Annotated in this window: 41 protein-coding genes and 2 pseudogenes; 10 read left to right on the forward strand and 33 right to left on the reverse strand. The window is 25.7% G+C overall.

The window, feature by feature from the left end:
• Positions 1-16: 16 nt before the first annotated feature.
• The 4 genes and pseudogenes from Q0W06_RS12310 to Q0W06_RS12325 form a co-directional block, all read right to left on the reverse strand.
• Positions 17-766 carry a class I SAM-dependent methyltransferase gene (locus tag Q0W06_RS12310; protein WP_297635910.1) on the reverse strand — a complete coding sequence of 250 codons (750 nt, stop codon included), beginning with the start codon at positions 764-766 and terminating at the stop codon, positions 17-19.
• A gap of 154 nt (positions 767-920) precedes the next feature.
• Positions 921-1,367 carry a GNAT family N-acetyltransferase gene (locus Q0W06_RS12315; RefSeq protein WP_297635913.1) on the reverse strand — a complete coding sequence of 149 codons (447 nt, stop codon included), beginning with the start codon at positions 1,365-1,367 and terminating at the stop codon, positions 921-923.
• 127 nt (positions 1,368-1,494) lie between these two features.
• Positions 1,495-1,863: pseudogene (locus tag Q0W06_RS12320) on the reverse strand (Uma2 family endonuclease); the annotation flags it as partial.
• A gap of 15 nt (positions 1,864-1,878) precedes the next feature.
• Entirely contained in the window at positions 1,879-2,058 is a 180-nt protein-coding gene (locus tag Q0W06_RS12325) for a hypothetical protein (RefSeq protein WP_297635916.1), read from the reverse strand.
• 176 nt (positions 2,059-2,234) lie between these two features.
• On the opposite strand from Q0W06_RS12325, the gene Q0W06_RS12330 reads away from it, so the two are divergent.
• Positions 2,235-2,726: a GNAT family N-acetyltransferase gene (locus tag Q0W06_RS12330; RefSeq protein ID WP_297635919.1), complete on the forward strand. Its 492-nt coding sequence runs from the start codon at positions 2,235-2,237 to the stop codon at positions 2,724-2,726.
• On the opposite strand, the pseudogene Q0W06_RS19675 reads toward Q0W06_RS12330, so the two are convergent.
• The 7 genes and pseudogenes from Q0W06_RS19675 to Q0W06_RS12360 all read right to left on the reverse strand — a co-directional run.
• Positions 2,706-3,020: pseudogene (locus Q0W06_RS19675) on the reverse strand (NUDIX hydrolase); the annotation flags it as partial. The gene Q0W06_RS12330 and the pseudogene Q0W06_RS19675 sit on opposite strands and share 21 nt — an antisense overlap.
• A 61-nt stretch (positions 3,021-3,081) precedes the next feature.
• Entirely contained in the window at positions 3,082-3,597 is a 516-nt protein-coding gene (locus tag Q0W06_RS12335) for a GNAT family protein (protein WP_297635922.1), read from the reverse strand.
• Positions 3,598-3,622: 25 nt separating this feature from the next.
• On the reverse strand, positions 3,623-4,651 hold the full coding sequence (locus Q0W06_RS12340; RefSeq protein WP_297635924.1) for a helix-turn-helix transcriptional regulator: 1,029 nt from the start codon (positions 4,649-4,651) through the stop codon (positions 3,623-3,625).
• Between the two features lie 131 nt (positions 4,652-4,782).
• Positions 4,783-5,445 carry an HAD family hydrolase gene (locus Q0W06_RS12345; RefSeq protein WP_297635926.1) on the reverse strand — a complete coding sequence of 221 codons (663 nt, stop codon included), beginning with the start codon at positions 5,443-5,445 and terminating at the stop codon, positions 4,783-4,785.
• Positions 5,446-5,562: 117 nt separating this feature from the next.
• Entirely contained in the window at positions 5,563-6,267 is a 705-nt protein-coding gene (locus tag Q0W06_RS12350; protein WP_297635928.1) for a hypothetical protein, read from the reverse strand.
• 33 nt (positions 6,268-6,300) lie between these two features.
• Positions 6,301-6,939: an RpiB/LacA/LacB family sugar-phosphate isomerase gene (locus Q0W06_RS12355; protein WP_297635933.1), complete on the reverse strand. Its 639-nt coding sequence runs from the start codon at positions 6,937-6,939 to the stop codon at positions 6,301-6,303.
• A 31-nt stretch (positions 6,940-6,970) separates the two neighbouring features.
• Positions 6,971-7,477, reverse strand: coding sequence for an AAA family ATPase (locus tag Q0W06_RS12360; protein WP_297635936.1), 507 nt, complete (start codon positions 7,475-7,477; stop codon positions 6,971-6,973).
• 233 nt (positions 7,478-7,710) lie between these two features.
• Between Q0W06_RS12360 and Q0W06_RS12365 the strand changes: the two genes are divergently transcribed.
• The gene (locus Q0W06_RS12365; RefSeq protein ID WP_297636023.1) at positions 7,711-8,550 is read left to right on the forward strand and encodes a DMT family transporter; all 840 of its coding nucleotides are present in this window, start codon (positions 7,711-7,713) and stop codon (positions 8,548-8,550) included.
• A gap of 84 nt (positions 8,551-8,634) precedes the next feature.
• On the opposite strand, the gene Q0W06_RS12370 is transcribed toward Q0W06_RS12365, so the two are convergent.
• The 5 genes from Q0W06_RS12370 to Q0W06_RS12395 all read right to left on the reverse strand — a co-directional run bounded on the left by Q0W06_RS12370 (position 8,635) and on the right by Q0W06_RS12395 (position 12,583).
• Positions 8,635-9,156, reverse strand: coding sequence for a hypothetical protein (locus Q0W06_RS12370; protein WP_297635939.1), 522 nt, complete (start codon positions 9,154-9,156; stop codon positions 8,635-8,637).
• A 70-nt stretch (positions 9,157-9,226) separates the two neighbouring features.
• Entirely contained in the window at positions 9,227-10,279 is a 1,053-nt protein-coding gene (locus Q0W06_RS19680; RefSeq protein ID WP_366516781.1) for a GNAT family N-acetyltransferase, read from the reverse strand.
• 14 nt (positions 10,280-10,293) lie between these two features.
• Positions 10,294-10,797 (reverse strand): GNAT family N-acetyltransferase, encoded by a 504-nt coding sequence (locus tag Q0W06_RS12385; protein WP_297635942.1) that lies wholly within the window; start codon positions 10,795-10,797, stop codon positions 10,294-10,296.
• Positions 10,798-11,268: 471 nt separating this feature from the next.
• Positions 11,269-11,775: a hypothetical protein gene (locus Q0W06_RS12390; RefSeq protein ID WP_297635945.1), complete on the reverse strand. Its 507-nt coding sequence runs from the start codon at positions 11,773-11,775 to the stop codon at positions 11,269-11,271.
• Positions 11,776-11,818: 43 nt separating this feature from the next.
• Positions 11,819-12,583, reverse strand: a complete 765-nt coding sequence (locus Q0W06_RS12395; RefSeq protein WP_297635947.1) for a class I SAM-dependent methyltransferase — start codon at positions 12,581-12,583, stop codon at positions 11,819-11,821.
• Positions 12,584-12,701: 118 nt separating this feature from the next.
• On the opposite strand from Q0W06_RS12395, the gene Q0W06_RS12400 reads away from it, so the two are divergent.
• The gene (locus Q0W06_RS12400) at positions 12,702-13,043 is read left to right on the forward strand and encodes an ASCH domain-containing protein (protein ID WP_297635949.1); all 342 of its coding nucleotides are present in this window, start codon (positions 12,702-12,704) and stop codon (positions 13,041-13,043) included.
• Between the two features lie 84 nt (positions 13,044-13,127).
• Here Q0W06_RS12400 and Q0W06_RS12405 read toward each other — a convergent pair whose 3' ends face one another.
• The 3 genes from Q0W06_RS12405 to Q0W06_RS12415 all read right to left on the reverse strand — a co-directional run bounded on the left by Q0W06_RS12405 (position 13,128) and on the right by Q0W06_RS12415 (position 16,906).
• Positions 13,128-14,687, reverse strand: coding sequence for an AAA family ATPase (locus Q0W06_RS12405; protein WP_297635952.1), 1,560 nt, complete (start codon positions 14,685-14,687; stop codon positions 13,128-13,130).
• Between the two features lie 102 nt (positions 14,688-14,789).
• Positions 14,790-16,184: a HAMP domain-containing sensor histidine kinase gene (locus tag Q0W06_RS12410; protein WP_297635955.1), complete on the reverse strand. Its 1,395-nt coding sequence runs from the start codon at positions 16,182-16,184 to the stop codon at positions 14,790-14,792.
• On the reverse strand, positions 16,181-16,906 hold the full coding sequence (locus tag Q0W06_RS12415) for a response regulator transcription factor (protein WP_297635958.1): 726 nt from the start codon (positions 16,904-16,906) through the stop codon (positions 16,181-16,183). The genes Q0W06_RS12410 and Q0W06_RS12415 overlap by 4 nt, the downstream gene beginning before the upstream one ends.
• Before the next feature lie 161 nt (positions 16,907-17,067).
• Here Q0W06_RS12415 and Q0W06_RS12420 point away from each other — a divergent pair, with 161 nt between their 5' ends.
• Positions 17,068-17,736 carry a hypothetical protein gene (locus Q0W06_RS12420; protein ID WP_297635960.1) on the forward strand — a complete coding sequence of 223 codons (669 nt, stop codon included), beginning with the start codon at positions 17,068-17,070 and terminating at the stop codon, positions 17,734-17,736.
• A 25-nt stretch (positions 17,737-17,761) separates the two neighbouring features.
• Here Q0W06_RS12420 and Q0W06_RS12425 read toward each other — a convergent pair whose 3' ends face one another.
• From Q0W06_RS12425 to Q0W06_RS12435, 3 genes are all read right to left on the reverse strand, one after another.
• Complete coding sequence (locus tag Q0W06_RS12425) at positions 17,762-18,742, reverse strand: helix-turn-helix transcriptional regulator (RefSeq protein WP_297635962.1); 981 nt, start codon at positions 18,740-18,742, stop codon at positions 17,762-17,764.
• Positions 18,743-18,757: 15 nt separating this feature from the next.
• Positions 18,758-19,570, reverse strand: coding sequence for an oxidoreductase (locus Q0W06_RS12430; RefSeq protein ID WP_297635964.1), 813 nt, complete (start codon positions 19,568-19,570; stop codon positions 18,758-18,760).
• 142 nt (positions 19,571-19,712) lie between these two features.
• Positions 19,713-20,258 carry a DUF2232 domain-containing protein gene (locus Q0W06_RS12435; RefSeq protein ID WP_297635966.1) on the reverse strand — a complete coding sequence of 182 codons (546 nt, stop codon included), beginning with the start codon at positions 20,256-20,258 and terminating at the stop codon, positions 19,713-19,715.
• Positions 20,259-20,415: 157 nt separating this feature from the next.
• On the opposite strand from Q0W06_RS12435, the gene Q0W06_RS12440 reads away from it, so the two are divergent.
• A complete protein-coding gene (locus Q0W06_RS12440) occupies positions 20,416-20,766 on the forward strand; it encodes a thiol reductase thioredoxin (RefSeq protein WP_297635969.1) in 351 nt (116 codons plus the stop codon).
• 53 nt (positions 20,767-20,819) lie between these two features.
• Here the strand turns inward: Q0W06_RS12440 and Q0W06_RS12445 are convergent, their stop codons facing one another.
• From Q0W06_RS12445 to Q0W06_RS12465, 5 genes are all read right to left on the reverse strand, one after another.
• Positions 20,820-21,347, reverse strand: coding sequence for a GNAT family N-acetyltransferase (locus Q0W06_RS12445; protein WP_297635974.1), 528 nt, complete (start codon positions 21,345-21,347; stop codon positions 20,820-20,822).
• Between the two features lie 40 nt (positions 21,348-21,387).
• Positions 21,388-21,516 (reverse strand): hypothetical protein, encoded by a 129-nt coding sequence (locus Q0W06_RS12450; RefSeq protein WP_297635977.1) that lies wholly within the window; start codon positions 21,514-21,516, stop codon positions 21,388-21,390.
• A 5-nt stretch (positions 21,517-21,521) separates the two neighbouring features.
• Complete coding sequence (locus Q0W06_RS12455) at positions 21,522-22,238, reverse strand: GNAT family N-acetyltransferase (RefSeq protein ID WP_297635980.1); 717 nt, start codon at positions 22,236-22,238, stop codon at positions 21,522-21,524.
• 92 nt (positions 22,239-22,330) lie between these two features.
• A complete protein-coding gene (locus tag Q0W06_RS12460) occupies positions 22,331-23,890 on the reverse strand; it encodes an AAA family ATPase (protein ID WP_297635983.1) in 1,560 nt (519 codons plus the stop codon).
• 185 nt (positions 23,891-24,075) lie between these two features.
• Positions 24,076-25,971 carry an FUSC family protein gene (locus tag Q0W06_RS12465; RefSeq protein ID WP_297635986.1) on the reverse strand — a complete coding sequence of 632 codons (1,896 nt, stop codon included), beginning with the start codon at positions 25,969-25,971 and terminating at the stop codon, positions 24,076-24,078.
• Between the two features lie 145 nt (positions 25,972-26,116).
• Between Q0W06_RS12465 and Q0W06_RS12470 the strand changes: the two genes are divergently transcribed.
• The 3 genes from Q0W06_RS12470 to Q0W06_RS12480 are packed head-to-tail and all read left to right on the forward strand — an operon-like array spanning position 26,117 to position 29,084.
• Positions 26,117-27,334 (forward strand): MFS transporter, encoded by a 1,218-nt coding sequence (locus Q0W06_RS12470; protein ID WP_297635989.1) that lies wholly within the window; start codon positions 26,117-26,119, stop codon positions 27,332-27,334.
• Between the two features lie 59 nt (positions 27,335-27,393).
• Positions 27,394-28,182 (forward strand): alpha/beta hydrolase-fold protein, encoded by a 789-nt coding sequence (locus Q0W06_RS12475; protein ID WP_297635992.1) that lies wholly within the window; start codon positions 27,394-27,396, stop codon positions 28,180-28,182.
• Between the two features lie 32 nt (positions 28,183-28,214).
• Positions 28,215-29,084 (forward strand): radical SAM protein, encoded by an 870-nt coding sequence (locus tag Q0W06_RS12480; protein WP_297635995.1) that lies wholly within the window; start codon positions 28,215-28,217, stop codon positions 29,082-29,084.
• Positions 29,085-29,123: 39 nt separating this feature from the next.
• Here Q0W06_RS12480 and msrB read toward each other — a convergent pair whose 3' ends face one another.
• Positions 29,124-30,086 (reverse strand): peptide-methionine (R)-S-oxide reductase MsrB, encoded by a 963-nt coding sequence (gene msrB, locus Q0W06_RS12485; protein ID WP_297635998.1) that lies wholly within the window; start codon positions 30,084-30,086, stop codon positions 29,124-29,126.
• A gap of 281 nt (positions 30,087-30,367) precedes the next feature.
• On the opposite strand from msrB, the gene Q0W06_RS12490 reads away from it, so the two are divergent.
• Complete coding sequence (locus tag Q0W06_RS12490; RefSeq protein ID WP_297636001.1) at positions 30,368-31,354, forward strand: transglutaminase-like domain-containing protein; 987 nt, start codon at positions 30,368-30,370, stop codon at positions 31,352-31,354.
• Between the two features lie 81 nt (positions 31,355-31,435).
• Here the strand turns inward: Q0W06_RS12490 and Q0W06_RS12495 are convergent, their stop codons facing one another.
• The 3 genes from Q0W06_RS12495 to Q0W06_RS12505 form a co-directional block, all read right to left on the reverse strand.
• Positions 31,436-33,325, reverse strand: coding sequence for an FUSC family protein (locus Q0W06_RS12495; RefSeq protein WP_297636003.1), 1,890 nt, complete (start codon positions 33,323-33,325; stop codon positions 31,436-31,438).
• 159 nt (positions 33,326-33,484) lie between these two features.
• Positions 33,485-35,422, reverse strand: coding sequence for a hypothetical protein (locus Q0W06_RS12500; protein ID WP_297636007.1), 1,938 nt, complete (start codon positions 35,420-35,422; stop codon positions 33,485-33,487).
• Positions 35,409-37,382 (reverse strand): MMPL family transporter, encoded by a 1,974-nt coding sequence (locus Q0W06_RS12505; RefSeq protein ID WP_297636010.1) that lies wholly within the window; start codon positions 37,380-37,382, stop codon positions 35,409-35,411. The genes Q0W06_RS12500 and Q0W06_RS12505 overlap by 14 nt, the downstream gene beginning before the upstream one ends.
• Before the next feature lie 324 nt (positions 37,383-37,706).
• Between Q0W06_RS12505 and Q0W06_RS12510 the strand changes: the two genes are divergently transcribed.
• On the forward strand, positions 37,707-38,276 hold the full coding sequence (locus Q0W06_RS12510; protein ID WP_297636014.1) for a TetR/AcrR family transcriptional regulator: 570 nt from the start codon (positions 37,707-37,709) through the stop codon (positions 38,274-38,276).
• 97 nt (positions 38,277-38,373) lie between these two features.
• Here the strand turns inward: Q0W06_RS12510 and Q0W06_RS12515 are convergent, their stop codons facing one another.
• On the reverse strand, positions 38,374-39,375 hold the full coding sequence (locus Q0W06_RS12515) for an alpha/beta hydrolase (RefSeq protein ID WP_297636017.1): 1,002 nt from the start codon (positions 39,373-39,375) through the stop codon (positions 38,374-38,376).
• 114 nt (positions 39,376-39,489) lie between these two features.
• Positions 39,490-40,311 carry a PepSY domain-containing protein gene (locus Q0W06_RS12520; RefSeq protein ID WP_297636020.1) on the reverse strand — a complete coding sequence of 274 codons (822 nt, stop codon included), beginning with the start codon at positions 40,309-40,311 and terminating at the stop codon, positions 39,490-39,492.
• Between the last annotated feature and the right edge of the window lie 161 nt (positions 40,312-40,472).

Here is a 40,472-nt window from a genome sequence, read left to right on the forward strand (position 1 = left end):
TTTCCACTTCTTCTTTTTATCTATAATTCTTCTCTACTTTTCTTACTGAAATTAATAACATCATCGGTCTTCGAAGCTCTTCTTTCATATCTAAACACTCTTTCAACATTTTTTCTGATGGAATAGGTTCTATAATTTCTTTTATTTCAAATCCACATTTAATTAAAGTGTTAATATATGTAGTCAGTGTCTTATGATATTTAACTATCTCTTTCCCTAAGAAAATAGCTTTTCTACTTCCTTCACTAAAATATCTATCCACTGGCCAATGAAGCTTATCTCCCTTTTCATCATAATACCAATCTTGTTTTCCTGAAGCTGTAAATATAGGATGTTCTATTGAAAATACAAAGTCTCCATTTGGTACTATTGAATCATATATTTTTTTGCAAACTTCTTCAAAGTTTTCTACATAATGAAATGCTAAAGAACTAATTACAAGGTCAAAATATTCCTTTTGAAGATTTATTTCCTCAATTCCATTTTCTATATATTCTATATTTTTATCATCATTAATTTCCTTAGCTTTTTCTAACATTCTTTTAGAAGAATCCACTCCAATAACTAGCTTAGCTTTATTATCAATACAATATTTACAATGCCATCCAAAGCCACAACCTAAATCTAGAACTTTTTTATTCTCTAAACTTGGAAACATTTTTCTAAAACTTTCCCATTCCCCAGCTCCTTCAAGCCCCTTTACTGAACGATTCATTTTTTTATATTCATTAAAAAATTCTTTATCATCATATTTATTTTCTTTCATAAACTCCCCCACTCCTTTTATTTATTCTCATATATCTTATCATTCCTTTACCCCCTTCATATAGCACATAAATAACTATTCAGTTCTTGCTAGAAGCTTAATGCACTTTTTCTACAATCTATTTTATAAATTCCCATTTATTCATCTCCCTTTTTTAAATCTTATCTATCTTTAGATATACCATATCTACTAACTTTATTCCAACTTCAATAATCTCATGATTATAATTATCTACAAAAAAATTCTTTATTCTATGAGATTCTTTAAAGCCACAACTTTTATAAAAAGGTATTGTTAAAGGACTATCTCCTGTACCAACATATATGGTTTTATAATCATCTTTAAAATATTCTATAATATATTTAATTAATTTCTTACCATATCCTTTATTATGTTCATTTTTGTATATTGCAACATTCTTAATCTCATATATCCCTTCCTCTTCCTTTGTTACAATACAAATGCCTTTTAGTTCCTCATTATATAATGCAAACATAATTCCTCTTTGTAAATATCTATCTATCATTTTTTCATCTTCATCAGCAAGTAATAATAAATCTAAAAACTTTTTTTTATTTTCTTCTATTAATTCTATCCTCATTTTACACCCCATTTTTATTATATCTTAAAATATTAAACAATATTTATATTAAAAGGTCCTTATATAGAATATTAGCAAAAAGAGACTTTAAATTAACTATTTAAAATCTCTTTGTTTATTCAATATTTTATTCATTTATAATATCTAAATAGATTCTATTTAAATCTATTTCTAAATCTTTAAATACTACTGATTTGTATCTATCTGTATTATTATAAATATTAGAAACTCTATAGTAATCATTATGAAGTATATATTGCTCTATTCTACCGTCTTGATATACTAAACAATACTCTTCAACTCCATATATAGAGTATAAATTCATCTTTTCAATAGTATCTAATTTAGCATTTGATTCCGAAACAACTTCAAATATTAAAGTTGGAACTGTCAAATAAGATTGCCCTGCTTCTTCAAATTTCCCATCTTCCTTTGGGCAAACCACAAATACATCAGGTTTTACTTTAGAGTTTTCATTTAAAATAACTTCAATTTGCTCACTAAATACTTTTCATGGCTTTCCATAAAAAAAGTCATCTAATTTAGCAAAAAATCTTCCTGTAATTATATTATGATTTTTAGATGTAAATGAACTACAATAAATCTCACCATTTATCATTTCAATTTTATCTTCTGATGTTTTACATAGTGTTTCATAAATTTCATTACTATCTTGTTTTATTAATGACATCTCTTACTCCTCCCAAAGGTATTTTTCTATATTATAAACTAAAAAAAATTTTAATATAAGTCATATTTTCTAAATACTATTCTTAACTTTCATCTTCTGATTTTAGCTATCTATTTCATCTATATACATTTTATTATATAATATTCATATATTTATAAAAAGAGGTTTTTTATATTATGATTATAACTACATCTAGATTAATTTTACGTCCATTTCTAAAGTCAGATTTATCTAACTTACATCACATTATGTCAAATGAAGATGTTGCTTGCTTAGCTGGATTTGCAACTAAAAAAACTTTAGAAGAAACAAATATCATCTTAAATATTTTTTTAAAAGAATCTCCTAATTCCCTATGGGCTATTTATTATAAAAATGAAAATAAAGTGCTCGGTTGGATAGAACTTCATTCACCATCTATCTCTATAGTAGATTCAAAAGAAATAGGTTTTGTATTATCTAAAGATTATTGGGGACTTGGCTTAATGCCAGAAGCAATACTTGGTCTTATTTCTTATGCTTTTGACACTCTTAATATAACTACCTTAATTTGCTCTCATTTTGAAAATAATATCCAATCACAAAAAGTCATAGCCAAGTGTGGTTTTAAATTTATTTTTAAGCAAGATTCTAAACTCTATTATCTTTTATCTTTTTATACTCTTTAAATATTCTTTTTGTCTTTCTCTATAAATTTGAACATACCTTTTATCTTTACTAAAACTTAAAAATTCTTCTCTACTTAACCACCTATATGATATAGTTTCTCCTTTTTGTAAAACAATTGAATTCTTATTCCAGTCAGTTTCACATAAATATCCGTAATAGATAATGTTTTTATCTATATGCTTATATAATAAATCTAACTTCTTAGCTTCTATTCCTGTTTCCTCTTTTACTTCTCTAATCGCTGCTTCATAAGGTTTTTCACCCTTTAATACTGCTCCTCCTGCTGTTGCTTCATATTTTCCTGGATAATTCCATTTTTCAAAATATAGCGCCCCTTTTAATTATAATCTAATGCTATTCTTTAATTTTTCTTTTGCATAATCCATAAATACACATATTATAATTTTTTTCATTTTTAAATATAGCGTCTCTCATAATCCCTTCAAGTATAAAATTATTTTTCTCTAAAACTCTTCTCGATCCTATATTTTCTTCACATACTAATCCTGTAATTCTTACAATATTTAAATTTTCAAATGCTATTTTTACTATTTTTCTTGTAGCTTCCGTAACAATACCGTTATTAAACTTTTCATTTAATAATAAATATCCTATCTCTGAATCCATACATCTTATGTCATCTTTCCCTTCTACAGATATATTACCTACAACTTCACCATCAACAACTATTGCTCTAAATATACCAGTTTTGCCCTCTTGTTTTTCAACATTATCTAGCCACCAATTTGCATCTTTCTCTGTATAAGGTAAAGGTATTCTATTAGATAAATATTTTCTATTTACTTCATTACATATTTTCATCAATATTTTTTTATCTTCTCTTGTCCATTTTCTTAGCTCTATATTCATGCATACCACTTACTTTCATTTATATTTAAAAGTCTTCAATTAAAAACTTAAATTTTGGTTCTTCTCTAACAAAATCTAGCTCTTTATTATTTAATACCATTTCCTTTAGTAACTCTACATAGTTTCCCTTCATCTCTGTATTTGTAAATTCTAAGTTCTTATAAAGCTTAGTCTTTGAATAATCTAATATTTTTTGATTTAATATATCTTTTATTGCATCAATAGTTCTTTCTTTATCTTGCAGTCCAATTCCTAAAACAAGGTTCATTTCATTTTTCTTATTAACTCCTAGTTCAGAACCTTTAATAAACTTTTTAGTATATTCAAGATAATCTATAGCTTCATCAAATTTTTTCTCTATACAAAGCATTTTTATAATTTGTTCCATTATTATCAGATTCTCAATATTATTTTTAAATAATATCTCTTCACAATTTTTATATGCCTTTTTCATATTACCTGACTCTTTATCTATTAATATTTGCTGAAGCTTTTTATTAATTCCATTGTCATTGGGTATTTTTTCTAATATCTCCTCAGCCTTTTTATATTTTCTTTTACTTCTATAGAGATAAATCAAGGTATGCTTAACTCTCAATGATATATTTTCTTCTGTACTATTTTCTATAAGCTTATAAAAATTTATTATCTTTTCTTCATATATCTCCTTACTATCTATCTTTGATTTTTTTAACCATATATATAAATACGTCATTAAGTTAAAAATTAATTTATCCGAATTAGGATACTCCTTAATAAAGCCTACCCCTTCTGCAAAAGCCTTTTCAAACCCCTCTTCTTTATTAATTTCCTTTATTCTTTTTAGCTTTTTATTAATCTCTTGATCAGATAATTTATCTCCAAACCCTATCAATGTATTTACATCTATTTTTAAAATACGTGCAAGCTTCGATAATAATGTTATATCTGGATAAGATGCTCCCGTTTCCCATTTACTTATTGCTGTAGAACTTATATTTAAATAATTTGCTATATCTTCTTGAGTTAGTCCTTCTTTTTTTCTGTAGTATTTTATAATTTCATTTACTCTCATTTTTATATTCCTCCTCTCTCTATTTATCTAATAATTAAATCTCTATAATTAAATATTAATATCAATTATTTTCTAAAACAATTGATATTTATTCAAGCTTTAATTTAATTATTTGAACATTACTCAAGTTTTTATTTTCTTCTAATATCAAATATTTTTAATAAATCTTCTAACTTAGAAATTTCTTCATTTGGGATATATTCTTTTAATTTTGGTTTTTGAATCCCTCCAAACCCTTGCTTAATCCAAATCGTTTTCATTCCAATTTGCTTTGCTGGAAATATATCATTATCTAGTCTATCTCCAATCATTATTGTTTCCTCTGGTTTGCATCCTGATTTTTCAACTGCAATTTCAAAAATTTTAGGATCTGGTTTCATAACACTACAATCACTTGATGAAATTATTATTGAAAAATACTTTAAAATTCCTAAACTTTCTAATCTTTCAACTAATCCATTAGTTTGATTTGCAATAATTCCTAATTTATATGAAGAAGATAGCTTACTCAAAACTAAATCTGCTCCTTCATATAACTCCTCTAAGCTATGATTATATTTTGCTACTTCTTTAAAATCAAATTTTTTTACTACTGTTTTATATTGTGGTTTATATGCTAAGGAGGCTTGTATAATTTCTTCATATATTCTTTCTGAAGACAGTCCTAACACCTTTGCTTCCTCAGTTTCTGATTGCTCTAAACATCGTTTTTCCCATACTTTATCTTCATTAATTAATGTATAGCCTACATCAAAAAATATATATTTTATAGATTTTAGCTCTAATCGTAACATATAATTATATCTCCTTTATAGTTTTCTTTAATCTGCTTATATTTAACTTTACCTTTTTCAATCTACTATTTATAACTTTATTTACAAATAACTTATTTACATTTTAATGTTAGCTACTTAGTTAATACTCTCACATATTTTCATATTACTTTTTAAACTTTTTATATATTCTATAAAATCTTCTTCTAACTCATCAAACCTTTTTATAAATAAATTATTACAAATATAATTTAAATTACTATCATCTAAACTTCTATAAAATTCTATATATTTATCTATTCCATATCTCATTATGATATATTCTGTAAATGCTCCTGCTATTGGATAAGTTTTATTCCAAGATATCTCATAAAAATTTTCATTTAAAATCAATTTTTCTAATCCTATATATTCTCCACTATTAATATAATAATTTGTCCAATTTAAATTACTAATTCCTTTATGATTTTTATCAAAATACATTGCTAATCCTTCTCTTATAAATACTTGTGAGGGATATCCTATTAAGTAAGATAGAATATGAGCATCTTCATGATACCCTATACATTTTACCGTTTCATTGAAAACGGCAAATATTTTATTTGATTCCTCTGCAAATGCATTACACTCAATATTATCTCCAGCCCAAAAACCTACCTCTCTTGATGAGTTACACAAATAATAATTAATTTGTATATCACATTCAATTTTCAATACCTGGACAATATACCTAAAACAATACTCTTGTAATTTGATTATTTCATTTATATGCTTTTCTGCAATTGAATCTTTATGATAATGAAATAAATAATGCTCACTTTCCACTTTAATCCACTTTTCCATATTTTCATCTCATTTCTTTAACCAAATTTCTATTTAATAAGCTCTATATGCTTTTAATACATTTAGTAATTCCATATCTTTTCCATATCGCATTACATATTCATAGACATTTTCTCTAGCAACAATCTTTTTCATAAAATTTATATCCATTTTAGGAATAATCTCTTTTAAACTTCGTTTAGTAATTAAATTTATTTTTTCTAATAACCTAGTATCTTTTCTTTTTCTCTCCGCATCCTTTTTAGGATATCCTTCACCAAATTCTCCATCAAATAACTTTTCAAATATACATTGCAAGTTAATTTCCGCTGCCCATCCAAAATTCAATCCTAATGGAATTGAAATAACGTTTCCAGCATTAATTCTTCCAAATAAATATGCATCAGACGGATTTTCAATATATCCACAGTTTATTGTTGGTAGACTATTGCATGCAAGCATCATTCCTTGCCCTGAGGAACAACCTGTTATTATAAAATCTATTGATTTGCTTTCTAATAAAATACTTATGCACATCGCTGTTTCTATATAAGAATATTCAATATCTTCATCGTTAAATATACCAAAGTTAATAACTTCATATGCTCTATTTTTTACAACTTTTCGTAATACATCTTCTATTAAAGGATTTTTTTCTTTCTGTGAACTTCCCTGAATAATTCCTATCTTCATAACTCAACGCCTCTAATTTATATAATTATTTTTAAATTTTTTCTAAAATTCTATCTACAACTTCATTTATAGTTAATTTATCTGTATTTATATAATCTTCAAACTCATTTTCTTCCAATCCTTTTAAACATCTATTAATTTGATTTACTGGCCATGAATCTTTGTCATCACCTCTATTATTTAAACGATTTATTATTGTTTCTTTAGAAGCTATTAGCGTAATCATTTTTACTTTAACTCCATTTTTTCTTAATTCAGTTATTATATTATTGTAATATTCATAATTAACTAAGGTCATAGGAACAATAACAGTTCCACTATAATTTTCATATAAGAATTTAATATAACTATAATTAAATTCTCTCCATATTTTATAATCCTGAAAATCATCTTTCTTTATTTTTAGAGGAATATTTTTTTGAATAAAATCCCCCATATTTTCTGGATCATAGATAAAAGATTTTTCTATTCTTTTATTTAATTCTGAAGCTGTTTGTGTTTTCCCTACTCCAAAGGGACCATTTAACCATATTATCATTTATCATTCTCCTCTCTACTCAATATTTTTATTTTATAATATATACTTCATATAATACCTCTTAATCATCCATTATTTATCTTTTTATATTTATTTTTACAAATATTTTACTATTATTTTCTATTTTTTATTTTCTAAACTTTCTTTTCTACTTAATATCTCTGACACACTGATAGTATATTCTAGAAGAATACTATTAAGGGTGGATTTTTATAAAGAATCGAGATAAAGGAATTTTATTAATATTAATTTCAAGCTTTTTTAGTGCATTAACACTAACCTTTATTAAGCTTGGTGGTAATGTTCCTGTATATGAAAAAAGCTTTTTAAGAAACGTTTGTACAATAATTGTTGCTAGCATAATCTTAAAGAAAGCTGGAATTAAATTTTTGGGAAATAAAGGAAATAGAAAACTCCTTTTAATTCGTTCCGTAAGTGGAACTTTAGCCGTTTGGACAAGTTATTATGCATTATCACATATGATAATTTCTAATGCTACTATCTTGACCAATCTAAGTCCTATCTTTGCTATTATATTTGCCGCAATATTCTTAAAAGAAAATATTAAAGGTGTACATATAATTGCCTTTATAATTGCATTTATAGGTGTTTTATTTGTAGTAAGACCAACTGGACATAGTTACTTATTATTACCTTCGGCCATTGCTATATTATCAGCTGTTATTGCAGCTGTTGTTGTTACTTGTATTAGATTACTTGGAACTCGTGAGGATCCTAGAACAGTAGTGTTTTTCTATGCTATGGTTTCTATGATTTTATCAACAATATTAATGCTAATTCATTTTCAAATGCCAACATCAAGGGAATTAGTAATACTATTGTTAGCCGGAGTATCTTCTACATTAACTCAATACTCTATAACCTTTGCATATAAATTTGCACCAGCTAACGAAATTTCTATATACAATTATTCAAGTATAATTTTCGTTACATTATTTGGATTTATAATTTGGGGTGATCTACCCGGTTATATTGCTGTTATAGGATATATCCTAATAATTTTAGGTGCATTAATCCCATCATTTTTCTTAAAAACTTCTAAGAAAAATTAAGCTTATATTATAATAATTTTAAAAGGATTGAATTTAGTAATAACTGAATTCAATCCTTTTAATTTCTATATTTAATTATTCCACTTAACCTGTTCCCATACTTGATATTATATATTTATCCTTAACTTTCTCAATATTAACTATTGCAACTTTATTAACACACCAATTATTTTTCTTAACTTCTCCATTTCCTGCTACCCATCTATTACTTTCATTAGTGTATTTAATATCATAAGATATATCTGCCACAAATCCTTTACTCTCTTTTTCACTAATATTTAAATCTTCCATTTCATAAATATCTATATCTTTTATCTTATACTTCGTAAATGTAGTTACTTCTTTTTTCTTTGAACTATCTTCCTTACTTTCTATCACTTCTATTTTATTCTCATTGATATATTCATCAAAAAGACGTCTTGCTATCTCTATTTTTTCACTTTCTTCTAATAAATCATTTTCTTTATTGTCATTATCTACTTCCTCTAAACTTTTCTCTACAACATTAATTTCGTTATTATTAGTTTTTGCCTTCTCTAACCCACATCCAGTGATTGTAACTATTGTTAAGCAACTTAAAATTAATACTATTCCTTTTTTTCTCATTCACTCACTCCCAATACCCTAATATCATTTTATTATCTCTCATAATTCTTAAAATCAGATTTTCTAATTTTTATCTATTCTTATCTTCAAATTTTTCCCATTCCTCTTTATTAATACTATATACTAAATGAATCATATTCTTCTCTTTATAAATCTTTATAAATTCATCTTTTACTCTCATCCCAATATTCTCTGCAACATCACAAGATGTCTTATTTTCCACACGTATTGTTGCAATAACTTCTTCTCTTTTTAATATATTAAATGCATAATCTAACATAGCCTTTGCTCCTTCTGTAGCAAACCCCTTATGCCAAAATTTCTTTTTTAATATATATCCAAGTCCTATAAAATGTTTTCCATTAACAACTTCATCTAATAATCCTATTTGTCCAACAACTTCACTTGTCTTCTTATCTATAGCTAATAAATAATCATATCCTATATTTTTATACGATTTATTTCTTTTCTCTATCCATTTAAATATCTCTTCATCTGAAAATGAATGTTCCCAAGCATACATTACATCCAAATCTTTTAACATTTCAGAAAGTTCATTAAAATCATTTTTTGTAATTCGTCTAAATATTAATCTTTCACTAGTTAAAACACTATCCCTATCTATTTCAAAGTCATATTCTTTATTAATTAAAATATATTCACACTGATATTTTTTGCATTCTTCGAGTACCTTTTTATTATCTTTAATCATTATTTCTTTTGGATAATCCCAGTGTTTTCTTTCTTCAATAACATTTTCATACTTTATAATTTCTTTATAGTTATTTTTAATATATTCTTCACTAAATATAAGCCATAGTTCCCTTATATGTGCCAAATATTCTTTCTCAAAATCCTTTCTAAAATTATATGGAATATAACATCCTTCTACAATTAAATTTTGCTTATTTTCTATAGCCATTTTAATCATTTCACAAACAATAGGCCATAAATACTCAGTAAGTTTATCATCCTCTTCAACTGTAAGAGCCGTTTGTCCACTCCTTATTAACCCCATTTTCAAATGATCTATTGAAAGATATGGATATTTATATTTTTCTAATAGTCTTTGAGCTAAAGCTGTTTTTCCTGTATGTGAACTTCCTGATATTAAAAATATCACTTTCTATCACCTCTTTATCTAATAACTTTTTTATATTTAATTTCATCCTTTCCAAGAAAATCTTTTCTTTCTTCTGTTTGCATAAATCCATTTCTTTCATAACATTTACGTGCTCTATTATTTTCTTCAAAAACCCATAAGATTACATTATTAAAGCCTGCATGTTCTATATCCTTTAGAACATGTTCCATCATCATAGACCCATAGCCTTCTCCCCAATTTTGAGTTAAGCTATGTATACAAATAATTTCCGCATAATCATCTTCTTCTATATCCCTTGCTTTATCCCAATATGCTATACAATGTGGTTTATTATCTATAGTCAAAATATATCCATTACCTATTTTATCTTTCAATATATCTCTATACATTTCTATAGCCCAATTATGGTTTGTGTATTCATCTAATATCTCTCTAGATAAAATTTTTTTAAATCCTTCCTTCCATGCTTCTGTTTGTATATATGCTAACTTCTCCTCATCTCCAGCTTCTACTTTACGTATTTTAACTTTTTTCATTTTGGTTTCCCCCGCTATACTTATATCATTTACTTTTTACCTTTAAATATATAATTATCTATTTTATACCATTTTAACATTCTGTATGTATTTTTGAAATTACCACTTCATATTTTTCACTTATTATTGCTATATCTAAATTTAATAAGAAAGTTTTTTATGAATTTCAACTAAATTAAATACTCCCTTTAGTATAGACTCTGTACTAAAGGGAGTATTTTTATAATAAATATTCCTCAAATTTTTTAATTATTTCTATTAAATTTTTCTCATACGCAATAGCTATTTTTATTACTGTTTATATCTTACCATATACCTAAATCTTCCTTCGCTTTCTCTAATATTAAATCATTATAATACATTCTCTGCTTTATTGTTATCTTAGTTAAGTAAAGAGCTTCATGCTTTAATGATCTAATCAACCCCATATATCAACTTTTTATTATAAATATATCTTTCACAATATTATAATTAATTATGAATTGAATTATCAATACATATAACACTTGCTATCATTAATTTCTCATATTTCCCTTCTAATATCTGTATATTATATTTATCTTGAATTTTAAATCTTTTTTTACTTATTCCCCCAATATTCATATGGTCTTTATTTATGATAAAGTTTTCTCCCATTACATCACCATTAATTTCATAATTATCTTCACCCATCAATATTATAAATTTAGGCTCCATAGATTTTACTATTCGTTTTATTTGTCCAATTTTTCGTTCTTTATATAAAATATCATATTTTTCACTTATAAATCCCACACATTTTTTAATCGTAATATATTCCGTTCCCTCTGTTGTTTGGATAAAAAATTTATGCCCTATTGAACAAATACTTCCTATAAATCTGTCTATTAAAAATTTAATTCCCTTAGTTTTAACTTTTAAATATATCTCATTTTCATCATATATTTCATATACATTTTTAAAGCCTACTATTTTTACTTCCATGCTATATATTTTCATTTTTATTCCCCATTTTTATAACCAATCTTATTATCAATAATTTTTATTTTGCTAAATATAAATCTATAGTATCATATATATTTATTTTCCCACCTACACTATCTATCGCTTCTCTCATATCTTTTTCAAAATTATATTTTATCTTTTCTTCTAATGCTCTATGATCAGAATACGTATTAATTAATCCTATATACTCCTCAGATGTTAAAGTTCTTTTTCTATAATACACTTTTGAAATAACCTCTTTAAATCCGAAGTTTTTTAATTCTTCAATATATTTTTTACAATCTTTTTGGCTAAACTCAATTGCTTTTTCTTTTGAAGGTTTATATTTATCATATATTTCTTTACTCTTTACGTTTGTTATATCATTATTCCTACTAACAAAAGGATGATTCCAAAATATTGCTAAAACTCCATCTTTCTTTAAGATGTTTTTTATTTTCTTATACTTTTCTTCTATAGGTAGCCAATGAAATGCTGTAGCACAATAAACTAGATCAAATTTATTTTCCTCAATATTATAGTTTATAAAATCATCATTTATAATTTTAAAGTTATCATATCTCTTAAATTTTTCCTTAGTATATGTCGCCAAATTATTTCCCAATTCAATAGCCATAACATTACATCCTATTTTTAATATAGGTAATGTTGCTTGTCCTGTTCCGCATCCTATTTCTATTACTTTAGAGCTTTTATCTAACTGTGCATAATTTATAAGTTCTTCAAATAACTCTTTAGGATAACCTGGTCTATATTTTTCATAATTAAGTGCATCTTCATTGAATTTAAGTCTAATATCCATTTTAACACCTTCTTTACTTTATTATAACAGTTCCTTTTATACATTAATTTTAACTTACTGACAAACCTATCATTTATAATATAATTATCCTATAAATGTAATTAAAGGAGGTTTTATAATGACAACACATATAATGAATTTAAATCCACAAGCATTATCATTAATTAAAAGTGGATCAAAGACTATAGAAATGAGATTATTTGACGAAAAACGAAGAAAAATCGTAACTGGTGATATTATTAAATTCATTAGTACTAAAGACTCTTCTACTTTTTTAACTACACAAGTAACAAAATTATATGTTTTTAAAAATTTTAAAGAGTTATACCAAAAATTTGATAAATTTAAACTTGGTTATATGGAAAATGATATTCCTAATTATTCTGATATGGAAAAATATTATTCCCAAACTGATATGAAATCATATGGTGTAGTTGGAATTGAAATTAAAGTTATCTAGCTTCACAACTGTCATTCTATTTATAAATAAAAAAGCACCTTATAGTTTTATTTCTCTATAAGATGCTTTTTGTGTTATATATCTTTAAATTTCTTTAACTAAACAGTTATGATTTTTTTCTTTTGAGTTATATGTTATTGCAACTGCAAGTATTCTCTTATCTTCATTTTCTTTTTTAAATTTTTCTATATATTCTTTATCCTTTATTTGCTCTAATGCAATTTCTGGATTTACATCTTTTTTCAATTCTACTATAAATACTGTATCATTCTTTCGTCTAGGATGAAATGTAAAATCTGCATATCCTTTTCCTGTCTTTTCTTCTCTTTCAACTCTATAAGTATCTCTAGCTGAAAGATATGCTAAAGTTAGAACACATGATAAGCTATTTTCGTCATTATATTGCAATATCGGAATTTCTGAATTGTGAATGTCATGAAGAATTCCTTCTACTTTTTTGGTATCCTTATTAACTGTAGCTCTTAACATCTCTTTGGATTTCTCTACTATTTTAGCTACATATCCAAATGATTCATCCTTTAGAGCCTTTTCAAATTCTTTCATCAATTCTTTATTTGGTATTTTTAAATATCCATCATAATATGATAAAAACCCTAAAACAATCATTGCTGAGTAAATTTCTTCTTTATTTTTAGGTGCTCCTTGACCTGCTCTAAATTCCTCATCTATAGTTATATCAATTTCTTCTCCTGATACCATTTCTATAATATCGTCTCTAATTTCTAATGTATTGTATTTTAAGAGTTCTATTACTTCATCCATTGCGCCTGTATTTGTCCAATAACTTTCACAATGATTATTTTGAAGTGCTTTAACTACTGAGCGTGGATTATATATTCTAGTTCCAACTGCTGTTTGATATCCATTATACCAAAGCTCCAAATCTTCATATCTTAAAATTCCATTTCTATCACAAAGTATTTTTACTTCCTTTTCAGTAAATCCAAAATATTCTCCAAATATTCTATCTCTTAAAAATGTAAACTCATCAAACATATTAAGAGCACTTCCACTTGAATATTTTTTTATAGGTAAAACTCCTGTCATATAGCAAAGTGCTACATAAGGCTGATCTTTCAGAAGATTTCTTAAAAATTCTAAAAACTCATTTTGATTTTCTATAAAAAGATTATTATTAAAAATATAATCCCACTCATCAAATATAAATATAAATTCTTCTTTAGTTTCTCGTAACATAGAACTTATATTGAAGTATTCACCTGGATTTATATGAGGATATTTCCATACTATATCTTTAATAAGATTTTCTCTTATCATTCTAATATACTCTTCATAAGTATTTCCTTCTTCTGATATCTCATTAAAAGATATGTTTATCACATTATATTTATTTAAATGTTTTTGATATTCATTTTTTTCACTTATATTAAGCTTTTCAAAGATTTTATCTGATTTTACAGCCTTAGAATAATAAGCTCCAAGCATATCTACAACACTGGATTTTCCAAATCGTCTGGGTCTAGTTACGCATATGTATCTATCTGTTGTATTAATAACCTTATTAATTTTTTCTATTATATTTGATTTATCAACAAAATACTCTGCATTAATTAACTTTTTATAGTTCTCTAAGGGTTTGTCTGTATTTAAATATAAAGCCAATTTATCTACTCCTTTACTAAGTTCTATTTTCTTCTTATTATATCATAAGACTCTCTCTTTATTAGCATTAGCCTAACACTCTATTTTTAATCATTACCTTTTTTAATTTTCATTTTCAAAATTCACTTCAACTTTCATTCCTTTATCTAACTCGCTTATCACTTTAATCTCTCCATTATGAGCTTTTATAATGTCATGGGCTATAGCCATTCCAAGTCCAGAGCCTTCTATTTTATTTTTTGTATTTGTTCCTCTATAATATCTTTCAAATATATGATTAACTTCTTCCCTATTCATTCCTTTTCCATTATCACAAATAAATATGTTTACTCTATTATTTGTACTATTGTCAGTAAATATGTTTACATTTATATTTACATTTTTGTCATTATGAATTATAGAGTTCATTAAAATATTTATAAACACTCTATTTATAAGATTTTCATCTATATCTAAAAATATCTCTTTTTCTGAATAATTAAATTCTATATTTATATTTTCATCATTTATGATATCTATAACAACGTGTCTAACCAAAGAAACTATATTCACCTTTTTTTTATTTAAATTTAATGAATTACTTTTTAATCTAGCTGATAAATTTAATTCCTCAACTAAATTTTTTATATAATGACTTTTATTAATTATGGTATTAGAACTTTTTACTCGTCCTTCATCTCTTAACTCATATTCAATATCGCCTATTATTTCTGCATTTCCTATTATAGATGTTAATGGTGTTTTTATATCATGAGAAATATTAGAAATCCATTCTTCTCTCATTTCATCTAATTTTGCTCTTTCTTTTTCATTATCATCTAATCTTTCTCCTAGTTCATTTAATCCCTTTTCTACCTTAAAGTAGATTCCTGTACTAATCTTTTTATTTATATATACGCCTTTAGATAGATCGAATATTTTTTCTATAATATTATTTATTGGCTTAGTTAATTTCAATGTATATAAAAAACTAATTATTAAGACTACTAATATATTCATTACTATCAATAAAGGAAATCTATGTATTTTAGTAATTTCCCTTGAATCATAGGAAAGTGATATTCTTTTAATTCTACCGGACTTTAAAAATAATAAATAAGAATATTCCTCTCCATTCAACTCTTTTTCACCTAAAAATAAAGTATTATCATTCTTTTTATACATATCAATAATATCTTTATTAGAATATTTAAAAGGTGCCTCTTTTGGCATATTATAATTAAAAACCTCTCTATTTTCGCCATTTAATATTTGTAATCCAGCTTCACTTTCATTTAACAATTTTATTCCTTCTCCATCTATCTTTACTTTATTATGGACTATATCTATATTCTCATATATCTTCTCCATTAATTCTGTAGGATAATAATTAAAAATATCTTCTTTGTCATTTAATATATAAATATTAAATACCATAAATCCAATATTTATAATAAAAATAAATAAACAAGCACCTATAAATGAGCATAAATAATGAAATATTAATTTCCTTCTCATTTATTACTCCCCTTATTTATAAATTTATACCCAAGTCCTATTGCAGTTACTATATATTTAGGTTTTGATGGATTATCTTCAATCTTTTTTCTTAATTTTCTTATATGCACTGTTATGGTGTTGTCATATCCAAAGAAATCTTCTCCCCATACTTCCCTACACATCATTTCTTTGCTTAAAATTCTATTAGGATTATCTATTAAATAGTTTAAAAGTTTAAATTCCTTTGCTGTGAATTCAATACTTTCTCCACTCTTAAATACTTCTCCAGTATCTTTATGTATCTCTAAATCTCCAAACTTAATTATACTTTTTTCTTTTTCTACACCAACTACAAGATTCTCTATAGCCTTTAATCTAGCTTTTACTCTAAAAGCTACTTCTTTTGCACTAAACGGCTTTGTTATATAATCATCTGCTCCTATTGCAAATCCTAATAGCCTATCTACTTCATCTCCTTTTGCAGATATAAATAAGATAGGTGCTTGACTCTTATCTCTTAACTCCTTAAAAAGTTCATATCCTGTAGTATCTGGAAGCATAATATCTAATAGTATTATGTCTGGTTTAACTTTTTTTAATATTTCCAAAGCAGCTTTTCCAGTATTTGCTGTATAGATCTGCTTAAACCCTTCTCTTTTTAATACAGTTTCTAGAATATCCAAGATATCTTCCTCATCATCAATTAGTAATATCTTATGTTTCTCAAAAATTCTATTCATTTTTTACCCCTTTATCTCTCTTTAATCTCTCTATTTGATTATAAACTATTTTTTACCATTTTGAATTAAAATTTAAGACCGTTTTAAGACCATATTTATATAGAATAAATTTAAACTTAATATACTAATAGCAAATACATAATTTATTTAGGAGGCTATTTATGCAAGCAATTATGGAACCAATTTTTCACGTAGTTTATTTAACTACCGTTATTGTTTTAGGATTTAAAATGATATTTAAATCAAATGGTGATAAATATTTTAAATTATTCGGTTTTATGGCAGTAATCTTAGGCTTTGGAGATTCATTTCATCTTATTCCAAGAATATATGCCTTATTAACAACAGGACTTGAAAATCATGCAGCATCTCTTGGATTTGGTAAGTTTATAACTTCTATAACTATGACTATTTTCTATCTAATTCTTTATAACATTTGGAAACTTAAATTTAATGTTACAAATTCAAAAGTTTTAGATATAGTAATGTATCTTTTAGCAACAGTTAGAATTATTCTTTGCTTCTTCCCACAAAATGAATGGTTTATAAATAATCCACCTGTAAGCTGGGGAATCTATAGAAATATTCCATTTGCAATTATGGGAATAATAATGATTTATCTTTTATATAGTTATGGAGTTAAATATAACAATAAAGATTATAGACATTTAGGTATAGCAGTATTTTTATCATTTGCTTTTTATTTACCAGTAGTACTTTGGGCATCAGAAAACTTCTTTGTAGGAATGCTTATGATTCCAAAAACTTTAGCCTATGTTTGGGTAGTATTAATTGGTTATAAAGAACTAAAACAATCATTAAAAGCATAAAAATAAACGGGACAAGCTATCCCGTTTATTTTTTATTTCTATATTCTCTAATTGTCATTCCAGTCCAAGTTTTAAATGCTCTAACAAAAGAATTTGTATCTGAATACCCTATCAAATAAGCTATATCATCAATAGTCATTTGTGTATCTTTAAGATAACTTCTAGAAAGTAATTCTCTCGTATGATTTAATTGTTTTAGAAAAGTTGTTTTTTCTTCTGATAATTTTCTTTGAAGAGTTCTAGTGCTTAAATTCAATTCTTTAGCCACGCTCTCTATACTAGCTTCTCCACTTGGTATAAGTTCAAATAATGCAGTTCTTACTCTTGCTGCAAAAGATTCATCTACTTCCATATCTTTTATCCTCTTTTGAAGTTCTGGCTCTAAATATCCCCACATGACATTATTTTCAGTTAAAAATGGTCTTTTCACATCTTCAATATTAAACTCTATTACTGCCTCTTTATCTTTATATGGCTCCACTTTAAAGTATTCCTCAAAAGCTTTATCTTCATATTCATAAATAGATGTTACCTTTCTTGGAACTATCTCTACTCCTGTCCCTTTTCTCAAAATACTAGTCATTAAAATTTGCTCACTAAGAATTGAAAACTTAGGAAGTTCCTTATCTCCATCATCAAACATAAACTCAATACTTAATTTTTCTTCATCTATTTTTATATCTAAAATAAAAGGTCCTATAATTTTTTTATATTTTAATATTCTATCAAAACATGTTATTCCATCCTTTGCACATAATCCTGCAAATAATGGTGGAATAAAACCAATCATACTATCTACATTTGCATAACATAAAAGATTATGGGAAGTGATCATCTTATCAAGTGTATTCATTAAATTTATATATTGCTCTCTAGTTACTGAGACTCCATTTTTATCAATAGCCTTAGGTGACATGTTAGATTTTTTTAATAACACCTCTATATTTACATTCTTAGACTGTATATATTCTATATATTTATTATCTATTGAATAGAACTTTCCCATCTTTCACATTCCTTTCTATAGCTTCTTTATAAGTTTATCAAACATTCTATCTGATAATATTCTTCTAGCCATTACCCCCACTTTTCCTCCATATCCAACTAAATATCTAGTTTTAGGTTTATTTACTGTTACTGCTTTCCCTATAGTCCTAGCTATTACACTAGGATTTGTAAGTTTTTTACCACTATATAAATCTCTCATATGTTCTGAGGCTTCTTTTGCAGTATTTTCGTAAGATCCTCCTTTAGAAGAATCTCTTAAATTATCTGCTGCAATAATTCCCCAATCAGTTTTTATTCCACCTGGTTCAATAATTATAACATCAATGCCAAAAGGCTTTAATTCCATTCTTAAACAATCACTAAATCCCTCTACAGCAAATTTTGTTCCATGATACCAAGCTCCAAATGGAGTATGCATTTTTCCTCCCATAGAAGATATATTAACTATTTTTCCAAATTTATTTTTTCTCATACTTGGAAGAACTAATTGTGTCATTCTAGCTAATCCAAATATATTAACTTCTATCTGTCTTCTTGCCTCTTCCATAGTAACATCTTCAACTGCTCCAAAGGAACCATATCCTGCATTATTTACAAGTACATCAATTCTTCCTTCTCTTTTTAAAATCTCTGAAACACAGTTTTTCATAGATTCTTCTTTAGTTACATCAAGTTCTAAAATATTTATTCCTTTATCTTTTAATTTATTTAATCTATCTAATCTTCTTGCTGCTCCGTAAACTATAAATCCTCTATCTTTTAAATCTAATGCTGTTTCATATCCAATCCCACTACTTGCTCCAGTAATAAGTGCTATCTTCTTCATAATGTGTCACTCCTTATTTATTTCTTGATTAAATTATATCTTCTTTTTAATCTTTCTTTAATAGCAAAAGGTGCCACCTCTTATGCAATTTGCGCCACATTAAAATCTATCTTTATTATTAGCTAAATTTTCTAACAGTTTCTTATGTATAATAATTCTCTTTTTTATAAACCTTTACATTTAGTTTTCTAAAAATAATCTTTGTTATAAATCTTAATAGAACCGCTCCTAATATAGCATGAGCAATAATTAAAATAATAAAAATTAATTTTAATGATTTAATCATCATTAAATATTCGCTTATACTCACTCCTGAATTAATATAAAATTTAATACCAAACATAAAAAATATAGCTAGTATTAATCCTATGGATACTACTAATATAGTTTTTATATTTCCTCTTTTCATCCCCCACCCTAAAGGTAATCCCACAAAACAAGTAAATGCTAATGCAGTAATTCCATTTCCTATTCCAAACAAAATAGTACAGCCTACAGTACTTAATATTATAGTTATTATACTATCTTTAACACCTCGCTTTATATACATTAGTGCTATTGGTATCTCTATAAATATCAGCCCTACATGTGAAAAAATTGGAACTTCACCTGTAGCCATAAAAAGTATTACTATTGCACTAAAAAATGCAATTTCTACAATTCTTCTAGTAGTTATCCTTTCTTTCATTACTTCACCTCTTTAGTTTTTAATTATTATATTATATTTCTTCTTTCTAATCAATAATAATTATTAATTAATTTAATTTTTCGTTAATTTGCGGATTTAATTTGATTTGCTATATTCCTTTTGTTACAATGAAGAAAAAACTAAAGGAGAAATTATTATGTTTGGAAATGATACTTATAATGAAGATATTAAAGCATTCAATAGAATAGATTCAAGTACAGCTGATAAAATGCTATCTACAGAAAGTATAACTATTGTTTATATTGGTAGAAGTAGCTGTCCTTTCTGTCGTAAATTTGCTAAAAAATTAAGTGGATTATCATCTGGAATAAATTCACCTATCTACTATATAGATAGTGAAGATTTTTCTGATGACGGAATTCAAGGTTTCAGAGAAAAATATAACGTTAGAACTGTGCCTGGATTTATTGTTAAAAAACAAGGTGAACTAGAAGTTCGTTGTGATTCTTCACTTCCTGAAGAAGAAATTTTAAATTTAGCTAATTAATAAAAAGGTCTTAAATATGCTACTTAGCTTATTTAAGACCTTTTTATATTTCTTTAATCTGCAAATTTCATAACTTCTTCCTTTAAATATCTATTAAATTCCTCATACTCCTCTTTAGATAAGTTCTCATTGAAACTCATTATTTTTAGCTTGTGACCTTGATATTCTTTTCTATATGGAGGATGAATATGATTAAATTCTCCAAGTTTAAATCCTAATTTTGAGTAAAATTTTAATCTTTTAATACTTATATCATCTATAGGAGGATCTATTTCTAGTATAGTTTCTTTTTCACTTTCACAGAAGATTTTTAAGATTTTTGAGCCATAACTTTTTCCTCTTAAATCTTTTTTTATTGCAAAATGTTCTATATATCTGAAATTATCATATTCCCAATAAAATAGTATTCCCATTAAGTTTTCATCATCACATATAATAGCAAAATTATATTCCTTATTTTCTAATACTTCTATTTGCTTATCTAACGTCCTTTGCTCAAATACAGGAAAACTTGTCTTATATAATTCCATAGCTTCCTTGAAATATTTATCTTCTTTATTCTTTATTTTTATAAATTTCATTATTTCACCTATTACTTTCTATTTTTATATCTTTAAACAATTATTTTATTTTTATCCAATCACTTAAAATCTGTTCTATTTCAAAGCCTCTTTTTAAATACATATTTAATGCTATTTTATTTTCTCCAATTACAATTAACGTAACCTTCTCTACTTTCGTTTTATTCAAAGTCTCTATAGCTTTTTCCCATATCCTATACCTCTATATTCTTTACATAATCCAATATCGAAGCTTCCAACATTATCACATATATCTATATTCATAAAACCTATTATATTATTTTTATCACTAACTAAATAATATTTATTTAAACTATTATCTTTCAAATATTTTTCTATATCTTCCCTTTCATAATAGCATCCATGAGGCATATCACTAAATGATCTGTTAAAAATATCTAGATACTCTACCTTATTATTTTCTGATAAAGAAATTAATTCTAAAGTTGTATCCACAGTTTTTCTATTTTCAAGTTTCATTATATAAGATTTATATTCTGCTTCATATCCAATATCTGAAAGGATTTTTAATATTCTCTCATTCTTTATTCCTAATAAAATTTTATTACACTTCTTATCCTCTCCAATTTTAATAGCTTCTTTTAAAAGCTCCTTTACAATGGAAACTCCATCTACTATATTTTCATCTATATCTAAAGAATGAATATAAATCACACTTAAAGGATTTACTGCTTCTAATACAATTAAAACTTTTCCTATAATTTCATTTTCTTTAAAGCTAACTAATACTCCTTCTCCATAATCATATATTTTTTCATTAAATTCTTTTTTTATTTCCTCTATACTTTTATTATTTTTTTCGGCCTTATTTAAATATACTCTAACCTTATCTATTTCCTCTTTACTCAAATCCTTAAATTTTTTTACCATTCTCCCTCTTCTCCCCTTATTTTTATTTATCATATATTATCTTTATAATTAAAGCCAATGATATTAGATAATCATTGGCTTTAAATTCAAATTTATAGTTCTTCTATTAAGCATTTATGTTCTTTTTCCTTAGAATCATAACAAATTGCTACTGCAAAAATATTCTTATTTTCATTTTCTTGTTTAAATTTCTCTATATATTCTTTATTTCTTATTTGTTTCAATGCAACCTCTGGTTTTTCATCTTTTTTAAGTTCTACTATAAAAGCAGTATCTTTTTTTCTTCTAGGATGAAATGTAAAATCTGCGTATCCTTTTCCTGTCTTCTCTTCTCTTTCAACTCTATATGTGTCTCTAGCTGTAAGATATACAAGTGTTAGTACACATGCAAGACTATTTTCATCATTATACTGTAATATTGGAATTTCAGAATTATGGATATCATGAAGAATTTTTTCTACAGTATTTGTATCTTTGTCAATTGTTGCTTTTAACATGCTTCTTGATTTCTCTACGATTCTAGCTACATAACCAAAAGATTCATCTTTTAAAGCCTTTTCAAACTCTTTCATCAATTCTTTATTAGGTATTTTCAAGTATCCATCATAATACGATAAAAATCCAAGCACTATCATTGCAGAATAAATTTCTTCTTTATTTTTAGGTGCTCCTTGTCCTGCTCTAAATTCTTCATCTATTGTTATATCAATTTCCTCACCTGATACCATTTCTATAACATCATCTCTAACCTCTAAAGTATTATATTTAAGTAATTCTGTTACTTCATCCATTGCTCCTGTATTAGTCCAATAACTTTTACACTTTTTATTTTTAAGTGCTTTAACTACTGAACGTGGATTATAAAGTCTATTTCCATTTTCATTAATATATCCATTATACCACTCACTTATTTCTTCAAAAGATATTTTATCTGATTTTTCACAAAGTATCTTAACTTCTTCTTCTACAAACCCAAAATAATCTCCATAAATCATATCACTAAGCATAGTGTGTTCATCAAACATATTAAGTGCACTACCACTCGAATATTTTTTTATTGGTAAAACTCCAGTCATATAGCAAAGAGCTACATAAGGCTGATCCTTTAAAAGATTTCTCAAAAATTCTAAAAAATTATTTTGATTTTCTATAAATAAATTATTATTAAAAATATAATCCCATTCATCTATTATAAAAATAAATTTTTCTCCAGTCTTATTTAATAGTCTACTAAGACTATCCTTCTTATTTATATCATTTATTTTAAAAGTTTCTACAATCTCTTTTTTAACTTCATCTACTATATTTTTTATATAATCCTCATATGTTTTCATATTTTCTGGAATTTCATTAAAACTTATATTTATGACATTATATTTATTTAAATATTCCTCATATTTTTTATAATTACTTATATTAAGTTTAGCAAAGATTTCTTTTGAATTTACTGCTTTACTATAATAAGCGCCTAGCATATCTACAACTGATGATTTTCCAAATCTTCTAGGTCTCGTTACACAAATATATCCATCTGTTGTTCCAATACGGTTTGTAATATATTCAATTATTCTTGATTTATCAACGAAGTATTCTGTATTAAATAACTTTTTATAATTTTCTAAAGGTTTATCTGTATTTAAATATACATTCATGCTATTCACCTCTATTTATATAAATTTTATAACTATTTAAATTCTTAACTTAACTATAAATAATTATAACATCAAATTCTACAAAATAGTAACATCAGTATGCTCCCAATTTACTTTACTTTTAATCTTCTACTTTTATACATAAAACTCATCAAAAAAGCAGATAGTTTCCTATCTGCTAATCTTTAATTAAATACTATTTTATTTTCCTCAATTATTTTCATATTTTCTTTTATTCCTAAAAGATATCCAATAACTATTTTAGAATCTATAGTAGAAAATTTATTAAAATCTACATCCTTATTATCTATTTCTGATTCCTTTAATTTAGAAATCAATCTAGGTAAAATATTTCTTTCTTCCTCTGTTAATTTATGCGCTTTTAAAAACTTTTCTAATTCATAAACACAAGCTATAAGCATTACCTTAGCATTACTTCTAGCCATGTAATTCTCATTTAGCATTTTTGCCTCATATTTTAAATCATTTTCAATGATAGTTCTTTCAACTTGTGAAGCTAAAAGATATGAGTTATTTATATATTCATCTAAATTTTCCTTTACTACAATATCATCTAAATTATCATAAATTTTATGAGCTAATTCCCATGATATACTTTCTAAATTTTCATTTGCTTTTCTTACATCACAACGGAATAAATATCTATTAGCTATTAAAGCTATTATTGCTCCAATTAAAATAAATGATATTCTCATAATTGCCATGGTAACTGGTGTTACATGTCCTAAATTACCAATTATATTTCCTGTAACTAATGATGCTGAACCAACTGAAGATAAAGTAACTACAATCATTTGCGATCTATATGTCTTACAATATACATTTGCATAACCTGCAAGTAATACTAATAACCCTCTAATTGCATCATTTTTAACAACTGAAAATACAATCCCCACTACTATAGCTCCTAATATAGTTGCTATGACTCTATCCCTCATCTTTGTTTTAGTTAATTCAAAGAATGGTGTTGTAAGTGATACTACTGTATATATTATCCATTTCCCTTGATGTAAATGAAAATATTGCATTATAAAGCAAGCTATTGCAACTTCTATTGCTATTCTCATAGAATATTTAAGCTTTATAGAATTCATCCTTATATCCTTTAAAGCAAATATATCTTCTTTTAAATTTCTAATTCCTCTATTTTGATTCTTAGTCTTTTTGCTATATTCTTCTATTGAAGCTTTTATAAATATAAAACTAGATATAATTCTTATATCTATAAAATTTGTTGTATTTTTATTATCTTCTTGGACTTCTTTTATAAATTTTTCTAAACTTTCTTTATCAACTTTTTCTAAATTTAATATAATCTCTAAGAACGCTTTTATCTTATTAAGAGTAATTTTTCCTTCACCCTCATTAGCTTTTAAGATTAATAAGTTTATTTTTTCTAATGAAACTAAAAGATTTAAACTTTTTTTACCTTCATCAGAAATATAAAATCCTTTCTCTTTCTTATCATAGATTATATCTTTTAATTTGTTCGCCATAGAAAAAGCATTTTTATCCACTTCTTCAATATTTCCCTCTTCTTGTATAAGGTCTATCTTTTGAATCAATAATCCAATATAACCCTTCAATATACCTGATGTAGCTTTTTGAATTTTATTTTTATTCACTATAAATTGAGGCAACATAATACTTAATGCTCCCACGATTAAAGCTACTATTCTCAATGGTAATTGGTGTCCTGATATTGGATCTGTTAATAAAAATAAATATAATAACGTAAATGGTGTGTACATAGGACTTTTAAGAATATGACAGAACTTCATACTTATAATAAAGACAACAATTAAATTTATAGGTATTGCTAAATACATATTAGTTGATGCAATAAATGCCCCTACTCCAATAAGCAAATACATAATAATTAAACTTACTGCATTTCTAACTGGTTCACCTGTTAAATCACTTCCTAAGAACATTAATAACCCTGTTATAGACATTACTGCGATTACTGAGTTATTATCCCCAAACACACTTTGAAATCCTACTACAAATATTAAAATTACTAAAAATAATCCCGTATTTGTAATTATTGTTTTTTTCATAAAATATATCCCCTTTCTTTAGTATAAAAAAAGTATATCATAAAAAAGCATATCTCTGCGCAAAACTTTTTGTTGACAAAGACTCAAAATAATCCTATAATTTTGTTGACAAGGACTCAAAATAATAAACATATGGAGGATATAAATGTTAAAATCATATAATAAATCAAATACAAATAAAAAACCATTAATCTTTGGACTTATTTCTGTATTTCTCTGTGGAATGGGCTTTAGTATCATCGTTCCTATAATTCCATTTCTAGTGAAACCCTATGTAACCTCTTCAGGTGAACAAGCTATGATGGTTACATTACTTACATCTGTCTATGCACTTTGTGTATTTTTTGCTGCACCTGGACTTGGGGCATTAAGTGATAAATATGGCCGTCGTCCTATTCTTTTAATATGCCTTTTAGGTTCATCGATTGGATATTTAATCTTTGGTATTGGTGGAGCTTTATGGATGCTATTTCTTGGAAGAATTATAGACGGTATCACCGGTGGAAATATTACTACTATATTTGCATATTTTTCTGATATTACTACTGAGGAAAATCGAACTAAATATTTTGGATGGATAAGTGCCATTGTTGGAATAGGTACAATTTTAGGACCTATCTTAGGAGGATTACTTTCTAAATTTGGTTATGCTACACCACTATACTTCGGTGCTACTATCACTTTTTTTAACCTTATTTATGGTTTATTCTATATGCCAGAAAGTTTAGATAAAACTAATAGATTAGAAAGCATCACTCTTATAAAATTAAATCCTTTTTCTCAGCTTTTAAATATACTTTCCATTAAAAATCTAAAGAGAATTCTTATTTCAGCATTTTTACTTTGGATACCTAGTGGATCTTTTCAAGCACTTTTTTCGCAATTTACAATGAATACTTTTAATTGGGGTCCAGTATTAATTGGACTTATGCTTTCAATCTTAGGACTACAAGATATTATTTCTCAAAGTCTTATAATGCCAAGACTCTTAATAAAATTAACTGATTCGCAAATAACACTTTTAGGAATGATTTCAGAAATTATTGGATATGGACTTATCTTTATATCTGCTTTATTTTCCTCTTATCCATTTTTCATAATTGGAATGTTTGCATATGGATTTGGTGATTCAATCTTTGGTCCTTCTTTTACTGGAATTCTTTCTAAGTCTGTTGATTCCAGTGAACAAGGAAGAGTTCATGGTGGTAGTCAAGCTCTTCAATCTCTTTCAAGGGTAATTGGACCTATCATTGGTGGACAACTTTATTTATTCTTTGGACATTCATCTCCATTCTTTATGAGTGTAGTACTAATTATAATTGCAATACCAATTCTTTGTAGAGGTTCACACATACGTAAATAAATTATTCATTTATCTATGTTAAAATTTATTAATAATATATTAAAACGAGGTGATTTAATTTGAATAAATCAAAAATAGAAAAACTAACTTTTTATAGTTCTTCTTTAAAAAAGGAAATGAATATTTCTATTTATTTACCAGAATGCTATAATTTAAAAACTCCTCTACCTGTTTTATATTTTTTACATGGTAGAAGTGGTGATGAAAATATAATATTTGATTTAAATGTACAATCTAAAGCTGATATTATGATAAAAAATAAAGAAATCTCTCCAATGATTATTGTTTGTCCAAATTTTGAAAATAGTCGTGGTTTAAATTCATCATTAATTTGTAGAAAAACTGTCGACCCATTTGGACGTACTATAAATCTTGGAATGTATGAAGATTATTTTATTAAAGATATAATTCCATTCATAGATAAAACCTTCAATACTATACCTAATAGTGATAATCGCTATATTGGTGGTGCATCTGCTGGTGGATATATTGCTTTACATACAGCTTTTAGACATAAATGTTTATTTTCTAAAATAGGTGGTCATATGCCCGCTTTAGAATTAATTCTTGAAGATGAAGATAAACTTTATTTTTCTGATTTAGCGACATGGAATGAATATGATCCTTTATATATTGCTAAAGATTTATCTTCAGATTTAAATTTTAAGATTTATCTTGATGCTGGTAATGAAGATGAAGGTGAGTTTTACAATGGTTGCGCTCATCTTCAAGAAATTTTAAAAGAGAAAAATATTAATTCTCAAAATCATATTTTTCTTGGTCATCATAATCTAGAATATATAAATTCAAACTTTGAAAAACATCTTAAATTTTATGGGAATTTATAAATGATTTTAATACTTATATAAAGGAGATACTTATGTTATATGATATGCCATTATACAGACCTCCAAGTGAGGCAAATAGTTTAATAATTCAAGCAACTTTAGGTTGTTCCCACAATAATTGCTCATTTTGTAGCATGTATAAAGATAAAAAATTTACTATAAAAAGTTTAAATCAAATAAAAAAAGAAATTTTAGAATTTAGTCAAAGTGCTCCTTATGCAACAAGAATTTTTATTGCTGATGGTGATGCCTTAATTATTCCAATGAAAGATTTAAAAGAAATATTAACTTTAATAAATAAATCTTTTAAAAATATTGAAAGAATAACTATGTATGCTTCTCCTAAATCAATACAATTGAAAACATTAGAAGAGCTTAAAGAATTACATTCCTTAGGTTTAAAAATGGTTTATATGGGAATTGAATCAGGATCTGATAAAGTATTATTAGACATCCATAAAGGAGCTACAAGACAAGAACTTATTCACGCAGCTTTAAAAATTAAGGAAAGTAATATAAAATTATCTGCAACTGTTATCGCAGGAATTTCTGGATTAAATTATTCAAGAGAGCACGCAATTGAAACTGGTTCTTTAATAAGTATTATTAAACCAGATTTCTTAGGTGTACTTTCCCTTATGGTAGAGCGAAACACTGAAATTTATAATAAAGTTAAAGAAGGAACTTTTAAAACACTATCTAATATAGAAATTTTAAATGAAATTAAGCTTTTACTTCAAACTATAGATACTGATAAATCTATAGTTTTTAGAAGTAATCATGCTTCGAATTACGTTAGCTTAAAGGGAACTTTACCTTTAGAAAAATCGAGACTTATTGAAGATATAGATTGGTGTTTAAATAATAATTATTTGAAAAATGAAACTAGTAGAAGACTTTAATCTTCTACTAGTTTCATTTTTACTTTTTAAAAGATTTATTTAATCTAATAAATCTTTATATTTTCCATAGCCTTCTTTATCCATTTTTTCTTTAGGAATAAATTTAAGTGCTGCTGAGTTGATACAATATCTTAAGCCACCAAGTTCTCTTGGTCCATCCTCAAATACATGACCTAGATGCGAATCTGCAGTCGTACTTCTAACTTCTACTCTATGCATCCCAAAAGACTTATCTTCTTTATCATAGACAGCTCCTTCTGCTATTGGTTTTGAAAACGCTGGCCATCCACATCCTGAGTTAAATTTGTCTTTAGATGTAAAAAGTGGTTTTCCACTAACTATATCTACATAAATACCTTCTTCTTCATTATCATAATATTCATTTTGAAAAGCTGGTTCTGTTCCTTGCTCTTGAGCTACTTTATACTGAATTGGTGTTAATTTTTCTCTAAGCTCATCTTTTGATAAAGGTGCTCTATAATTATTTTCTTCTATAAATTTTTTTCTTCCTGAACCTTTATAATACATATAATATCTAAAAGAATTTTTCTTATAATAATCTTGATGCTCCTCTTCAGCTTCATAAAATGGTTTAGCCTCTCTTACTCTGACTGCTATTTGTTTATCTCCATATACTTTTTTCTTTTCTAACTCTTCAATGTACTCTTTTGCTAGTTTTTTCTGTTCTTCTGTACAATAAAAAATTGCTGTTTTATAACTTTCTCCTCTATCCCCAAACTGACCATCTGGATCTGTTGGATCTATACTTCTAAAGAAAATTTCTAATAATTCTCTATAGCTTATTATTTTTTCATCATAAATTATCTCAACTGCTTCTGTATGTCCTGTTGTTTTACTACAAACTTCTTCATATGTTGGATTTTCCACATATCCTCCTGTATATCCTACTGTTATTTTTATAACTCCTGGAAATTGATCAAAAGGTTTTACCATACACCAAAAACAACCACCTGCAAAAATAGCTTTTGAATATTCTTTCATTTAAAATCACTCCTTTTTATTTCATAGTAAAACGATATGTTTTATATGAATATATATTATTCCTATTTTAAAAATTAGTCAATAATCATTATCTCTTTATAACTCTTTCTTAAAATTATGTCTTTTTTACTTTTATTTTTAATTTCTTATTTAAATATTTCTTCTTTCCTTTAAACTCTTTATTTTTATTTAATTTTTTTTTAATACTAATTATATCTTCTGTTATCTTATTGTTCTTAATTTTAAGATATACTTATAAAAATATAAGGAGGTGCTTATATATGAAAAAATTTATTTTTACTATCACTTCTGTTTGTATACTATTTTTTGGAGGAATCTACATTTATAATTCAGTTCAAACAATTACACAAAATAAAGAAATATTGAACTTTTTAAACTCTGTAGCTACTTCAAATGAATCACTCTCTTTTCCAAAGATGGATATCCCTTCTACTAATACAAATAGCAATGAAACTTTTTCTTTTGGAACTTCTTCAAATAGTGTCACTAATCAAGAAATTTCAAATGGGAAAAATAACTATATAGATAACGTTAATCAAAATCAATCTAATAACATTAATAATTCTTCTAAAGCTAATTTACAGTCTGACTCTACTAATAACAATTCAAATGGTCAATTATTACTTTCAGAAGGAAATATCAATGTTAATGGTATCAGCTTATTAAATACACTTAAAGGAAATTCTGCTATAGCTGAAGCTGCTCAAAAAATAACAGCTTCATATTCTACTCCAGTACAAAAAGCAGAAGCTCTCTATGTATGGATTGCGGCAAATATTAATTATAATGATGCTTATGCAAAAGATATTACAAATGGTAACTTTCCTCCTAACATGGGAACCGCTATTGATACTTTTAATAGTAAACAAGCAGTATGTAGTGGATTTGCTGCCCTTTATTTTGTAATGGCAAAAGATGTTGGTCTTAATGTTAAATTAGTATCTGGCCAAGGTCTAGGTGATAAATATAATAATACTTGGGGAAGCCATATGTGGAATGAAGTCTATATAAATAATCAATGGATTCCTATAGATGCAACTTTTGCTAACTCTTATACAGTAGCTATGAAAAAAATTGGTGCTACACCTGAACTTAAGGGTTACTTATCAAATCAAAATACAATAATAAACAAACTTAATGGATTTAATATGGAAACATATACTGTTCCATCTGCCGATTTCTTTGATCCAGCTAATTTTTATTCAACTCACAAAGATGCTAAAGTATTAGCTACTTGGATACAATAAAATATTTTCCACATAAACAAAGGACTTTTTCAAATTTGAAAAAATCCTTTGTTTATAATAAATTTATTTAATATTATAATTTTACTCTACAATACTTTTCATAGCTTCAGTAGATTTCTTTAAATTTAATAAATTTAAAAGTACTCTCTTTTCTTCATCCTCCATATTATAAAAAGTAACTTTTTTCTCATCTTCTGATAAAGAAATAAAATCTTTCACTATATCATTTTCCTTATGTAAACTTAATTCTTTTTCTGCTCTCAAGTTTTTAATCAAATAATATGCATCCATTATAAAAATATTCTCAAGCCTTAATATTTCAGTTACTTCTTCTGATTGTAATTGCGTATTATTAAAGTATAATTTACTACATGTAAACTTCATTATAGCTGCTAACTTCACTATCTCTTTTCCTTTTTCTCTATTTAGCATACTATTACTTTTAACAACCTTTTCCATTTTACAAACTAAAATTACTAAATCTTTTTTTAATTCCTCTGTTTTATCTTTTAATCTATACGGAAATACTTTTGAAACTATATACGGCATCAGTGTTCCTAATAAAACAAAACTTAATCTCTCCAAGCTTAATACATAGTAATCTTTAAATGGATTCCCTAATGCGAAATTAGCCATAGAAAGACTCATAAATGTTATGAATATAGCTTTTTTACTATAATCTTTAATTGATAACATACAATATACAGAAATAATTAAAAGCACTATTAATATAGGTTTGTAATGAATAAATGTAAATATTAAATCAAATGCTATAACACCTACTATAGTTCCAATAATTCTATCTCTACCTTTTTTATTTATTTGCTCTGAAAATGGAAGAGATACAACTGCTATAGTGAATAATAGCCACTTTCCTTCTGGTATATTAAAAAATGTTACTATAAAATATCCAACACTTATCATTAAAGAAGATTTAATTGCAAAGTTCCATTTTAAAGAACCTATTCTTCCTAAACTTTTCAATTCTTTGCTCTTAAATGTTTTATTATAAAAACTTCTATAAACTCTTTTAAAATTTTCTTTATTTCCTAAATAACTTATCTCATTGCTATTTATAGCTTTTAATCCTTCTAATATTTCCTTTGTATCCTCAAAAATGTTATAAATATAATATGCATTTTGACTTGATATTTTTAATGTGAATTTTTCTAGTTCTTTTAACTTCTCATCAATTTTTCCATTTGATTTACTTATTTCCCCTAAGCAATTAATCAATTCGTCTACATATTGAAGAAATTCTCTATTTTCAATCTTCTGTCCATTTAATTTTATAAGAACATTATTTAATCTTTTAATAAATAAAAATATAGCATATCTTCTTTCTAAATCTATATCTATATTTGTTAATTTGCTAATTGTATTAAGGATTCTATTTTCTAATATTTGTAGTTTATTACTAAGCTCCATATATTTTTCTTTTATATCTTCATTTTTTAAAAGACCGTTTATCTCAATAGAAACAATATCTATTCCACTTTTTATTTGAGTTATTGTTCCTTTTAAATATTTTTTTCCTACTATTATATAGTATAAAAGCATCATTAGAATTCCCGATAAAGCTAATGCCATCAATCTAAATGGAAGCTCTTTAAAGTTTACCGGTATATAAAGCAATAATAAATAACTTGTTATAAATCCACTTGCTTTAGATATCTTCGTGTTATATGTAAAATTATAGTATATATATAATGTAACAATAAAAATACTTATAATTCCTAATATTATATTTAAAGATCCTATATATGCCATAACACCTAGCGCTATTTCTAAAACTACAAAATTCAAAATATTTCTTAGTGCATTTACAGTATAATCATCATTAAATAGTGTTACTGCTGTTAAAAAAGTAGTCATTCCTATTATTATATTTTCTTTCCCAAATAAAGAGAATATTCCTATTATAATAGAAAACAGAACTATTATAACTATATTTTTTTTAAAATTTTTCATGTTTTTCTCCTATAAATTTAATCAAAATAATTATTCCTTATTATAGCATCTCTTAAGCTTATTTTCCCTATTCATCTATAAAAAGTAACGAGGATTTAGTAAATATTTAAGAGTTACTAAATCCTTCTCATTTTTAAATTCAATTTAATTTTCTTTTCCTTAATTTTTCTTAAAAAGTTTTATTACTTTTTCCCATAAAGTACTTTCTTTTTTTTCTTCCTGTTCCTTTTTTTCTTCTACTTTATTCAAATTAGGTGTCTTCATGACAAATTGCACTGATTTTACATTTTCATTTTTTTCCGATGTAAATGATTCAACTTTATAATCACTTTTTGTAAATTCCTTTAACATCTTTTCTATCTCTTTGTCTACTTCTCCACTCATACCTTTTGTTTCATCTTTTAATATTCCTGTACCTTCAGCCATATTTGTTGTACCACCATATAATTTCGTTATTCCATCTACTAATTCAGTTGTTCCCATAATTATTTCATTATATCCTAACGCAATACTATTTACTCCATTTGTATATTCATTAATGCCTTTATCAAAGTCTTTATAATTTTGAACCAATAAAGAAATTCCCTTATTTAATTTATTTATATTTTGAATTAAATTTTTTGCTTCTTCTATAATTTTTTTAACATCTTCTGAAAATTTATTTAAATACTCTTTTAAACTTTCTATTTCCGTTATCATATTTTTATTTTTTTCATCTAAGCCTTTCATAAATCCCTGACTTTCATTAATATAATTTATATCCTTTTTTAGTGTATCTTCAGCTAGTTTAAGAGCATTTAAATTTTCTATATATTCCTTAAATATATTATTTTCATTTTCTATATACTTTTCATAAATATTTTTCGCCTCTACATTCCCATTATTTTTAAGTTCTATCACTTTAGCTTTTGCCTCTTCTACCCCTCTCAAATTATAAGCATTACAAATCTCACTTTGAATACCTGTTAGTTGAATTCTTTTTAACGCTTCTTCATTTTTCTTTATCAAGCTCTCCATATTTTCAATTCCACTATTATTTAACTTATTATAAAATTCATCTATTTTCTTATTTATATAGTCTGAATTTTCCTTTAAATTTTCTATCTTTTCTTTTATTAATTGAATTACTTTATTTATTTCTTCAATCTTATTAAATGAGTTTACTCCTTCTTCAACTATTTGCAATCCATTTTTTATTTCTCCTGATGCTTTTTTAAGTTCTTCTGACTTAGAACTCAAATTGTTCAAAGCATTATTTATTATTTTACTTCCTTCCTCTAATTTCTTTGCACCTTTATTTAATCCTTCAGCTCCATTATTTAATTCATTTGCTCCTTCATCTAATATTTTTATTCCCTCTTGTAATTCATCTAGTTTCTTAGAAATTTCACTAGTATCTATACTATTTTTATCAATATTTAAGTTTAGTCTTATTCCATTAAAATTAATTCCTTCCATCTCAAAATCAACTACATCTGATTTAACATTAATTTCAACTTCTTTTCCTGGTAAAATTATTGCTGTAAATTGTTTCATTCCTCCTACATTAACTTCAGTTAACCCTTCTCCTTTAATATTCATAAATTTATTTGTATCTAGTTTAAAATCTAACTGCATTGAATAATTCTCAAAAAACTCTTTATTCCCCTTCTCATTCTCTTTCACTATAATTTCTATTTCCACTTTCCCACTTTTTCCTATTATATCTTCTGGCTTCATTTCACTTCCATCTAACTTATATTTAATCTCTATCTTCCATGGAATTTCTACATTTTCTAAAATTCCTTCATAATATAAAATATCTTTTGAACTTTCTATATTAATTTTTCCTGTTTCAAATTTTATTTCATCACTTGTATTCATATTTTTCACTTCTGTATAATTTCCGTAATCCTCTATACCTTTTCCATTAAAAATATTTACTACCCTTAAATCCTCTGTTTCCCCTTTAGAATCTAAATTTATATAAACAACTTCTTCCTTTGAAATTTTCTTTTTTTCATTTTCTGCATACACTTCTATATTAGAAAATATTGAGCATCCCATTACACTTAATATTCCAATACAAATCCCCTTTTTCACTTTACTTATTCTCATTCTTTTTACCCCTTTTCTTTTTTAATATGAGATTATCACAAAGATATAACATTCCTGGTAAAACAAAAACTACAATTATTAAAGAACAGATTGTCCCTTTTCCAAGCAGAACTCCTAATTGTGATAATATTTTATGAGACGATATATATCCTAAGGAAAAACCTACTCCAATCATAATGCTTCCTGATGTTAAAATTGAAATCATAACAGTAGATACTGATTTTACTATTGCTTCATCTTTGCTTCCCTTTTTTCTAAACTCTAAATATCTTTCTGTCATCAAAATTGCATAATCAACTGTTGCTCCCAATTGAATAGAGCTTATAATCAAATATCCTATATAAAATAAAGGTATTGCCATATAATAATTTAATGAAAGATTTATCCAAATAGCTGTCTCAATTGCTAGAACTAAAATCATAGGTATATATAAAGATTTCATAGTAATCATTAAAACTAAAAATACTGCACCTATAGCTAAAAAATTTACACTTATCATATCCTCTGTTATTGTATTTTTTAAGTCATATGTGCTTACAGTTTCTCCTACTAATTCATATTCATTTCCATAATATTTTTTAGCTACTTCTCTAATTTTTTCAACTACTTCAAATGCTTCTTCCCCTTCAAAATCTGTTTTAACGTTTATAATCATTCTGCTATAATTATTACTAATTAAATTTGAAGTCAGTTCTTTATCTAAATACTGAACTGGAATTTCTATTCCTACTTTATTTACATAAGAAATTATTTCTCCAACTTCCTTTATTTTTTTTAATTCTTTTGATAAATCTAGCTCCTTCTTTAAATCCCCTTTAGGCACCATCATGACATAGTTATTTAGTTTTCCAAACTTCTCTTCAATAAATTTCGTATCTTCTCCTAACTTTGTTTCTTCTCCAAATATTTTAGATGCTCCATAATAATATGTATTATTTGTGGATGCTAAATAAGAAGGAATAATAGCTATAATAAAAATAATAACCATTGGAATCATTAATTTCTTAACCATTTTTCCTAAACCATTAAAAGATGGCATAAAATTTTTATGTTCTGTTTTTTGTATTAATTTACTACAATATAAAATCAATCCTGGTGTAAATATAAATACAGTAATTAAACTTAATCCTATTCCCTTAGCTAAGGCTACCCCAAGATCTGGTCCTATTTTAAATTTCATTACTGCCAATGCTAAAAATCCAATTACTGTTGTTACTCCACTTGATAAAATAGAAGACATAGATTTACATAATGCCATATGCATTGCTTCTTTAGGATCATTTATATTCTCTTTTATCTCCTTATATCGATGCAATAAGAATACTGAATAATCTAAAGATACCGCTAATTGCAAAATACTCCCTGCTGCATTAGTAACAAAAGAAATTTCTCCAAAAATCAAATTTGTCCCTGCATTTATTATGATTGCTATTCCTATAGAAATTAATATCACTATAGGCTCAAACCAAGATGTTGTTGTAAGAATTAATATTAACAAAGTAAATGGAACTGCTATTAAAATAATTTTAGTTATCTCTTTCGTTGTAGACTCTGTTGCTACAGCCATATCCACTGCTGAACCTGCTATAGCATTTTCATTTCCTGTTATTTCTTTTATCTTATTTATTGTTTCTATATTATTTTCTTCACTTATAGTTATTGAATATAGTGCATTATTATCTTTATAATATTCCTTTATTAAATCTTGACTTAAAAACTCTACCGGAATATTAATATCTACTAAATCATCAACCCATATTACCTCTTCAACATGCTCAATTTCTTTTATCTTATTTTTTATTTCCATTCCTTCTAAAAGTGTTACATTAGAAACTGATGCTCGTACATTAGGTATATTTCCACTAAATTCTTGTTCCATGATTTGCAATGAAATAATAGATTCTGTTTCATCTGGTAAATAATCATTCATATCATAATTTACTAAAATGAAATTCTGCATTATCCCTGATATTATAGCTATTATAAAAAAACTTATTAAAATAATTCCTTTATATTTTAAAACCCCTCTAAAAAACTTCTCTTTTATAAAACTCCCCTCCTAATTTCTAAATAAAATTTCCCCTTTATTACCCTATTTAACTATATTATTTTTTAATAGACACTCTGTTGATTTTCTTATTTATTTAGATTATAATTAACTAAAATTTGGATATCAATAATCAATATTTTTCTAATTGTCAATAATTAAACTTTTTAAATATATCTTGATTATTAATAAACAAATTTAATTATTTTGTTTATTTTATTAAAGGGTGGGAAATATATGAGTACAAATACAGATAGACGCATACGCAAAACTAAAAAAGCCTTAAAAGATGGTCTTATTGAATTACTTTTAGAAAAAAATATAAAAAATATTTCTGTACGTGAACTTACAGAAAAGGTTGATTTAAATAGAGGAACTTTTTACTTACACTATAAGGATATTTTTGATCTTTTAGAAAAAATTGAAGACGAGCTCTTCTTAGAATTTAATACTATTTTAGATTCACATAATTTTGATACTACAGAAAGTCCACTTCCTTTACTTGAAGATATTTTTACCTTCTTAAAAGATAATTCAGCTTTATGTACTGTTTTGCTTGGCAATAATGGTGACCTATCTTTTATGGATAATATTAAAAGTATTCTTAAAGAAAAATGTTTTATTACTTGGCAAGCCTTATTTAATTTAGAAGCCACAGAAAAATTTTATTATTACTATAACTATATCTTGGCTGGCTGTATAGGAATATTTGATGCTTGGCTTAAGAATGGTTTAAAAGAATCTTCATCCGAAATGGCTTCACTAACTGAAGCTTTTATCTTAAATGGAGTAGATAGCTTAAAATAAATTTTATTTCAATATTAAAAAATATAACCTAGAAATTTATATTTCTAGGTTATATTTTAAATTCTTATCTCTTCAATTTATTATTTTTAATAGTAAACTATAATTTTGAATTAAATAATATAAAATTTAGTAATTTATAGATAACTTCTTTTGTTTGTTTCTCGTTAATATTGGTAAATGCATGCCCCATATTATTTAGTAATATTAAGTTTACATCATTACCAACTTCCTTGCTTTTATCATATAAATCTACTGAATTACTATATGGAACTATTTTATCATCTTTACCTTGAATTATTAGAGTTTTAGGCAACCCTTTTTTAATATAATTTATAGGACTGTACGTATCCATATAATCTTTTAATGCTGCTTTTGTCTTTAAATTTGCCTCTTTTTTATTAACTGCCTCCAAAAGTTCTTTTGATTCTCCATTTTCACTTAATGAAGACAATTCTGTCGGTCCAAATAAATCTACTACATAATTTACTTTAGAACTATAATCCTTTAAACTTTCATTTCCTACAAATTTATCATTATCACTATAAGCTGCTAACATAGCTAAGTTTGCACCAGCTGATGCACCTATAATTCCTATACTATTTGTATTAAAATTATACTCTTCAGAGTTTTTATAAACCCATCTTATTGCATCTTTAACTTCCGTTGTCTGTAAATTAAAATCTATGGTTTTTGTATCTAAGGTATAGTCTACGCTAATTATTGTATATCCAGCTTTTCTAAATTGATTTATAACCCCACTCATATTTTCTGGAATCTCACTATTTCCATACATCCATGCTCCCCCATGAACATATATAATAACTGGTGAGCCTGATTTTAAGTGTTTTTCGCTTTTATAAATATTTAAAATCACTTTATTATTTTCTTTCTCATTAATAACTATATTTTGACTATCCTTCATACTTTCATTCTTTGTTCCGCTTAAAGGTATCGCTTTTGCATTAACTTCTATAGTTTTATAATTTTTTATAGTATTTATATAAAACTCAATTTGTCCTCTATATTTAATTCCTAAAAAGGTTAGAATAATTATTCCTATTATTAATATTATTCCTATACCTTTTAAAACTTTTTTCATCTTATAACTCCTTCTTAACTAGAATAATAAGATTATATCATTCAAAAAGCTTCTAGACACTACATAAAGGTTAATAAATCTTACAATATAATTGCATCCAATTTTATTATAATTTTATCCATGTGCATAACCTGTATTTGCATCTACAGTCCAATAAATATTATTTCCTGATTGTTTAGTATACACCTCATATACACTCGGTGCCCCTTGTTCAAGTACTATTTTAGTAACCTCACTTGGAGTTGCATAGTTATCTTGTTGAAGCATATTTAGAATAATTGCCTTTGCTTGTGCTAAAGTAAATGGAACACTATTTATAGTTAGTAAATCTAATTGTTGAGTTGTTTTTACAAATTCACTTGCTGTTATATTCTCTGATAATGCTGCTTCTCCATTTGCATCTATAAATGCATTAACTACAGTTTTGTCTGACACTTTATTGAGCCATGGTTGTCCCCAAAATGTCCCTGTTGCATCACAAATTCCTTCACAATTATTTTGATCTTCCATAATCCATGATCTTAAATATTCATTTAATAATCCAGATGAGATATCTTTTCCTGTTGTATTAGTTACTAAAATTGTATTTTGAGTATAACTTCCATTTGGAACTTTATAAATTATTGTTCCTTGATTTTGTGGAGTTTCTTGTGTCTGATTTCCTTGAGTACTTACATTTTTCACTTTAACACTTTGTGTAGCTATAGTTTGAGTTTTTGTACTTTGTGTATTTACTGCATTTGAATTTTCATTACTTTTTGTACTTGCTACAGTATCTTTTTGTGTAGATGTTTTTGTACTTGTTTCAGTGGTTTTTATCTGTTTATCACTACTATTTGCAGCATCCTTATTTATAAATTTATGTCCTATAAAAAATCCTATTATACAGATAAGAATTATTAAAACTATTATTGCTAACAATTTCATTTTTTTCATAAAGAATCCTTCCTTTCTAATAATTAGATTAGTATATATTTATTGCCTTATTATTAATAATTTATTGCTATTTTATTTATAAAAAAAAGCAAAGTTGTAACTTAAGGTTACAACTTTTTCTTTTTTATAGTCCTTCTTTTAAAATTCTTTTACTTTCTCCT

The sequence above is a fragment of the uncultured Clostridium sp. genome, assembly GCF_947072515.1.
Classification (GTDB): domain Bacteria; phylum Bacillota; class Clostridia; order Clostridiales; family Clostridiaceae; genus Clostridium.

Bases quoted from the DNA above. Each gene is read 5' to 3' on its own strand.
- Q0W06_RS12310 (WP_297635910.1), bottom strand. From the start codon at position 766: ATGAAAGAAAATAAATATGATGATAAAGAATTTTTTAATGAATATAAA.
- Q0W06_RS12315 (WP_297635913.1), bottom strand. From the start codon at position 1,367: ATGAGGATAGAATTAATAGAAGAAAATAAAAAAAAGTTTTTAGATTTA.
- Q0W06_RS12325 (WP_297635916.1), bottom strand. From the start codon at position 2,058: ATGTCATTAATAAAACAAGATAGTAATGAAATTTATGAAACACTATGT.
- Q0W06_RS12330 (WP_297635919.1), top strand. From the start codon at position 2,235: ATGATTATAACTACATCTAGATTAATTTTACGTCCATTTCTAAAGTCA.
- Q0W06_RS12335 (WP_297635922.1), bottom strand. From the start codon at position 3,597: ATGAATATAGAGCTAAGAAAATGGACAAGAGAAGATAAAAAAATATTG.
- Q0W06_RS12340 (WP_297635924.1), bottom strand. From the start codon at position 4,651: ATGAGAGTAAATGAAATTATAAAATACTACAGAAAAAAAGAAGGACTA.
- Q0W06_RS12345 (WP_297635926.1), bottom strand. From the start codon at position 5,445: ATGTTACGATTAGAGCTAAAATCTATAAAATATATATTTTTTGATGTA.
- Q0W06_RS12350 (WP_297635928.1), bottom strand. From the start codon at position 6,267: ATGGAAAAGTGGATTAAAGTGGAAAGTGAGCATTATTTATTTCATTAT.
- Q0W06_RS12355 (WP_297635933.1), bottom strand. From the start codon at position 6,939: ATGAAGATAGGAATTATTCAGGGAAGTTCACAGAAAGAAAAAAATCCT.
- Q0W06_RS12360 (WP_297635936.1), bottom strand. From the start codon at position 7,477: ATGATAATATGGTTAAATGGTCCCTTTGGAGTAGGGAAAACACAAACA.
- Q0W06_RS12370 (WP_297635939.1), bottom strand. From the start codon at position 9,156: ATGAGAAAAAAAGGAATAGTATTAATTTTAAGTTGCTTAACAATAGTT.
- Q0W06_RS12385 (WP_297635942.1), bottom strand. From the start codon at position 10,797: ATGAAAAAAGTTAAAATACGTAAAGTAGAAGCTGGAGATGAGGAGAAG.
- Q0W06_RS12390 (WP_297635945.1), bottom strand. From the start codon at position 11,775: ATGAAAATATATAGCATGGAAGTAAAAATAGTAGGCTTTAAAAATGTA.
- Q0W06_RS12395 (WP_297635947.1), bottom strand. From the start codon at position 12,583: ATGGATATTAGACTTAAATTCAATGAAGATGCACTTAATTATGAAAAA.
- Q0W06_RS12400 (WP_297635949.1), top strand. From the start codon at position 12,702: ATGACAACACATATAATGAATTTAAATCCACAAGCATTATCATTAATT.
- Q0W06_RS12410 (WP_297635955.1), bottom strand. From the start codon at position 16,184: ATGAGAAGGAAATTAATATTTCATTATTTATGCTCATTTATAGGTGCT.
- Q0W06_RS12415 (WP_297635958.1), bottom strand. From the start codon at position 16,906: ATGAATAGAATTTTTGAGAAACATAAGATATTACTAATTGATGATGAG.
- Q0W06_RS12420 (WP_297635960.1), top strand. From the start codon at position 17,068: ATGCAAGCAATTATGGAACCAATTTTTCACGTAGTTTATTTAACTACC.
- Q0W06_RS12425 (WP_297635962.1), bottom strand. From the start codon at position 18,742: ATGGGAAAGTTCTATTCAATAGATAATAAATATATAGAATATATACAG.
- Q0W06_RS12430 (WP_297635964.1), bottom strand. From the start codon at position 19,570: ATGAAGAAGATAGCACTTATTACTGGAGCAAGTAGTGGGATTGGATAT.
- Q0W06_RS12435 (WP_297635966.1), bottom strand. From the start codon at position 20,258: ATGAAAGAAAGGATAACTACTAGAAGAATTGTAGAAATTGCATTTTTT.
- Q0W06_RS12440 (WP_297635969.1), top strand. From the start codon at position 20,416: ATGTTTGGAAATGATACTTATAATGAAGATATTAAAGCATTCAATAGA.
- Q0W06_RS12445 (WP_297635974.1), bottom strand. From the start codon at position 21,347: ATGAAATTTATAAAAATAAAGAATAAAGAAGATAAATATTTCAAGGAA.
- Q0W06_RS12455 (WP_297635980.1), bottom strand. From the start codon at position 22,238: ATGGTAAAAAAATTTAAGGATTTGAGTAAAGAGGAAATAGATAAGGTT.
- Q0W06_RS12460 (WP_297635983.1), bottom strand. From the start codon at position 23,890: ATGAATGTATATTTAAATACAGATAAACCTTTAGAAAATTATAAAAAG.
- Q0W06_RS12465 (WP_297635986.1), bottom strand. From the start codon at position 25,971: ATGAAAAAAACAATAATTACAAATACGGGATTATTTTTAGTAATTTTA.
- Q0W06_RS12470 (WP_297635989.1), top strand. From the start codon at position 26,117: ATGTTAAAATCATATAATAAATCAAATACAAATAAAAAACCATTAATC.
- Q0W06_RS12480 (WP_297635995.1), top strand. From the start codon at position 28,215: ATGTTATATGATATGCCATTATACAGACCTCCAAGTGAGGCAAATAGT.
- msrB (WP_297635998.1), bottom strand. From the start codon at position 30,086: ATGAAAGAATATTCAAAAGCTATTTTTGCAGGTGGTTGTTTTTGGTGT.
- Q0W06_RS12490 (WP_297636001.1), top strand. From the start codon at position 30,368: ATGAAAAAATTTATTTTTACTATCACTTCTGTTTGTATACTATTTTTT.
- Q0W06_RS12495 (WP_297636003.1), bottom strand. From the start codon at position 33,325: ATGAAAAATTTTAAAAAAAATATAGTTATAATAGTTCTGTTTTCTATT.
- Q0W06_RS12500 (WP_297636007.1), bottom strand. From the start codon at position 35,422: ATGAGAATAAGTAAAGTGAAAAAGGGGATTTGTATTGGAATATTAAGT.
- Q0W06_RS12505 (WP_297636010.1), bottom strand. From the start codon at position 37,382: ATGCAGAATTTCATTTTAGTAAATTATGATATGAATGATTATTTACCA.
- Q0W06_RS12510 (WP_297636014.1), top strand. From the start codon at position 37,707: ATGAGTACAAATACAGATAGACGCATACGCAAAACTAAAAAAGCCTTA.
- Q0W06_RS12515 (WP_297636017.1), bottom strand. From the start codon at position 39,375: ATGAAAAAAGTTTTAAAAGGTATAGGAATAATATTAATAATAGGAATA.
- Q0W06_RS12520 (WP_297636020.1), bottom strand. From the start codon at position 40,311: ATGAAAAAAATGAAATTGTTAGCAATAATAGTTTTAATAATTCTTATC.